This is a genomic window from Streptococcus sp. 2018110 (genome assembly GCF_019754115.1).
GTDB lineage: Bacteria > Bacillota > Bacilli > Lactobacillales > Streptococcaceae > Streptococcus > Streptococcus hashimotonensis.
Window position 1 is genome coordinate 1 of the sequence record NZ_JAIJZO010000001.1, and the last position, 57671, is coordinate 57671.

Genomic DNA, 57671 nt, shown 5'->3' on the forward strand with positions numbered 1-57671 from the left:
CCTATGACGACCAGCTCCAGAAACGGGAGACCTATGTCTATGGCAATGGCAGAGCTACCTATACTAACGAGAGCACTGGCGACAGCTATCACTACCTGACCAGCCAGTCTGGCTCTGTGACAGGTCTAACTCAGAATGGCAATTCTGTTGCATCTAGCTCTTACAATCTCTACGGAGCAACCAAGCAGACTACAGATACCACAGGCAACCCATTTGCCTACAATGGTGAGGCACGGGATGTGACAGGTCTGGACTACCTTCGTGCACGATACTACGATAGTCAAGCAGGCATCTTCCTGACGGCTGACACCTATCCAGGTAGCCAAACAGACCCGCTCAGCCAAAACCTCTATGCCTATGTGCAGAACAACCCAGCCAACTACACCGACCCGAGTGGGCATATCCGCTCACCACATGTCATGTTGGATGACCGATTTGGTGGCAAGGTTTATAAAAATCCAAGACCTCTGATTAACCCAGAGGATGGGACGCTTTACGCACCGAGCACACCTGAGCACAAAGCTCATCAAATCCGCCAGCAACAAACAGGAAACTACTCATACGTCTATACACCGAAGGTGTACAGCAATACCCCAATCATCAAACCAACCAGCTATGCGCAGGCACAGGCACAACGTGACCGAGCAAGAGAGCAGGCACTCGCCGAACAACGTCGCCAGCAAAACATCAGAAATGAGTATAGCAGGGCTACAGGTTCCAAAGGGAAGGCTAAAACAAGAGAAGCTCAAAACCTCTTTAAAAACTGGGGAGCTGCTCTGAGTTCCATGTATACACACGTTTGTAAGACAGCCAAACGATGGGTTGATTCAGGTGTCAAATTCCTTAAAAATGTGGATTGGAAGAAGGTCGGAGTTACCGTTGGTGCTATTGGAGTTGGTATTGCACTTACGGTGGCGACGGGAGGTCTCGGAGCACCAGCCGCTATGGCCCTCGGTGGAGCAGCTACAGGCGCTATCATTTCAGGCTACGATGGCTATACTTCTGGTAAGCGTGGCTGGGAATTAGTAGGCGCTATTGGTCAGGGAGCTGGAGTTGGTGCCCTGACAGGATTTGTCGGTGGTCATTTAATGGGAGCAGGAGCCGGCATCGCAACAAGTGCAACGCAAAATATCCGTAATCAAGCAGTTCGTCATGTTGTGAAAGCTGGCATTGAAGCAGGCGTTGAGACTGCAGTTGATACAGGAATCTCAGTCGCAACAGGTAGCCCAGTTACTCTTAAGAATGTTGTAACAGACTATGGTCTAAACTTAGTTACCAATGGTTCGGGTAGTGTCTCTACTAAGAAAGCTTCTGAGGCGTCCCTACCTAAGATTAAGCCGAAAGCAGGAGATGTAAAGCGGACTCCAGAAATAGAAATTCAATTTAATAGAAATTCAAAGCATGATGCAAATGAGTTTTCTCGCCAATTGAAAAACCAAGAAAATGGTATGAATAAACTGACTGTAGAAGATTATATAAAAAATAGGGGAGATTATTTGGCTAATGGTCGGTCTAGCAACGGAAACGCAGCACAGAAGGCAGCAAGAGAGGCTGCCCAAGCAGATAAATATAATGAACTACGTAATTCAGGGTTATCTCATTCAGAAGCCAAAACACAATCCGAAATATGGATGAAAACTCAACATGCATTACACGATCCCGATCAAATTGCTGGAGGTTTTGCGAACAAGGTTACAGGTATTGGAGATGCAGGGGTGAACTCCTCGATTGGTTCCCAATGGAAATCCAGAATTGGAGCAGTAGATAACATCGTTGATGAATTGGTGCGTACAACCCCTTATGAAGATTTAGATAAAATTTACTTGAATGTTAAGTTAAGAAATTAGGAGGAAAAGATGTTAGATAATTTTGCAAAGTTGGCTAATATGCCAGAAACAGTAATAAAAAAGTATGGGAGCCAAGTTCCAATTGAGCTACGGAGAATTTGGGAAGAAGATGGACTTGGAACATTTGTGGATGGTTATTTGAAAGTGATAAATCCGGATGATTATTCAGCACTTGTAAAGAGTACATATTTTAGAGGTGATATGTCAATTCCTATATTTGTTACAGCATTTGGGGATGTGATTACACTAGAAGAAGGAAAATATTTACGAATTGTAAAGTATAGTGAAGGTGACTTTGTAACTATCTTGGCAAATATCGCGTATTTCATTCAAGATATTTTAGATGAAGACTTTTTAAATGATTACTTTGATATTCCTTTCTATCAAAAAGCTGTACAGAAATATGGCGATTTAACCTATCAGCAGTGTTTTGGTTTTGTCCCCCTACTAGCTTTAGGGGGAACAAAAAGTGTGGATAATTTGGAAAAAGTAAACATATCTGAGCACCTTTCAATTTTAACTCAACTGACAGGTGGAGTTGGTTTCGACTAAACATACGAAATCATCTAGACTTTTCTAGGTGATTTCTTTTTGGTATGGTAGAATAAATGTGTAGACCTTTGAAAACAATATATCATCTGAAACTGTCTAGATAGCTCTGCTATTTTCCAAAAAAAAGAAAAGACCGATACCTACGACCATGCAGGAAACAAGCTAAGCAGCACGGAGACGGTGGACGGTAAGGAAAGCAAGACAGAGTTTAGCTATGACGCCGAGAACCGCCTGCTTGAAATGAAGTCTGGCGACAAGACCATCACCTACACCTATGATAAGAATGGCAACCGCACATCGTCTGGTGCTGGTGATGCCAAGCTGGATTATATCTATGACACGGAAAATCGCTTACTTGCGGTCAAGGATAAGGAAGGTCTGCTTTTCGCGGCTCTCTATGATGGGGATGATAACCGTGTCTTCACTGCCAGCAGGACCCAAGCGACCAACACCTACCAGCTCTTCAAACGCAAGCCAGCGGATAAGAAGCGCAAGTCTCCGTATACCGCGCCAGATGGCGAAACCAACAGTCTCTTCTGGTATGGCTTCACGCAGAATGTCGTCCAGTTCTTCTCGAGCTTCACGACCAGTGAGGGCTATGACTGGATTGAAACCTTCGATACCGTCTCAACTGCCTATCATCAGAAGGTAGCCAAGGACCGAGCGACGGAAGAAGGGCTTGTGGTCAATCCGCCAAGCGAGGACAACCTACCGGGTGAAGACGAGGTGCTCTACAGGAGTCAAGTGCAGGATGTCCTCATCCCTTACACGACCAAGGAAGACACCTACAACTATTACGAGACCCGAAACTACGTCAACGACGTCAATCAGCAGCACACCCAAGTCCTGCAAACCTATGACGACCAGTTCCAGAAACGGGAGACCTATGTCTATGGCAATGGCAGAGCTACCTATACTAACGAGAGCACTGGCGACAGCTATCACTATCTGACCAGCCAGTCTGGCTCTGTGACAGGTCTGACTCAGAATGGACAGGCAGTCGCAAGTTCAAGCTATGCCCTCTACGGAGCAACCAAGCAGACTACAGATACCACAGGCAATCCATTTGCCTATAATGGCGAAGCCCGTGACATCACAGGTCTGGACTACCTCCGTGCACGATACTACGATAGCCAAGCAGGCACCTTCCTGACGGCTGACACCTATCCAGGTAGCCAAACAGACCCGCTCAGCCAAAACCTCTATGCCTATGTGCAGAACAACCCAGCCAACTACACCGACCCGAGTGGGCATATCTGGAAGACTTTGACAAATGCATATAATACTGCTAAGAAAGCAGTGTCCAAGGTCTATAACGCCGCTAAGAAAGTAGTTGTCGATACCTATAATACTGTCAAAAAAGTAGTGGTAAACACCTATAACACCATTAAGAGCGCAGTCGGTCACGCAGTCAACTGGGTCGGACAAAAGGTCAATCAGGCAGTCAACTGGGCTGGCAATGCGGTAAGGCAGACTACTAATTGGATTGGTCAGCAATTCACCTCTCAGCGAGGCTACAATAATAGCACTCGAAACTATGTGACCTACCAGCAATCAGAAGCCCAGCGTCAAGCCATCGCTCAGCAACAGTATCAGCAGCGGGTGAATCAAGAATACATTACAGCGACAGGTATAAAAGGACAGCCCAAAACAAGAGAAGCCCAAAACCTCTTTAAAAACTGGGGAGCTGCTTTGAGAGAAATGTATACACACGTATGTAATCCTCAAACTACGAAAGGTAAGGACTCAGGTTCTCGAAACAAGCCAAATATCAGCATTGCGGATTTCCGCAAGATTGAAGAAGCCAATAAGTATGGATTGACAGTGGCTCAAAAAGAGCGCATTGATAAAATGACACTGGATCAGTATCTTCAATCTCCGCAAATGACAGCGGAAGAAATACTATATGCTCGTCAGGTTAAATTTGCTTCCTATACAGAAGCCAGAAAAGACGTATTCCCAACGTTTGTTGCAGAGCTAAGCGGATGGAATAACATTCAGCGTCTGAAAGATGGGGTTGATCCGACAACAGGTGAACAAGCGAATCGCTGGTTTGCAGCAGGGGAGCTCTCTCTTGATTTAGCAAGTAATCTACTACCATTTTTGAAAGCTGGAAAAATTACCCAATTAGGTAAGATTCTAGATACAACTGATGATGTAGTTGATACGTTTGATTATGTTAGTGATGTTGCAAAAACTACAGATAAGTTGGATGATGTTGAGGATGTTGGTGATGTTGCTAAAACACTCACGGCAGACGATATCATTTTTAGTGATAAATTTTCGAAGAGTAATTATTCTAGTCAAGTTTTAGACAGAGGCTGGAATAATCAAAAAATCGCAGACACTATTAATAATCCCGTTAAAACAACCTCTGGATATAACAAATATACTAATAGTAGTGTAACTAACTATTATATTGATGAAATACATTATGTTGCAGTCGACGATAGCACAAAGAAGGTTATTCAAATTTCGGACTTAAATAATCCTAACTGGAAAGGACCTAGATAATGATTGAAAAACCAAAAGGTAGAATCAATGAGATTGTATATTTCCATACAACTGATAGTGAATCCCAAAATAGAATCTATCCGAATCTTATACAATTATTTATATTGTTAGATGAGATTTTAAAAGCGGATGAGACGACTTCTTCGCTTCATGTTACACCATTTTATGTAAATGACATGTTAAATTTTCAAGAGGAATTTGATATTGCACATCTTTATATAGAGACCAAAGAAAATGTAACATTAATTGAAAAAGAAGAGTTTGCAAAAAAAAACATGTTTTGGCTGACACCCGAATCTGATTATAAAATACTAGATAAATACATTAATTTAGATGATATGAAACAGATGTATTTTTTGGTAGAAAAAGCAGATATTTTGGATTTTAAAAAAAGTATTCATGCTTATATGTCCTTTTTAATGCAAAGAGGTATACCACAAATGATGGCGTGGCTATGCGATATGTACGACTTTGATAAGGAATCAATACCCTATGGCTATTTTTGTTTTGAAGTATTATCACATTAGTAGATGGAGTATTCAGTTATAGGAGAGGACTGTGGCTATACGAAATCATCTAGACTTTTCTAGGTGATTTCTTTTTGGTGTGGTAGAATAAATGTGTAGACCTTTGAGAACGGAATATCAGATGGAAACTGTCTAGATAGCTCTGCTATTTTCTAAAAAAATAAAAGACCTAATCTCTAAGCGAGCTTCCACAGAATGTACAGGATGCCTATAAGGGCTATGATGGGGTTAGCTGGCAAGGGAATTATAAAGGGCAAACCCCAAAAACGGCAGCAGGGAAGAAGTTTGATAATCTTCAGTCATATCTACCTAAAGTTGATTCTTCTGGTAATAAGATATCTTATAAGGAATATGATGTAAATAATTATATCGCAGATGTAGGTAAACGTGACAACCAGAGGTTTGTTAGAGGTAGCGATGGCAGTGTATATTATACGTGGAATCATTATGATAGTTTTGTAAAGGTGGAGTAATATGGATACGTTAAAAATAATTAGTAAAAATGAGCAAGATGAACTCATTTCCACTATTCCAAAAGAGGCAAAAATAGTCTATTTAGATGGAAAAGTATTACAAGAAAAAGAAAATTCAATCAATTGTATTTGTGAAGCTTTCTTAATTGATAGAAATATCAGTAATTGGGACGCTCTTAATGATGTTTTAGGCGATTCTGATTGCATAACTAATGATGTGATTTATGTATTTTTGAACAATTATCAATTGATGTTCTCTGATAGTCCAGAATTTAGAAATATTGTATTGTCTATTCTTTCAAATAACGTCGAATGGTGGTCAGGAGATGTTGAAAAATATGTTGTTGATGGTAAGAAGAAATTATTTAATGTCTATTTAGTTGATTGACTTACTTTCTTTCTTGGAGTTTGTGACTATGATTATATGTCCTTTTTAATGCAAATAGGTATACCACAAATAATGGAGTGGTTATACGAAATCATCTAGAATTTTCTAGGTGATTTCTTTTTAGTGTGGTAGAATAAATGTGTAGATCTTTGAGAACAGAATATCTGATGGAACCTGTCTAGATAGCTCTGCTATTTTTCAAAAAAAGCACAACCTCTACACTTATTTGCAGAACAATCCAGCCAACTACACCGAGTCTGTGCTCTATGCATACACACGTTTGTAAGACAGCCAAACGATGGGTTGATTCAGGTGTAAAATTCCTTAAAAATGTGGATTGGAAGAAGGTCGGAGTTACCGTTGGTGCTATTGGAGTTGGTATTGCACTTACGGTGGCGACGGGAGGTCTCGGAGCACCAGCCGCTATGGCCCTCGGTGGAGCAGCTACAGGCGCTATCATTTCAGGTTACGATGGCTATACTTCTGGTAAGCGTGGCTGGGAATTAGTAGGCGCTATTGGTCAGGGAGCTGGAGTTGGTGCCCTGACAGGATTTGTCGGTGGTCATCTAATGGGGGCAGGAGCTGGCATCGCAACAAGTGCAACGCAAAATATCCGCAATCAAGCAGTTCGCCATGTTGTGAAAGCTGGTATTGAAGCAGGCGTCGAGACTGCGGTTGATACAGGAATCTCAGTCGCAACAGGTAGCCCAGTTACTCTTAAGAATGTTGTAACAGACTATGGTCTAAACTTAGTTACCAATGGTTCGGGTAGTATCAGTAATACTAGTGCAACCAAACCAATCAAGGTTGGCGGTGTGGAAGTTTACGATGCCAACTACAAACACACACGCCCAATCAAGGATGCCACACCAGTAAACAATCAAAAACTACTGACTGGACCTGACCCGAATGCCTTGAGGCTGGAGGCGCCAAAAACAAGTGGAAAACCTGATTTTTATGTTGCATCAAACGGTAATGTGATACCAGCCACAGGTTACAGATATATGAGTTCTGATGCCCCGTACTTATCTACTTTAAAAAATACAATGGAGATCCCAGCAAATCCCTCAGGAACGTATCTATCCTTTAATGATTATGCTGTGCCTAATCCCGAGGCATTGCAGGTTCCGCACGATGCGTCCATAAAAGCAACATTTGATACTAAACAAATTTTAGATGATATCAGAATACCGAACGGAAAATGGGGTAAAGCCGATTATCTAGAACCTTTAACTTCAGATTTTCCTCAGTTTGGTTCAGGAGGAGCAACTCAAGCCATAACGACTGAATCTATAAAAATAGATAAATTAGTAAATTTGAGGAGAATGCCATGAGTAATAAGTTATTAACTACTGAACAAATTTATCAACAGATTGAGTTGTACTGTTTATCTAATAATATTTTATATGAAGAAGAACAAATTGATGAGTGGGCTGATGATTTACTTAATATTATATATTCAATCGGCGGAGCACCTACTAGCTTAATAGTAGAAAAAATGTTACCAGAATATATAACCCAAGTAAATATAAACTGATGAGTAAAGCCGCTTATCAAGGAAAAATAATCGGATTCCCAAATTTCAACTTGAAATTTTGTGGTGAACTTTTATTAAAAAGAGATAATATGGTGAGATAGGGAATAGGAGAAAAGTGGAACATAAACTCCAAATATTTTCGAGATACATTTGTAATCTCTATTGAAACCTATGACTAATGCTCAGAAGGGGAATTATGGAGAGATGAAGATGGATCGCTACATGGAAGAAAGAGGATACACTAGAGTGAGTAATGATAGAGTGACTAGCATTAACGCTAAAGGACATCAAGGAATTGATGGTGTTTATTATCATAAAGGTACAGATACATATATTGTAGCAGAGGCTAAATACAATAAAGCACAGTTAGGGAATCCGAAAGATGGTCCTCAAATGAGTAGCAATTGGATTGATAAGAGGTTACAAAAAGCTGTAGGTTCTGATCTTACAGATGTAATAATTTCTCAAGGATATGATAGTTTATTAGTTCGTATCATGCCTGATGGAAGCGTCAAATCAAAAGTACTGCCATAGGAGAATATAGAATAATGCGTGATAAAATAAAAGACAATGAATATTTTAATTGTTACATAGATAAACAAAAAAATAGGCTTAAATTTTATAAAAATAAATTACCCGAGATAGATACTTCAAAAGAAAAAATCATGAGATCAATGAAAAATGCTATTTTTACAATAAATTTTGAAGTTATAGTAGCAAAATATTCTAAAGGTGATGATTTGAACTTGATAAGGGAGGAATATATTGAAGCTATTCCTACATTTAGAGAAGCTATTTCAGACATCATTGATATGAATACTCTTCAGTTTATAGCTTTGAGTGTACTGTTGAATGTTGATTTATTTGATGATGAGGAATTTTTAGCTTTGCTTGATAAATTTGAGGTTTCACATGGAGTGATTGAAATCTTTAGAAGCAAAGAAGATGTTATTGATATTAATAGCTATAAAGATATAAAGCAATTCAGACCATGGGTTGCGGAACTTTATCAGAAACCCGAAGAGAGGGAGGCTATCATTTCTAAACAGTTATCTAATTGGTATAGAAGTCAAAGAAGCAGCTATTTCTACGGCTATGACAAGGCGAAAGAACCGCTATATTTCGGCTACTGGGCCTTGGAAATTGCTGCCCTGGTAAAGGTATTGAACATACCTGATGATTCTTTTAAAAATCATAAGTACTACCCTTACGATTTAGTGCATTTTGGAGGTTAACATGTTTTCAAAGTTATTCAAGAAAATCGAAGTTGTTCAACCTAATTTCTATGAAAATGGGTCGCATATAATTGGAGTCTTTCCATTATCTGAAAGCGAAGGAAAGCTACTTTTCCCGAAGTATCCAGAAACACAATTTCAAGTAGATAATCGTTCTATTGAAGAATTCAGATTATTAGTTATGTCAGAGGAAGAAGATAAGGTGTTGGTTGATTTACCCTATAAAGAAGGTCTAATGAAACTCTCGCCAATCGTAGTCAATGAAACAGATACAGAAATTACAATTTCTAAGATCGACAAGGAAACGCTATATCAATTATTTTAGAACACAACAAGCGAAATCATCTAGACTTTTCTAGGTGATTTCTTTTTGGTGTGGTAGAATAAATATGTAGATCTTTGAGGACAGAATATCATCTGAAACTGTCTAGATAGCTCTGTTCCAAACTATAGTTATAGTGATGGTGTGACTATTCCACTGGTCGGAAATATCCGTACCGATGTCGGGAGTCCACATTATAATGCCCACGCTACAATGGAAGAATTTTATGACCAGTATAGAAAAGGTGGGGATAAGTTTGGTGATATCCCAACTGTTGGAGACTACAATGTTGCGACGAAAGCTTCATTGAGTAATGCAGGGGTTCCTTCTCAACAAGTAGATAGTATTATGGCTGCTGTTGAGGCCGAGCAACGATATTATGGACTGACTGATAACAGTGAAATTCAGTTACCGGGACGTATAAAATTACCTAGAAAATAGGAGTAAATGAATGGAAGAAATAATAGCAAATATCAAGCATAATATATTCGGACAAAAATCATTAATAGTGCCAAAAATAATTGAGGTTTCTAAAAGCTCAGGAATAGAAAAAGTTAACTCTGTCGAGTGGGAAAATTTTTGTTTAGATATTAGAAATGATATGTTGAAAGATTTTAAGTTTGCGTATTCGTCGGAAAGAGATAAAGGGTGGAATCAATTTGCACGACAATACAGAGAAGATTATTCTGAGAATGTAAAAAAAATAATCAAAGAGCTTGGTTTCAAAGGAACAACGAATACAAGTCTAGCATTTGATTTAGGAAATACTATTATTTATAAATATCTTAACAAGAATTACAATTTTTACTTCCAATTTTATGAAGAAATGTATCGGATATATCTATCTGGTCACCTCCCTGTAGGCTACGAGGGTGACTATCCTAATGGTACATTTTATGTGATGAATCCACAGTCTGAGGAATAGTTTTAACATCTTTTGAAATCATCTAGACTTTTCTAGGTGATTTCTTTTTGGTGTGGTAGAATAAATGTGTAGACCTTTGAGAACGGAATATCAGATGGAAACTGTCTAGATAGCTCTGTGCCAAACTATAGTTATAGTGATGGCGTGACCGTTCCACTTGTCGGAAATATCCGTACCGATGTTGGAAGTCCACACTATAACGCTCATGCTACACTGGAAGAGTTTTATGACCAATATAGAAGAGGTGGGGCACTGGAATTTGAAACTCCTACGATTGCTGATTACAACACCGCGACGAAAGATTCATTGAGTAATGCTGGTGTCTCTTCTCAACAAGTAGATAGTATTATGTCCGCTGTTGAGGCAGAGCAGCGATATTATGGACTAACTGATAAATCAGATATAGTTATTCCTGGTAGAATTTCATTACCTAGGAAGTGAATGAGGGTTAATATAATGGAACAAATAAATATGTATTTTGAAGCTATTTTTAATAATTTCAAGCACCCCCAAAAATTAGAAGGGCAAAATATATTACTTACCACTAAAAATGATGGGCTACAGAGTCTAGAGTCAATAGAATGGGAGGAACTTTGTTGGGAATTACGCAGTGAACTTTTATTAAAAAGAGATAATGTGGTGAGAGAGGGGATAGGAGAAAAGTGGAACAGGAACTCCAAATATTTCCGTGATGCATTTGTAATTCCTATTGAAACCTATTTGAAGAAATGCTCTTTTTCTAAATTGGCTATTGATACAGTCTTATTTGATTTAAGCACAATTTTAAATTTTAAGGTACTTCAAGAAGAATTCGGATTTGATTCATACTTCCACGAAACAATGTATCAGATATATCTATCAGGTCACCTCCCTGTAGGCTACGAAGGGAATTATCCTAACGGTACATTTTATGTAATGAACCCACAATCTGAGTCATCTGAAGGGGTATCTACCGTAAGAATTGGAGGAGGGAAGTAAATGGAGAATAAATTACTTTATGAACTACCTATGTTTTCAACTCTTTTATCCGAAGCACCAAGGATAGAGTTTAAAGGAATGGATGTTTATATAACTTTGAAAGGATACGATTGTGATGACAACTTTTTTGAAGTCTTATTAAAGTTTTGCTCGGTTTTTCAATTTGTGAAAACATACTCTCATTTTGAAGGTCCTCCTTTCTCGTATGATTGTGTAGAAGAGGTTACTGATTCTAAGATTCTAAAAATTTTAGAGGAAAGAAACTCAATACTATTTGAAGAAATAAAAAAAGAAGGGGGATTAAAGCACTTTATATTACTTCTGGATAGCAATGATGGGTATCAGATTATTGGCAAAGATTTCGAGGTTTTGGAGCTATGATTGACAACAATCAATTAAGTAAGGATTGTTCGTATATACTAAGGCATGCTACTGATAAATACCATTTAAAAAGAGACACCTCAGGATGGGTGCCACTGAATGACTTTATCGCTGTATTGAATTTACATTTTGAATGGTGTAATCTTAGTGAGAACGATATAGAATCTATGATCATTCAATCTAATAAAAAAGACATGAAATAGTTAGTGGTAAAATTCGTGCAATCTATGGGCATTCAATTGGTGAAAAGATCGAGTATGAAGAAAGTGAACCACCATTATTTTTATATCACGGGACAGTATCAAAAAATATTGACTCTATTATTGAACGCGGTCTTTTGAAACGAAGTAGACAATATGTTCATTTGTCAAATGACATTGAAAAAGCTTCTCGGGTAGCAGCTCGACATGATTCTGATATTGCTATTTTGAAAATAAATTCTAAAATTGCTTGGAGAGAAGGGATAAAATTTTATCATCCCCAAGATATGATTTGGTTAGCAGATTTTGTTCCCTCTAAATATTTTACAATTGTTTCTAATATAAGAAATAATTAGCCGAGACGGGAGTTTTTGTCGTTTACATTATTAAAAATAATGATAGCAAGAAAGATTACAGATTGTATAGAGTAATACGGAATTCAGACATAATTCATTGAATGAATTTGAAACACATTGTTTGTTTTATCTAATGAAATCATCTAGACTTTTCTAGGTGATTTCTTTTTGGTGTGGTAGAATAAATGTGTAGGTCTTCGAGAACAGACTGTTTCTGCATCAACTAGCTGAGAAGCTCTGCTATTTTCTAAAAAGCTAAAAATTCTTAAACACGTATGTAATCCTCAGACTGCCAAAGGTAAGGAGTCAGGGCAAACAAAAACTAAAATAGATGATAAAAATGGTCAAATTGTTGAATATAGACCTTTTAATTTAGGAGATGGTAGAATCAATATTGGAACATATATTCCTAAAAATAAGTGAGGTTACGGAAATGAGAGAAGCAAACGACTTGGAAAAAGAATGGTTTGCATTGATGGTGAAAGCAGATTTTGAAGGGAAAGAAATTATATCAGAGCAATTATCGACTGTATTTATTAGCTCTGAGGAAATAACCAAAAGTTTTGCTTCTATTAAATTAGGAACTTTGACAAATAAATGTTACCCTTTTCAAGAACGAGTGCCGGTGACAATGCTAGTATATGTTCAGGATAATAGAGGATTGCGACCAATAGAATTTTTACTACATGTGGTTAATGGATTTGTGAATGAACTTGAAATTTTTGATGCTGCTGGCTTTGATATTGAAGATTATTCCAGTATACCACTTGACAATATTAAGTATCTAACCTAGTAAATCTACGAAGTTTACTTAGCTAACGGCAAATGTTTGGATAGCCACGATTTATATGCAGGTGAAATTATCTCTCGGAAGGCAACTGACTTGGATAAGATTCAAGAAAGCACCTTTAGAAGCTATCTTAGAGAGTTTGAACAAAAATACTCAGTGGGGACTGAGATACGCTCTCAAAAGTATAAGAGGGAGCTTTACGGAAAAACATTACAGGGTTCTTATATCTTGGAGGTCCCCGCCTCCAATGCGAAGCTACCTAATATCGATTACTACAAACAAATTGCATCAGAATATGATGTCACGCTTAGATTTATGGAGGAATAAATATGGCTGTTGAGTTTTTACCTGAAGAAAGACAGGCATTTTTGGATATTAATTTTGTGGAAAGATATGAGAAGTTTGCGCTTGCTCGACAATTTCCTGAGGAAATGGAACAGTTCGAAGCTATCTACAAACCGGCCAAGGTCAAAGAGCTAATTGAAAGCATGGGCTACACGGTTACCTACAATGGGAGAGAGAAATTTTTCCGCTTTTCAATTGCCAAGGACGAAGCGACAGGATTAGAAGCATTTTTGACAATTGATGTTCGTACAGGTCGTGTAGAGCTAATATGGTACGTCAACAAAAATGATAAGCCTTATGCAGGGACGGTTCTGCTTTCGGTTGCTAGAAGATTAATCTCGCTAGATTATCGAATCCCTTATCCACATGTTCGTTCTTATGAGGAGTTACGAGAGGTGTTGGAAGAGAATATCAGCCTCTATCTTGAGTTCTTTGAAGCACTGAAGAAATACCAGTAGACTACTTAGAAGTTATAGGGAATCATCTAGATATTTCTAGGTGATTTCTTTTTGGTGTGGTAGAATAAATGTGTAGATTTTTGAAAACTTTATACCATACCAAATAATTATATTCGATAAAGTAGATATAATTGGAGATTGATATGAAATATGAAGATGTAAAACAAAGATTATTTGCTATTATTGATAGTTATATTGATGACACCGAAATTCGAAAAAAGCTTTTGGAACAGGCACAAACAGTGCGATTAGTAAGAGGGGTGTTGTACAGTTTAGACAAATATAAAAATAGAGATTTTACGATATCAGATTCAGAGTTTTGTAAAGATTTATTTTTCCATTTTGGATGACAAATTGTAAATTTGCTACAATATATATAACGTCTGACGAGTATCTCAAGCGATTATCAAGTAGTTCAGTTTGTGGTGATTTAGATTAAAAAGTGTAGTATGTTTACGTTAATCAACCATAATGAGGTCATTATATATGAATAAAAAAATGATTTATGCTCTATCTATAGCAGTATTCGCAATCATACTATTGTCGCTCTTTTTAATGTTTTCAAAGCCTCGATATAGCAATGTTTTTGAAGAAATTTATCAAGACGAGTATCATCATGCTACAAATTCTTTTTTACATACGAATTCTACTTTAAATAAGATTCCAGATATGGAAGAAAATAAATCAAGTGGTTTATTTTACGGTCATATTTCAGAACAGTATCGCTCAGAAGTTTTACCTTTAGGGGTTGAGAATATTTCGTACAGCTTTAACTTCCCGGATGATAAATCAGAGGGGGGCGATATGTCCATAAACTTTCGTTTCATGCATAGCAATGGAGAAATTATAGACATATACTATGTGTATAAATATAATTCTGAAAAATTGGTACAGTCTCTAGGGATTATTAGCGAAAAAAGGTTAACAGAGTACAAGCAGATTATGGAGTATGTGCAAGAGAAAAAAATTAGTCTTTCTCCATACATTAGAAGAAGCGAAGAATTGTTACGGGATAAGATTATTCCTGACTGGCTTCGAGTCTATCCTAGTCGTTTCTCTAAGAATAATTGGGGAAATATAGAGATTATTGCTGAAAATATATCGGATTAGTAGTTTGTTAATATTTCAGCTTCTGGCTAGCAGGAATATACTATATGTTAAATAATTCAGGAATTACTAGAGAGAAAGTATTTGATATATCCGTGGGTATTGATTATGTAAAAAAAGAGATATATAGCGCTGAAAAAGTTACTAATATGAACCAGTTAAAAGCCAAGAATTCTGTAGCTTATGATTTCATATTGAAATTAGAGGAGGGAGCGAAATGATAAAACGTACAATTAAAGCCTTAGTCCTTGTTCTAGGTGTCGTTGTAGTTTATCTAACCTATAGTTACCATCGATTACATAATCCAATAGATGAAATTATCTATTCAGAGATGACAAGTATAAAAGTTATTCCGATAAAATCGTATAGTCAGCTTATAAAAAGTGATACCAGTTATGATTTTTCTGATAATACAGGATTTGTGACTCTACACTATAATTTGCGCGAGTTACTCAAACCAGAAGAAACAGTAACAGTGTATATGGACGATACAAAAGGTTTCATTTTCTCGTACCAGCATGACTTCAAAAATGGTAGGAAATTACAGATAAATTATATATATGATGGCGTTGAGAATGTCACACAGTCTATTGTTGCAATTGAGAATGACGGTAGCGAAAAAAAGACTCGAGAAGAGATATTAGACTTGTTGAGAGATGGTGACCTTGATAGTACATGGCTTAGTAGACAATCAACCTATGTCTGGGAGACATTGTTGCTGTCGGTCTGGTTTGAAAAGGGTAGCCACCAATATTACTTCGATAACATAGGAAATGTTCAGATTGTCAAATCAAATATTCTTGGGTGAGGAAACCCTAGTTTGTCGTTTTAGCTACGATACTATCACTCTGTCAAATATCTCTATACTCATATAACGATTTACCTTGAGTTCTTTGAAGTGTTGAAGAAATATCAGTAAGGCAGATAAAATTTTCCTATTTGTAAAAGGGGAACAATCTCTGAAATCATCTAGACTTTTCTAGGTGATTTCTTTTTTGTATTGTATAATAAATGTGTAGATCTTTGAGAACAGATTATCAGGTGGGAACTGTCTAGATAGCTCTGCTATTTTCACAAAAGCTAAAAACTCTTAAACACGTATCCACACTTATAGCTCAGTTTTAATGGATAAAGGAATACCACGAATGATGGCGTGGTTGTATGATATGTGTGACTTAGACATGGGAACAATAGCGTATGGATAAGTTATGGCAAAATAGTAAGGATGGTTTCTCATTGTTGGAATTTCAGTTTAAAATTCCTTACAGGGGTCGATACTGATATTAGAAGTAGGGGGTAAAATCGTGATTAATGATGTGAAGGAAAAATCTCAGGATATCATTCACAATTCTAAATTGCTAGATGTTAGTGCTGAAAAATCAAGAAACGAGATACGTTTACGTTGGGGTGAATTAGTAGAAGATAGGTATACTGCGGAAGCAAAATTTGGTGAGAGTAGTGATTTTGAAATCGCAATGATTGCATTAAAAGGCAACAAGTCTGAACTTGTCCTTGATTTTCCATTTTGTCATTTTTATAGACTAACAGAACGAGAATTATCTCTGTACCTATATCAAGTTCCAAGCGTATCTGAACTAGGGATAGAGTACCCTTTGTATAAAATAGTTAATAGTTGGCTGGTTGAACAAGTGGTTCAAGTGGCTGGTGGAGTATTGGAAAAAGAAGAATTAGAACATTATCAAATTCTCTCAACAAATATAGTTATTGACGTCATTCTATACAAGGGAGAAGAAATTTTAATTCATGATGAAGGGATAAATGATGGCCAAGTGGGTTGATATAGGAGGCAAAATTGAGAATGATTGGTACCAAGTTCGATGTCAGATAGATCAAGACATGAACCTAAAAATTTATCTTGATGGGTTGAAAAATCAAGAAAATCATTTCTGCATAGATTTTGAGAAAATATTATTTTGTAAAGTTATTGATGAAGGGTGGGATTTGAATCCGTGTGAATATTGGGATGATCCTAAAAATATTCCGATGATACATAAAGCTATTTTGGTAGAACTTTTTGATAGCCATTTAAAAAGAATTATACGAGAAAATCATCAGGCCCCATTCCGTCATTATCAAATTCTTGGTATCAATTTTGGTATCGATGTTATTTCGGATAGTCAGCCAATTATCAACAAGTTAAAGGAGAATTAGAAGGTTTAAGGATGTTAATTGACATTGAGGAGTAGTAACCTGTACTTCTCATTGTGGAGAAAGTTAAAATAGCTAAGCTAACATATCAAAACTCTAGAATAGTTATTGAAATCATCTAGACTTTTCTAGGTGATTTCTTTTTGGTATGGTAGAATAAATTTGTAAATTTTTGATAACAAAATATCGGGTGAAAACTGTAATGAATTTAATAAAAAATAAGAAGAACTACTTTCTATGTGCTCTTGCAATCTTTCTAGTGCTATTTATTACTATTACTTGCTCAAGAGTTTTTTCAAATAATGTGTATTATTTAGATGCTGACGGGAAGATTGAATTAAATATTAAGGGGAACTATGATAATCTTGATGCATATATGACGTTTGAGATTGCTAGTGAGTCGAAAAATGGAAAGATACGACTATCAGGTGGAAATATTTTGGCAGATATAGACTCCAATATTATTTATAATATTGAAAAGCAGCAAATTGAAAAATGGATAGATACAGATAACGACGGGGTATCAGAATTGACTATTTTACCAAATGATACTTCGCAAAGTATATATATAGATTCAAAAGGACTTGTTATAAAGCTACCGAATCAATATCGTTTTTCAATAAATTCTCCTAAAGATTTTTCAATTGTAGTTGAGAATATATCAAATACTTCAGTATCGTTTTCTAAAAATGTAAAATATAACTAGTAGGTCAGGTTGTTGCGGACACCTACGATGCCCTCGTGTTTTACAATATACAATAATTATCTTACAGATTAAGTACTTATTAGCATATGCTAAAGTATTGATGAGGGGCAGTCGGATTAGTTTTAACATTTGAAACGCTATCAATAATTTTATCGACTTGAAATCATCTAGACTTTTCTAGGTGATTTCTTTTTGGTATGGTAGAATAAATTTGTAAATTTTTGATAACAAAATATCAGGTGGAAACTGTTAAGTAGCTCATCAATTTATTCAAGATTTGAGCCAATGATGTGGAGGTATATATGAATCACAAATTTTCAAAATATTTTTTTATAATTGTCATAATTGTCACGAGCTCATTTCTGATTTTTAAAGTTTTTAATTACTATAGTCAAAAGATAAAATACAATTCCTTAGAAAATGTATTCTTAGAGATGAACTATGCCGAGGTATATAGTGGGGCACTGAAAGGCTTACCAGATTTGAGTACTGTTTTAGGAAGTTCGCAATCATTTAGAGAACCGGATCAAATAATTGGACTAGGGATAGACGGGGACTTATTTGATAATGAAAGTTTACAAGTAATTGTTGGTATAAATGAAACATTTATTGTTGAATACCGGCGATTAATATCAGAAAATGTTTACCTATACATTTGTTATAACTATAGAGAACGTAAACTAAAGGAGACTATTGAAATTTCCAATTCAGATGATTCATTGGCGTGGGCAGAATCAGGTTATTGGATAGATAAAAAAAGAGGTGAAGCGGTAAATCTGCAAGAACATCTAGAGAGTTCCTATTGGTTTTCTTCCTCCAAAGGCCTCCCTTCTTTGCAATTAACTGAAAAAGAAGAAGTATTAAATTATTTGAAAACTTATGGTATAGATGCTACTTGGTTAAGGGAAAAATCATCCTATATTTTGAATAATGTCGTTCTCAAGACTTGGTTTGAAAAGGGGAGTCAACGCTATTCGTTTGACAATCTTGGGGATGTTAAAATTATAGAATCAAGTGTATTAAAATAAATTGCAAACTTATCTATTGTAGTACAGATTTCTTCATTTTAGAGTCTAAAATCTGACAGTTTCATTCAAAGTCCATGTTTCTCATTGATAAACCACAAATATAGAAAAAAAACGGATAGCTCCAAGAGAAAATACTACTTGTATTGTTATACTGATAGTAGTTAAAAGTCTTTTATTTGCTAGAGACTCTCATCTTAGTAAGGAAGGGATAGCCTAGAAATGGGACGATTAGCTTGCCAATATTTTTGTAGCTAGCGCAAAAATAGATTAAATAAAAGAAGGAGACTCTTATGAGCAAACGTAAAATTATATCAAGTTTATTTTTAAGTGCTACCGTATTGGGAGGATTGCTGTTTACACAGACACCAACCGTAAAAGCAATTGAGTCAGAGGGAGTACAAATAATAAGTCCGAAAAGCGAGTCAGCACCAATTTTTTCTCTTGGAGAACTTATTCAAGAGACTAACTATAACGACTTGGTCCAAAAGTCAGTATCTATTGAAGATTTTTCGACAAATAGCAATAACGAGTTTACATGGAAAGTAAAGTTCGATCCTACACATTGGAACTTCACCAATGACAAGGGAGGGTACTACTTTATTATTCCTGAGGGCTTAAAGTTGAAAAGTATTACTGACCAAAACGGTGAAAAATTACTTGAACAATTCCCTAAAAATGTCAGCGATAGCAACAATAATTCTGACAGTAAGTACCGTCTCTTTAAAAAAGAAAGCGACGCATCTGGAGATCGTAATTTCGAAAGTCAATGGGGCTGGTCAGCAGGACGTGTAGGCAGTTGGCAAGTAAACCAATGGAAAGATGAAAATGCGTTTTCAGAGATTTATTATATCGATAAGCCTGGTCACAGCGGACCAGTGACCTACCAGTTGTCAGCAGAAGTAACAGATCCAAGTAAAGCTAACCAATCTTTCCCTCTGGTAGCAGTCATGAAGAACTATTACGCTAAAACTTGGTATCTTGGTGAACCAGCTTCGCTTGCAGGACTTGATGTGAAAGTTGAATGGCCGAAATAAGTGACTGACAATTTGCAGAACTAAGCTAACCAGTGGCAATCGTGTGTAGTTAAGGCTACTACGATTGCCTTTTTCTGCGAGTCCTCATCTTTTCGCTTGAATAAACTAGTGCTTATATAATATGATGAGGAAATGGGTGTGCTGATACTCAATAAAAATCAAAAGTAGCCTAGGAAACGAAGCCGATGACAGAACTCTGTTGTTTTCTTATTTCAAGGCAACAGGCTAAAAAGCCCCACAGGAGCTTTTCACTCATCGAGGCAAGTTGACAATGGATAATTTTGATTTGTAAAGAGTATGAAATCTGAAAAACAGTATAATAGAGCCTAGGACACAGAGCTATTTTTTAAAAAACTGTGGTATACTTTAGACATACTGCCTGACATCGCTTTACTAGTTTCTGCTTAGAAAGGATTTATCATCTTGCAATACAAACACTTACTCTTTGATCTTGACCATACTCTTCTTGATTTTAGCCGTGGAGAAGAAGTAGCCTTAACCCAGTTTTTGACAGCTATGGAGGTTGAAGATATTCAAGCTTTTAAAGAAGTCTATCGACCGCTCAACCAGGCCATGTGGAAGGATTTGGAAAAAGGGAATATTACAAAGAAAGAGCTGATCAATACCCGCTTTTCACGGACCTTTGCCCACTTTGGTCGGCAAGTTGATGGAAGGGAGATGGCCTTGCGCTACCAAGAATTTATTGGGCGGCAGGGAAAAATTTTTACAGGTGCAGATAAGCTTTTACAGGAATTGACACACCGAGGCTACCAGATTTATGCGGCGACCAACGGCGTGACCTATATACAGGAAAATCGCTTGCTTCACTCACTGATTCAATCGTATTTCAAAGAAGTATTTATTTCTGAGCAGATGGGGACGCAAAAGCCTGCGGCTGATTTTTATGAAAAAATAGCAGAGCAGATTTCAGGTTTTCAGTTTGATCAAGCCTTAATGATTGGGGACAGTTTGACAGCAGATATTCAAGGCGGCAATAATGCTGGCATGGATACTGTTTGGTACAATCCGACTCATATGATAAACAAGAGTAAGGCAGTTCCAACCTATACAATTAGTAGCTATCAAGAATTATTGGACTTACTATAGAATGTTTTAAAATTCTATAAGATTTTTCGTATATTTGTAATAAAAAACACACTATAAGGAGGAAAAGGTGAAAAGATTACTGAGACACATTCGTCCAACCAAGCCCCTAAAAGAACTCACTTGGATAGATTTGATTATGATCACAACGATTTTATGTGGTAATGCTATTTATACCTCAACCATGCAATGGATAGCATCATTTTCCGCAACAGAAACCGTTGAAACAGGGGTTCTATCGTTTAGTCCAGCCGATAATTGGTGGGCTCTAGCCAATCAAGGAAAGTTATTCCTGTTTGCCCTGGTGTATTTATTGATTCGGAATTATGATTTCAAGCAGCTAAAAGTAAAATTAGAGTGGAGAGTTTTACTCTGGGGACCACTCATTTTCATCGGTGCTGGTCTGATTAGTGATTTGGCATTTACAGCCTTTTCATATATTCCAGGTCTGTCAGGTGGGTATAATTTCCTCGGATACTTGCCTTACTATGACTGGAATATCATGACAGTGCTCAACCGTTTCCTAGCGGTTGACTACAGCACAGTTATCTATTCCTTGTTTAATGGCTTCTATGAAGAGTTCTTTTTCTTAGGCTTATTGTTGAGTACAGATAAGAAAAAGCGTTCGCTGGTCTTACTCTTTTCAACAATTGTCCGTATATCTTTCCATACCTATCAAGGAATGGTATCTGCTCTTGTTATTGGTGTAGCCTTCGGTCTTTTCTATTACTACATGTACACAAGGAAAAATGATAATTTATTGCCCTATTTCTTAGGGCATGCTCTTGCGGATATGGTTGGTACAAGTTTCTTCTCATTGTTTATTGCAGGGTAAATAATGCAGAGAACGGACATCAAGCTAATCGAGAAAAATTTCTTTCTCCCTACAGCTGACAAACGGATGATGATATGTAGTTTCTATCAACTCGGTATCATCACCCGTTTTATTATGCTGATATTTAGTCATTTGAATTAGTTTTGCTACATGGTCTCTTTCGATTACTTTATCATATTTTTTATCCCATATTTTTTTGAATTAACGGTTTATTTATGTTAAAATGTATTTTTATACATCAAAAAGGAGTATAGATATGAAACAAATAAAGAATCGTTTAAAAAAACATATGTTTTGGATTGGACTCATTTCGTTGGTATTGATGCTCGTTGATAATGTCCTATTTTGTTATTTTAATATTGAATGTAGTCGTACCTTAAACCAAATCGAGCAGACGATTTGTATCATCCTTAGTATTCTTGTATTTTTAGGAGTGCTAAATAATAAACCGGATGTGAAGGTAGAAGACATCCTAAAAAATGGTATGTCATCTAAAAATCAACAATAATGTTTGTTTAGAAACTACTGATGAGGTATCTAGTTGTACTTACAGTTCAGTATCTCTAGCTACGACTATTTAACATCATATATGTCCACCAGTCGAAAGGCTGGTGTTTCTGTTTATGACACATATGTTATCATGAATGCCACTATTTGAAGGAAAAGAATCGAGAGAAATTCAATGAACACTAAAAATATCAATAGTAGTTAAAATCATAAGCCGTCATTAGACTGAGTTTTATGATTGTGCTACAATAGACATAATTATAAGAGAACGGGGTGATGATAATGAAACGTACTATTCTATTATGCTTGCCGACAATACTGTTACTAGTAGCATGTCATCAAAAGCCGGATCAGGCCAATACTACAAAAAATTCGTTAACAGTTATTTCGACTACTTCAAGTCAGTATGCTTCAACAGCTTCGGAGCAGTCAACAAGCAGCTCTACATCGGCGGAAACGAATCAAGAAGTAACAAGTACAGAGACTCAGGTAAATTTTAACGGTTCCTATTATAGTGTACAAGGAAAATATGGCGAAGTGATTATCGCCAATAAAAAACATCCGCTTGCAGCTGATTATGCACCGGGCGAAAATCCTGAAGCCTTAGCAGCTTTTCAACGTTTAATAGCAGATATGCAGGCGCTAGGATTTGGTATCTCCAATAACTACAGTGGATTTCGTTCCTATGAAACTCAGGCAAACCTCTACCAGTCTTATGTAAATCAAGAAGGACAAGCAGCGGCAGATAGGTATTCTGCAAGAGCTGGATATAGTGAACATCAGACAGGATTAGCCTTTGATTTATTGGATACAAGTGGTAATTTATTAGAAGAACCCAATGCTTCTCAGTGGTTGGCTACGAATGCGCATCTATATGGCTTTATTGTCCGCTATCTTCCGGGAAAAGAGTCTAGCACAGGCTATATGGCAGAATCCTGGCATGTGCGATATATTGGTCAAGAAGCGACAGATATTTACAATTCAGGCTTGACCTTGGAAGAATATTTTGGTGTACCAGGTGGAGACTACTAATTTTACATTTGGTCAGAAATAAGTCGAAAAATTTGTCCGTATAACTAACTCGTGATATAATAAACCATCATAATTTTGGAGGTCCATCATGCTTAAAGCAATGGAAGTATACTTGGTTACTAACGGTAATGGTTTGGAAGCTATCGAGTTTTATAAAAATGCTCTTGGGGCAACAGTGGAGCAAGTAAATCTATTTAAAGATTTCTTACCAGACTGCCCTGCAGAACTAGAAAATTACGTGATGAATGCACAGTTTCGTTTGAATGGTCAACGGTTTATGTTGTCAGACAACAACCCAGAAATGCCTTATACAGTAGGTGACAATATTACAGTTGCGCTTATCACAGATGATGCTGAGACAGCGCAGGAACTATATAGCAAGTTATCCGTAGATGCAACTGCTATCAATATGGAACTTCAAGCAGTTCCTTGGTCTCCTGCTTATGGCAATGTAACAGACAAGTTTGGTATCTCTTGGCAAATCAATGCTGAAGTAGAAGGCTACGGTCAGGAATATTACGCAGAAAACTAAAATAGATTGGACAATGCCTTGTCCAATCTATTTTAGTTTTTGCCAATAAGCTTTGTAGATATATAGTTGAAGAGCAGCTGATAGGATGAGCAGTAAGGTCATCAAGGCTGAGCTTACATAAGCAGCACCAATAGTGCCAGCTAATATGATGCTGACAACTAGAATGATGGCTCCGAGAAACATTGTTCCTATGATCGATCCAGCAATCAACCATTGACCCGCTCCGCGACCGAATAACTGGTTACTATTTTGCCAGTTGAGCATGAGGAGTCGTTGGTCACGCCAGTAATAAATCTGACCAGTTAGCAGGGCTGAGATAATGATGCCGACTGTAAAGAAGAATGCTAGAATGAATTTGACTTTCATGAAACCTAGAGCCAAAGCAAAGTAAAGTAGAGTCGGTAGTGCAAATTGCACGGCAGCCAATACCCAGAATTTTTGGATGATAAATTTTTTGAAACTTATAGGAAGCGTTCGAATGAAATGATAATTTTCCTTCTCCAATGACATGGCCACTCCGATGAAGGTTGTAGAACCAGCAAATAGACTGCCAAGCAAGAATCCAGCTAATAGAGCAATACCAAAGAAATCCCATTCAACTGAACTCAGACCACCATTCTCTGTGAAACGGCTAAAACTTGGAAAAAGCGCCACTCCCATAATGATTGGTTGTATCATGGTTTGGACCATGAGGTTGCTATCTTTAAGAGTAGATAGGTGGTGTTTCACTAAAGCCTGATTGAGATTGCTAGGAATCTTGGCAGATTTAGCATTATTGGTCCGTTTTGTCGAAGCATTTTCAATCGCCAAAACTTGATTAAAGTAGTTGGGAATGACAGTTTTAAACGCAAACACAATAAGTCCAATCATCAAAATGAGAGGAAGTCCAAAATGAAGGAGTGTTTCTAGTGAGATAGTATGGCTGACCAAGTAATGGAATCCAGCAAATATAGGTATGATTGGAAAATCAACAAAGCCACCAGATTCGAGTGAAACGGTCTGCTGAGATTGCAGGAACATGAGTGCAGCAAAAGCCAGCAAGGAAGAACCTGTCATCAGGATTGTAGAAATCAATGTTTTACGAGGGCTTTTTGTCAGAACTTCCCCGACAAAGTGCATGATAATCAGATTGACTAAATTAACTAAAATCCAGAGAATCAAAAAGGAAGGAATGGAAGCTAAGGCGAGGAGCGGACCGCCAATTTGCCAGTAAGTGATTAGAAGTAAAGACAGACACGGCATGAGGAAGGGTAAGACCATCCCTTGTGCAGAGAGGATTTTAGCAAGGAAGACTTCTTGTGGCTTCAGGGGAAGTGCTAAATACAACTTTGTATCCTTACTATCGTAGAAAACGGAGAAGAAACCTGTAAAACCGTAGACGATAGCAATAATGGTAAAGAGCGCTAGTTGCAGAGAAAAGAAACCGATGGACTGACTATAATCTACTCCCATGAAAAAGACAGAATAGAGAAGTCCGAAACTCAAAACCATAAATACTTGTTGCAAGAGGACACTTTTATAGGCTGAAAAGGAGGCGTCTTTGCGCTTGCTTTGTTTCTTCTTGACGGAAGCTAGAAGTTGAGGATTGGAATAAAGAATATTAATCTTTACTAGTTCCCAAATGATGGATTTACTCATACTTCCTCACCTGCCTTCACTTGTTGGCGTCCAGCTAATTCCAAATAGATGGTCTCCAAATCTTTATCTGGATACTGTGATTTGAGTTCATCTAGACTTCCTACGAAAATGAGTTGCCCTTTTCGAAGAATAGCAATGCGGTCACAGAGTTGTTCAGCTACTGAAAGGACGTGTGTAGAAAATAGAACGGTGTGACCAGACTGAGCATGTTCTTTCATCATTTGTTTTAGGTCGAAAGAGGCCTGAGGATCCAGTCCAGTTAGGGGTTCATCCAAAATCCAAATATCAGGGTTAGGGATCAATGCACCAATAATAATGGTTTTCTGACGCATACCGTGTGAAAAACTATCAATAGGCTCATGCTGGCGCGCGGTCATATCAAATAGACTAGATAGTTTAGCGATACGGTCATCAACTGCATCCTTTTCTACACCATAGACCTTGCCCATAAAGTGCCAGTATTCAAAAGCTGTTAAGTGTAGGAAGATGTCTGGCGAATCTGGAACGTAGGCTATCCGTTTCTTGACTTCATCACGGTTCTCCTCTAGGTTTAAACCATCAACAGAGATAGTTCCATAACTGGCTTCGATTATCGAAGTCAATAGACTGATTGTCGTTGTTTTTCCTGCCCCATTGTGACCGATTAAACCGAAAATCTCGCCGCTTTCAATTGTCAAATTTAGGTCATCAAGTGCGATTGTTTCGCCGTATGTTTTTGTGATATGGTCAAATTGTATCATAGTAACCTCCTTGTTATTCGTGAACTAAAAGTAGGAGCTTGCTAGGTATTCCGAGCCGTATTCCAATGTTCTTCGAATAATATATACAATTAATTACATTTATTATACTGCTGAATTAGTACAAAAGCAATAGTTTCTATCAATATTTTTGTAGTATAGATGCGGATATATTCTAAGAAGTCGAGTATCGTCATTTAGTTTTTCTTTTATTACTTCGACGTAAGAGGAAACTCCGTTTCCTTATTTCCAACTTCCAACACTCCACTGGATTGTTGGAACTCGCCTTGCCTAACTTCAGTTATGCCTGCGGCTTTTGAAGCGAACTTGGTTCGCGCTATTTCCAGCCTTCAAAGGTTCCCCAAACCTTTGAAGCGAGTACTAAAAGTAAACTAAAAGACTATATACAATGGAGTGGAATAAGCTCGATTATCAGAAAATTTGCTATAATAGACCTATGAACGATTTGATCAAGCATAAGTTGGAGTTGCTGCCGGACAGTCCGGGTTGCTACCTCCATAAAAACAAGTACGGAAAGATTATCTATGTGGGCAAGGCCAAAAACCTGCGCAATCGGGTGCGGTCTTATTTTCGTGGTGCCCATGATACCAAGACAGAGGCCTTGGTATCTGAAATTGCCGACTTTGAATTTATCGTGACAGATTCCAATATCGAGGCCCTCTTACTGGAAATCAATCTGATTCAGGAAAACAAGCCTCGCTATAACATCATGCTCAAGGATGACAAGTCCTATCCCTTTATCAAAATTACCAAGGAACGCCATCCACGGTTGATGATTACACGGCAGATAAAAAAAGATGGCGGTCAGTATTTTGGACCCTATCCAGATGTGGGGGCGGCCAACCAGACCCTCAAACTATTGGAACGCCTCTATCCTTTCCGCAAGTGTAAATTGCCTGAGAACAAGTATTGTCTTTATTATCATTTGGGGCAATGTTTGGCCCATGGAGAAAACCTGCCCAGCCTGTCTGACTATGACAAGATGGCTAAGGAAGTGGCCCAGTTCTTGACAGGACATGATGATAAGATTGTCAAGGAAGTGCAGGACAAGATGAAGGTAGCTGCTGGTAATTTGGAATTTGAAAAGGCTGCAGAATACCGAGATGTCCTGCAATCCATTTCCACCCTGCGGACCAAGCAACGTGTGATGGCTCATGACTTGCAAAATCGGGATGTCTTTGGCTACTATGTGGACAAGGGCTGGATGTGTGTGCAGGTTTTCTTTGTTCGGCAGGGGAAACTGATTGAGCGAAATGTCAATCTTTTTCCATACTATAATGATGCGGACGAAGACTTTTTGACCTACATCGGTCAGTTTTACAGGGACCAGCAACATTTGATTCCCTCAGAGGTCTTGATACCGCAGGATATTGACCAAGAAGCTGTAGAGGCTTTGGTGGATACTAAAGTCCTCAAGCCCCAGCGTGGCGAGAAGAAGCAACTCATCAATCTGGCGACCAAGAATGCGCGTGTTAGTCTGGAGCAGAAGTTTAATCTGTTGGAGAAAAATCTGGAGAAGACTTATGGTGCTGTGGAGAATATCGGTCAGCTTTTGGGGATTCCGACGCCTGTGCGGATTGAGGCTTTTGATAACTCCAACATCATGGGGACCAGTCCTGTGTCAGCTATGGTGGTCTTTGAAAATGGGGTGCCTAATAAAAAGGAATACCGCAAGTATAAGATTAAGACGGTGGAGGGGCCAGACGATTATGCTTCCATGCGGGAAGTTTTGCAACGGCGGTACAGTCGGGTGCTGCGTGACGGATTGACACCGCCTGATTTGATTATCATCGATGGTGGTCAGGGCCAGGTCAATGTCGCCAAGCAGGTGATTGAGCAGGAGTTGGGTATGTCCATTCCCATTGCAGGTTTGCAGAAGAATGACAAGCACCAGACCCACGAATTGCTCTTTGGCAATCCGCTGGAAGTAGTTGAGTTGCCTCGTAATTCTCAGGAATTTTTCCTTCTGCATCGGATTCAAGATGAGGTTCACCGCTTTGCTATTGAGTTTCATCGTCAGGTTCGGTCAAAAAATTCCTTCTCATCCAAATTGGACGGCATAGAAGGTCTAGGACCAAAACGCAAACAGGCTCTGATGAAGCATTTCAAGTCTATTGGCAATATCCAGTCAGCAAGCTTGCAGGAAATCGCAGAAGCTGGTGTGCCGTATAAGGTGGCGGAGTTGGTCAAGGAAAAGTTGAAGTAAAATCAAACGGTGTAATAATATCCAAAAATCTAATAAAAATACATCGAAATACTTTACAATCTCGGTATTATATATCATAATATACATATCAAGTGTTTGATAAACTTCAATTTATTGCTAATAAAATAGAGAGTTAGGTAAAGGTTATGCAAAGATATATCAGTCCTGCAGTTGGATTATTGTTCATATTGTGTATGCTATTGCCGTTTGCATATACTACGGACAGTGAAAATTATTCTGTTTTCCTTGTGTCAGGTTGGCGGTATTTCAGCCAAAACTTGTTTTCCTTGTCCTCTATTCTAATCTTTTTAGCATTCTTTTTCATCAATTGTCAAGGTCATAAAAATATCCAACTGATTATTTTTGTCATGGCTTTTATGCTTACATTGTATTTTTATTGCTTACCCATTCTGGCTCTAGGAGAAGAATTCTGGAGTCGTATAATCGAATTGCCTATTGCTTATTACATTTGTGGTTTACTTATGCTTGTTGGAGTTGGATTAAAAGTAAAACGTTTGGTATCTGTTTAATTGCCTAATATTTCTGAAAAGCACGAGGACTGTCTTTCTAGTCAAAAGCTGGAAAGCAGTCCTTTTTAGATAATCTGGTAAATCTTGTCTTCTGGCAGGTAGAGATGAGATTTGAAAGCTCTACTAATTTATGGTAAAATGAATTATCAATGACTGATTAAGGAGAAGGCAATGGCGTTCGGCGAAGAAAAACACAAGAAAACAACATTTGAAAAAGTAACTTTAGTAATTGTTGTCGTGATGGTTGTCGTGACATTAGCTGGCTTGATTTTACCAGCCATTAATGCATTGATGAATTAAGAATCTGTATTCACTGTTCAGCACTTCTATACTAAGGCTAGTTTTTAAGCACTCATCGTTAGTTTTTTTAGAAAATACAGTCAGTATTTTGGAAAAACTACCTTGATTGGCTAAAAACGATTTCTTATATATAAGCACTTCGCTTGTGAATACAGGTCTAAAACGCTTTTAAGCGTTTTTTTCTAGGAAAGAATAGGGTAAATTATGAGTATGTTTTTAGATACTGCCAAGATTAAGGTCAAGGCAGGGAAAGGTGGCGACGGGATGGTCGCCTTCCGCCGTGAAAAGTATGTACCTAATGGCGGTCCTTGGGGCGGTGATGGTGGCCGTGGCGGAGACGTTGTTTTTGTTGTAGATGAAGGCTTGCGTACTCTCATGGACTTCCGTTATAACCGTCGTTTTAAAGCTGACGATGGTGAAAAAGGGATGACCAAGGGCATGCATGGTCGTGGTGCGGAAGACCTGATTGTTCGAGTACCACAGGGGACAACTGTTCGTGATGCGGATACTGGCAAGGTCATCACCGACTTGGTTGAAAATGGTCAAGAGTTTGTCATTGCCCACGGTGGTCGTGGTGGTCGTGGAAATATTCGTTTTGCGACACCTAAGAATCCAGCGCCCGAGATTTCAGAAAATGGAGAACCAGGTGAGGAGCGCAATCTTGAATTAGAATTGAAAGTGTTGGCTGATGTAGGTCTTGTAGGTTTCCCATCAGTTGGTAAGTCAACGCTTCTCAGTGTTATTACAGCAGCTAAGCCTAAAATTGGTGCCTACCATTTTACAACCATTGTGCCAAATTTGGGAATGGTTCGGACCAAATCTGGCGAGTCATTTGCTGTGGCAGACTTACCAGGTTTGATCGAGGGTGCTAGTCAAGGTGTTGGATTGGGAACGCAATTCCTTCGTCACATCGAGCGGACACGTGTTATCTTGCATGTTTTAGACATGTCAGCAAGTGAAGGTCGTGATCCTTATGAAGATTACGTAGCCATCAACAATGAATTGGAAACCTACAATCTTCGCCTCATGGAACGTCCTCAGATTATCGTTGCCAATAAAATGGATATGCCAGAAGCGGCAGAAAATCTGGAAGAGTTCAAGAAGAAATTGGCAGCCAACTACGACGAATTTGATGAACTTCCACAGATTTTCCCAATCTCAGGGATTGCTCACCAAGGTTTGGAAAATCTTTTGGAAGCCACAGCTGAGTTGCTCGAGAAAACGCCTGAATTCTTGCTCTACGACGAATCAGATTTCCAAGAAGAAGAGGCTTACTATGGCTTTAACCCAGATGAGCCAGAATTTGACATCAGTCGTGCAGACGATGCAAGCTGGGTTCTATCTGGTGATAAACTAGAAAAACTCTTCACCATGACTAACTTTGATCGTGACGAATCTGTCATGAAATTTGCTCGCCAGTTGCGCGGCATGGGTGTCGATGAAGCCCTCCGTGCCCGCGGAGCCAAAGACGGCGACACAGTTCGCATCGGCAAGTTCGAATTTGAGTTTGTGGACTGATACAGTCTGGGAATAGACTGTATCAGCCCGAGCCTAAAAATTCAAAAGCGAGGTTTGGAATCACATTTAAGTCCTAAAGGACTTGATGTAGTACGGTAGCCACTATGGTGGACTACCTACCAACCTTACTAATTTCATTCAGTTAATGATCGTTTGTAAACAATCTATAAAATAGTTGGAGGTTTATATGGGTGATAAACCAATATCCTTCAAGGATAAGGATGGAAATTTTGTCTCAGCAGCCGATGTATGGAATGCTGAGAAATTAGAAGAACTTTTTAATACACTTAATCCTAATCGGAAATTTCGTTTAGAAAGAGAACGATTGGCAAAGGAAAAAGAAAAAGAATAAATCCCAAATCTGCTTGTTGGCGTAAAAACAGGCAGATTTTTTATATCTACTTTTAAATGCGATATTTATCAATATTATGCTTAAAAATGCATTTAGATGTATAAATGGCGTATATATTCACTGAAATATTAATAAATATAATTTTTAAGGAAATTGGACAATATGCTTGGCGTGTTCAACTATTTATAGTATAATACAATAGATAGTTACTGAATTTTTAATGATTTTTTGTAAAATCTGTAAAATTTTTGTAATTAATAAATAAAAAATTGGGGGAGGTTTTTTCGATGCGTAAAGCTAAGAAAAAGTCGTTTAATTGGTACGGAATGAAGCAACATTTCTCAATCCGTAAATATCATTTTGGTGCTGCAAGTGTCTTGCTTGGTATGTCATTGGTGATGGGGGCAGGTGCACAAACTGTTAAAGCAGAAGAGACTGCGGCATCCTCAGATGCAACTACTACAAGTAGTACATCGGCTACTTCGACAGAAGCAAGCACAAGTACCGAGGAAGCTGTTGCTTCAACTTCAAGTCTGACTATTGATGCTCAGACTGTCACTGACCAAGAACGTATAGCAACAATTAACTATATCGTTACATATGTATTGGAAGATGGTACAGTTGTGAATGCAAGCATTGAAACTGCAACGATCAATACAACTGAAGAAGTTGCTAAGGCAACTATTCCAGTTTATGTTGAGCTACCAGCAGGTTATGAGTTGGCTACAGGTCAATCCGCAAATGTGTCTCAAGAAGTTGTAGAAAATGGTCAAAATGTTGTAACAGTTAAAGTAGTTAAAAAAGTTGAGACAACTTCATCAACAACTGTAAGTGTAGCTTCTGCAGCCGTAACACCTACATCAACAGCGGACAATATATCTTCTTCAACTCCAACGCCTACAACAGAAGAAGAAGCTAAAACTGTTCTTGAACAAGTATCTTCAGAAGCAGAGCTTTTAGTAAATGAGGCTAATCGTTTGGTTGCTGCAGATAGCACAAATGAAGCGTTGAAAATAGTTGCGGCGGCAACAAAATTGTCAGTATCTGAGGCGACAGCGGTATTAAATGATTCAACTGCAACGCTTGAAGCCGTGAATGCTCAAATTGATGCTGTTCGTTCGAACGTAGAAGCACTTGTTCTTGAGTTGCGTAAGTACTCAGAAAATGGTGATATTGTTGTAATGTTGGCAACAACTTCATCAACAAGCAACCTTACCTATGGTTTGCTTAACCAAGGACCAGGCTCAGACTTCGAAACACTTCAAACATCAGGTCAGGGTGCAATTGCAGATGGATTTACTGTGTCGCCAGACATGGATGATCCTGCAGGTGCTACAATAACTCGTCCAATTTTTACAGAAACTGCAGAATTGAAGAATGATCCGACTGCGGGTCGCTATACTTTCCTTGTTTCTAATCTTGATCCATACGCATTGGTTAATGAAACAGCTAGTCGTCAAAATTTGTATATGACTGTTTCTAGAGATATGACTGACCCAACGAATACAGATGTGTATGTTCGTATCGTCAACAAGGATACACAAATTCTACTTGGCGAAACCGTTGTATCTCTTGGGGATACAACAAAAGTTTTGAACGGTCAAATCGCAAATGTAACAATTACAGTTCCTAATCCAGCAACTAACTCATATGTTCCTCATACCTTGAACTTTACTGTCACTTATGAAAAAATAACACTTGGAGGAAAAGAGACAGATCGGTTAGAGTTTTATTATGGCAGTGCGGAGTCTCCTGATTTACGTACTAGAGCTGTTTGGCAGTCTAATGGTTTAGTGCAAAAAGGAGATCCAGTTCACAAACTTTGGAGTTATGTTCCGAAAATTGCTACTCAAACGACTTATTACCGTGTACAAGGTACTGATGAATTGATTGGAACCTATGTTATTAGTGGTCTTGAAGGTGATAAATTTACTTCTTCAACACAGCGTGATGTGACAAATTATGAATATGTTTCAGGTGCACAAGAATCGGGACAGATTTCAGAAGGATATGCTATTGGTACGACAGCAATCACAGTTGCTCCTTCACGTGCTGGGTTTATTGAGCGCCGTGTGAAAACATTTGTTTCAGAGGATGGAGATATTGTTATTACCATTCAACGTAAAGCCGCTGATGCAGATGATTCTACTTATGAGACTGTTTATACAACAGGTGTTTTGGATAATTTGAAATATTGGACGGCAGAGACCACACTCGAAGGGTACGATGCAACACGTCCATACTCATTCCCAGGTAAAACTGCATTTTGGACACTGTATAATGAGTTTGCAGAAGCTAACGTTGATACAACTTACTATTATGTTCAAAAAGGTTCAGTTGAAGTTTTCTATGTTGATGAAAAAGGAAATATCCTTCAAGATAGTAAGGTAGCTATTGCTCACGGAGATACAGGATCAGGCTACGATACAACTACACTTCGTGATGCTACAATTGTAAAAGATGGCGTTACTTACTACTACAAAAACATTGATGGTGTTGGCAATGCAGGAGTATTTGCCGCTACTACACATGCAGATGATGAGCGTATAGTAGAAGAAATTACTGCTGAAACTGGAACAGTTGCAAGCAATACTATAAAAGAACTGACGTATGTTTATGTTCCTGCTGGCCATGTAAATATCAACTATGTCAACGAAGCTGGCGATGTTATCAAAGCTAAAGTTGTTGATACAGTTGATGGGGAACCAGGGACCACTTATGATGCGACACAAGATGGTGAAAAACCAACAACAATTGTTGCAGAAGATGGCAAGACATATACATTTAAAGAAGTTTCAGCAACTTCAGCGGGAACAACTGGCGAGATCGAGGCAGGTGTTACTAAAGAAGTTATCTACGTTTATGAAGAAGTAAAAGGTAATGTTGTTGTTAATTACGTTACAACAGACGGTACCGTTATTCAGGCACCTGTAAATGATACAACAAATGCTTCAACAGGTACGACTTACGATACTACAGATAACAAACCAACAACAATCACTACAGCAGATGGTAAATCATATCGTCTAGTTCCTGCACTTACCATTGGTAATGAAAAAGGCGAAGTCGTTGTTGGTACAACAGAAGTTACCTATGTGTATGAAGAAATTAAGGGTGATGTTGTAGTTAACTATGTAAATACTGATGGTGAAGTAATTGCCGCACAAGTAGTAGATACCAAGACAACTTCAACTGGCACAGCCTATGATACAACTGATCACAAGCCAAATAAAATCACTACTGAAACTGGCGAAGTTTACTACTATAAAGAAGTTCGAGCTGGTTCAAACGAAACAGGTAAGGTTGTAGAAGGTACAACAGAAGTCACTTACGTATATGAACAAGCTGGTAATGTTGTAGTTAACTACACACTTGCTGACGGTACAGTGATCAAGGCTCCAGTAAACGACGAAACAAACGCGAAACCAGGTAGTCCATACGATACAAAAGATAACAAGCCAGAAACAATTACTACTACAGATGGCAAAGTTTACAAACTTGTTCCAGCTGCGACAATTGGTAATGAAACTGGTGACGTTGAAGCAGGTAAGACAACTGAAGTCACTTACATCTACGAAGAAGTAGTCAGCGATGTTGTTGTTGAATACTACGATACAGAGGGCAATGTCATTGCGAAAACTGTAACAGATACAGATGATGCTTCAGTTGGTACAGTTTACAACACAGATGAAGACAACCGTCCTGCGACTATCACAACTGATGATGGCACCGTTTACTACTACAAAGAAGTGAAGGATACTTCTGCACCAACAACTGGTAAAGTAGCAGAAACAACAACAACTGTTCAATATGTTTATGAAAAAGCTGGTAACGTTGTTGTTAACTACATCACAGAAGATGGTACAGTTATTAAGCAACCTGTAAATGACGAAACAAACGCTCAACCAGGCACTTCATACGACACAACCGACAACAAACCAACGACTATCACTACAGAAGATGGTAAGACTTACGAATTGATCCCAACTGCAACAATCGGTAACGAAACTGGTAACGTTGAAGCAGGTAAGACAACAGAAGTCACTTACGTCTACAAAGAAGTGAAAGGTTCAGTTGTTGTTAACTACGTAACTACTGACGGAACTGTTCTCCAAGCACCTGTTACAGACACACCAGAAACTTCAACAGGTACTCCATATGACACAACAGATGTTAAGCCAGAAACAATCACAACAGCAGACGGCAAGACATACAAACTTGTTCCAGCCCTTACAAAAGGTTCTGAAACAGGCGATGTTATTCCAGGCGTAACTGAAGTAACCTATGTGTATGAAGAAGTGAAAGGTGATGTTGTTGTTAACTATGTCAATACTGACGGAAAAGTTATTGCAACTCCAGTCGTAGATACTAAAGCAACATCAACAGGTACAGCTTACGATACAACCGACAACAAACCAGAGAAAATCATTGAAGATGCGACTGGTGATGTATACTACTACAAAGAGGTTCAGACTGGTTCAAATGAAACAGGCAAGGTTGTAGAAGGCACAACAGAAGTCACTTATGTATACGAAAAAGCTGGTAATGTTGTTGTTAACTACATCACAGAAGATGGTACAGTCATCAAGACACCTGTCAATGACGAAACAAACGCAAAACCAGGTAGTCCGTATGATACGACTGATAACAAGCCGAAGACAATTACTACCGAAGATGGTACAACATACGAACTTGTTCGCACCGATGGAAATGAGAATGGTTCAGTTGAAGGTGGTAAAACTACGGAAGTAACCTATGTTTATCGTAAAGTAGAAGCACCGGTTGCTAAAACAGGTAATGTTGTAGTTGAATATTACAATACTGACGGCGAAAAAATCGCAGCGGATGTTGAAGATACACCTGAAACAGCTGTTGGAACAGTTTATGAGACCCTTGATTACAAACCAACAACCATCACTAAAGATGGCGTGAAATACTACTACAAAGAAGTTAAAGCAACATCTGCTACTGAGAAAGGTACTGTAAGCGAAGGGACAACAACTGTTCAATATGTTTACGAACCAGGTGGTTCAGTCACAGTCAACTATGTAACGACTGACGGTGCAGTCATCAAGTCTCCTGTGAAGGATGAAGAAAACGCTGAGCCAGGTAAGTCTTATACAACAGAAGACAACAAACCAACAACCATCACAACCGAAGATGGTAAGACCTACAAACTTGTTCCAAACGCAACAACGGGTGATGAAAATGGAACAATCACTTCAGGTGAAGATAAGCAAGTAACTTATGTTTACGAAGAAGTGAAAGGAAATGTTGTTGTTAACTATATCGATACAGAAGGTAATGTTATCAAGACACCTGTCGAGGATACTAAGTCTGTATCAACAGGTACGGCATACGACACAACCGACAACAAACCAACGACCATCACGACAGAAGATGGTACAGAGTACAAACTTGTTCCTGTATTAACAAAAGGTGAGGAAACAGGTAAAGTAGTTGAAGGTACAACACAAGTAACGTATGTATACCAAAAAGTAACAACTCCTGCTCCAAAACCAAATGGTAGTGTCGTTGTTAATTATGTCAATACAAATGGTGAAACAATCGCAACTTCAGTAAATGATACAACAGATGCTAAATTGGATACACCATACGATACAACAGATTACAAACCTGCCATTATCAAACACGACGGTGTTACATACTACTACAAGGAAGTGAAATCTGGTGATAGCGAGACAGGTAATGTCGTCGAAGGTACAACAGAAGTCACATACATCTACGAACCAGGTGGTTCAGTCACAGTCAACTATGTAACGACTGACGGTGCAGTCATCAAGTCTCCTGTGAAGGATGAAGAAAACGCTGAGCCAGGCAAGTCTTATACAACAGAAGACAACAAACCAACAACCATCACAACCGAAGACGGTAAGACCTACAAACTTGTTCCAAATGCAACAACGGGTGATGAAAATGGAACAATCACTTCAGGTGAAGATAAGCAAGTAACTTATGTTTACGAAGAAGTGAAAGGAAATGTTGTTGTTAACTATATCGATACAGAAGGTAATGTTATCAAAACCCCTGTCGAAGATACTAAGTCTGCATCAACAGGTGCAGCATACGACACAACCGACAACAAACCAACTACTATCACGACTGAAGATGGTACTGTCTATGAAATCGTGCCAGTATTGACAATCGGTTCTGAATCTGGTTCTGTCGTAGAGGGTACAACACAAGTAACCTATGTTTATCGTAAGGTATCTACACCAACTCCAGCAGTTAAGAATGGTACGGTTGTTGTTAATTACGTAACAGAAGATGGTACAGTCATCAAGTCACCTGTGACAGATACGCCAACCTCTCCAGAAGGTACGTCATATGACACAACCGATAACAAGCCAACTGAAATTACAACTGAAGATGGTTCACGTTATGTATTAATCCCGTCTAAGACAATTGGTTCAGAGAATGGTACAGTTGAAGGTGGTAAGACAACAGAAATCACTTATGTGTATAAGAAGGTTGCGAACTGGATTCCAGAAATTCCAGGTGTTCCAGAAAACGAACGCCCAGTAGTTCCATATCCGTTTGATCCAAACAACCCAGACGTACCAGTAACACCAAATCCAGGTACAGTGATTCCTAACGTTCCAGGCTACACACCAGTAGATCCTAAGGACAATACACCATTGAAACCGGTCGATCCAAATGATCCAGGTAAAGGTTATGTACCACCAACACCAGATGAAACTGGTAAAGATACACCAATTCCTTATGTTCAAAACGGTAATGTTGTTGTTAACTATGTAACAGAAGATGGCACAGTCATCAAGTCACCTGTAAATGATGAAACAGATGCACCAGCCGGTAAATCTTATGATACAACCGACAACAAACCAACTACTATCACTACAGAAGATGGTACAACTTATGAGCTTGTTCGTGTTGATGGTTCAGAAAACGGTACTGTTGTAGGTGGTAAAACAACTGAGGTAACTTATGTTTACCGTAAGGTTGAAACACCTGCTAAGAAGGTTGTAACTAACCACGTTGATGAAGAAGGTAATCCGATTGCACCGCAAGAAGAAGGTACAACACCTGATAAATCAATCCCAGGATATGAGTTCACAGGTAAGACGATTACTGACGAAGATGGCAATACAACCCACATCTACAAGAAAACACCAACTAAGAAAGTTGTAACTAACCACGTTGATGAAGAAGGAAATCCTGTTGCACCACAAGAAGACGGCACAACACCAAATAAATCAATTCCTGGTTATGAATATGTACGTACTGTAGTTGATGTTGAAGGTAACACAACGCATATTTATCGCAAAGTTTCTAATAAGCCGACCCCACCTGCTACAGAAACTCCTGTGAAGCCTCAGCCAGCAACTCCGACTCCAACTGCTGATAAGGCGAAACAATTACCAAATACTGGTGAAGCTTCATCTTCAGCTGGCGTCCTTGGTGCAGCGATGTTGGTTGCAGCAATCGCCCTTGCAGGCAAACGTCGTCGTAACGAAGACTAATTATGTTTCTTTACACGAATTCTTCCCCCGATAGAATAAGTGAAGAAATTTAGATAAATGTAGAAAGAATTACCTTTCTGAAAAAATGGTCCATTGGACCATTTTTTTTGTTTGAATTTTGATATACTAGACATAGTATATTCAATGAAAGCATGAGAATTTGATATGAAATTAGTCTATACAGATATTCGCAATCCTCTGACGCAGTATTTAACGGATACCGCAGCAGAATTTGCTAAGGAAGCTAAGCGAGTTTTTTACATTGCTCCAAACTCTCTATCCTTTGAGATGGAGCGCAAGGTCTTGGAATATTTGCCTGAACAGGCAACTTTTGATATTATCGTGACTCGTTTTGGGCAATTGGCCCGCTATTTGATGATTGATAGGAAAGAAGCAGGTCAACCGCTGGATGATGTTGGTCTGGCTATGATTTTCTTTCGTGTGCTATCGCAATTTGAAGACGGCGACTTGAAAGTCTATGGTCGTTTACAGACAGATTTTGGGTTTATTAACCAGCTAGTTGCTTTATACAAAGAATTGCAACGGGCAAATATGTCTATTTTGGACTTGGAAGCCATGGAGTCGCCAGATAAGCAGGCTGATTTGGTAAAGATTTTTCTGGCTGTAACAGACATTTTGTCCAAAGAAGGCTTTGAGCATCAGTCTAAGTTAGCACAGCTGACTAGCTTGGTGGAAACTGGTCAGTTGGATGAGCAGTTGAAGAACATTGTGCTGGTGGTAGACGGATTTTCTCGTTTTTCGGCAGAAGAAGAAGCTTTAGTAAGTGCTTTAAATGAACGGGTGTCGGAAATCCTGATTGGTGTATATGCCAGCAAGAAAGCTGTGCAAGCCACCTATGCGGAAGGGAATGTTTATCAAGCCAACGTTGACTTTTTACGTCAGTTATCAACGCAGTTCCAGACTAAGGCTACTTATATTGGTCAAGAGCCAGTCTTGGACAGTATTGGTAAATTTTCAAAGAATATGGAAGCCTATTATGACTACAGCGGGACCATGATAGACTTGACTCCAGCAGACCAAGAAAAAATCCAACTATGGGAAGTCGTCAACCAAAAAGAAGAGGTGGAGCAGGTTGCGACTGCGATTCGTCAGCATGTGCATCAAGGGGCTCGCTATAAAGACATTTTGTTGCTCTTGGGTGATGTGGATAGCTACAAGTTGCAGATTGGCAAGATTTTTGACAAGTATGATATTCCTTACTATTTTGGTAAGGCAGAGGAGATGAGTTATCATCCCCTGGTCCATTTTGTGGAGTCCTTGGAACGCTTGCGTCGCTATCGTTTCCGTGCGGAAGACCTGCTCAATCTCCTCAAATCTGGTTTGTACGCCAGCATTTCCCAAAAGGAGCTGGACCTATTTGAGTCTTACATCCTCTTTGCGGATATGAAGGGGCAGGCTGCTTTTTCGAGGGCTTTTTCGGTCAATGGCAGAGCGGACTACGATGTTGAGACTGTCAAGGAGAAGCGACTTGTCTATGATTTGAATGTCTTGGAACCCCTACGTGCTAAGATTATGGAGCCTTTGAACCAGCTGTTTAAGGCTGGACCACAATCTGGAACTGCCTTGCTTGAGAAATTTATGGCTTTTTTGGAGGCAATTGAGCTTCCTAAAAATATGGAAAAAATGTCTCGAAATTTGAGTGAAGTAGAGCAAGAAAAAGAAGAGCAGGTCTGGAAAAGTTTCACCCATATTCTAGAGAATTTTCATCATATTTTCGGAAAAGAAAAATTGAAAATGGATGATTTTCTGGCTATTTTACAGGCTGGCATGCAGGCCAGTCACTATCGTACTGTTCCTGCAACGGTTGATGTGGTCAATGTCAAATCCTATGATTTGATCGAGCCACACACTGCAAAGTATGTTTATGCTATCGGAATGGGCCAGTCCAATTTTCCAAAAGTTGCCAAGAATACCAGTCTATTGACAGAAGAAGAGATGGAGAAAATCAATCTTGTCTCAGCTAGCTCTTCACGTTTTGATTTGGTCAGCCGAGAGAATATCAAGAAGAACCATGCTGCCATGATGTCTCTGCTGAATGCTGCGACGGAACAGTTAGTTATTTCAACTCCTCAGATATATAATGAAGGCGAGGATAGTCTCTCCCCTTATATCAAGATTCTCCAAAAAATGGGGCTGAAAACCGAAGAACGTGGAAGGATGAAAACACTTAGTCCACAAGACATCGGTCACTACAAGAGTCTCTTATCCCGTTTGATTGAGTCGGAAAGACCATCTCTTGATCATGAAGAATGGGAAGGGCAGACGGCCTTCTGGACAGTCTTGGTTCGCCATTTGAAGAAGAAATTGGAGTCGCAAGGCATTGAAATTCCGACCATTACTGGCGAAATTACTTCTAAACAGCTTGCAGCTGATACCTTGGCTGCTTTATATCCAGAGGATAAGCCGCTCAATCTTTCTGCATCCAGCTTGACCAATTTCTACAACAACCAATATCTTTACTTTGTCCGTAATGTTCTCCGCTTGCGGGAACAGGAATACATCCATCCGACTGCCTTTCAGCATGGTTTGTTCTTGCATCGGATTTTTGAACGAGTGGTCATGGACCAATCTGATCTAGATTTTGATCAAAAAGTGGACAAGGCCATCCTGCATACGCGTGACGAGGCAGAATTTGCTATGTTTTATAACCAGGATGCGGATGCTCGTTATACGGAGGAGGTGCTGGATAAGATTGCTCGCTCCAGTGCAACCATTTTGCGGGATAATGATTTGGTTGAAATTGATGGTCAGGAAAAGAGTTTCCGTCAGGATAAGGCGCTGGTTTTTGACCTTCAAAATGGCAAGAGTGTACATGTAAATGGTACAATTGACCGCTTGGATACCTTACAAATCAATCAGGCTGTCGGTGTTGTAGATTACAAGTCCAGCGACCAATCTTTTTCAGTTGGAGAATTTTACAATGGTCTAAAACCTCAGTTGGTGACCTACCTGGCAGCCTTACAAGAGCTGGATGAAACCAAGGATAAACCTGTTTTTGGGGCTATGTATTTGCATTTGCAGGATCCGATTATCAAGTTAAAAGACACAAAGAATTTAGAACAGCTAGAAGGAGCTGCTAATACGAGCTTGGTTTACAAGGGACTTTTCTTGAAGGAGGGAAGTCTGGGGCTCAATCATTTTTATCAGACTCGTAACCAACTCTACACGGAAGATGAGTTTGCAGTCTTATTGAACCACAACCAAGAACTCTACAAACAAGCTGCCAAGGACATTCTGGATGGTCGCTTTGCCATTAATCCTTATACCAAAGATGGGCGTTCGGTGGCAGGTGAGCAGTTGAAGGCAATCACTGGTTTTGAGGCGGATCGGCACATGGGCATGGCGCGGCGGTTGGTCAAAGAGGCCAAGCGTCAAGATTGGATGGAACGAATGAAAGGAGGTCAGGACTAATGGCTTTTGAACAATTTTTAAGCGCGGAAGAAATCAAGGCTGTGCAGCTGGCGGAAGCTAATTCTGATAAGCAACAAAAACGCACACCTGAGCAGATTGAAGCCATCTACACGCACGGTCAGAATGTTCTGGTCTCTGCATCGGCAGGGTCAGGAAAGACCTTTGTTATGGTTCAACGGATTTTGGATAAGTTGAAGCGTGGTGTGGGAATCGACCAGCTCTTTATCTCGACCTTTACAGTCAAAGCGGCTGGTGAGTTGAAGGAGCGAATCGAGAAAAATCTCAACGAAACCATTGCTGAGACGACCGATATGGAATTGCGTCGGCATTTGTCGGCCCAGTTGGCAGATTTGACTAAGGCGGATATTGGGACCATGGACTCCTTTACGCAGAAATTGGTCACAACCTACGGTTATAGCCTTGGTATTTCTCCGCAGTTTCGGATTTTACAGGATGAGACAGAAAAAGCGAGCCTGAAAAAAGAGGTTTTTGACCAGCTCTTTGCAGATTATCTTGAACAGGATGAAAATGGTGCATTCCGCAAACTAGTTCGCAATTTTTCAGGCAACCGTAAGGATAATAGTGGTTTTCGTCAGGTTGTTTATCAGGTGCATGATTTTAGTCAATCGACGAGCAGTCCAACTAAATGGCTGAAAGAGCAGGCTGTTCAAGCTGATTTGTACAGTCAGGAGCGTATAGAGCAGATCTTAGAGCAAGGCTTTAAGGAAAAAGTGTTAGACAAGCTCTATCAAGTTGCAGATTTCTTCCGCTACCATGTGGAATGGGGCAGAAATGACTTTGGTTCCGCCAAGTATTTTGCCAATGTGGAAGAAGTTTTGGATTTGTTGACAGGTTTAGATAGTCTGAACCAGAAGGACTTGATGGAGCGGGTTGAAAAAGTCCTTCTCATCAATGACCAGTCCAGAGGCAAGGGCCTGACCAATGCCAATCGACCAAAAGATGAACATTTGATAGCCTTTAAAGAAGAATACAATGCTGGCAAGAGCCAGATTATCTCAGGACTACGAGATTTGGGTCAGGAAGTTTATGAATTGACCCTGCTGAAAGATTATCAGGCTCAAGCTTTGCCACTGCTTGTATTATTACGTGACTTTGTCTTGGATTTTTCGCAGGCTTATCTGGATGTCAAAATCAAGGAAGCGGCTTTTGAATTTGGTGATATTGGGCATTTCGCTATTCGTATTTTAGAAGAAAATGCAGACAGCCGCCAGTTTTTCCAAGAAAAATACCACGAAGTCATGGTGGACGAGTACCAGGATAACAACCATAGCCAAGAGCGGATGTTGGACTTGCTGTCAAATGGTCATAATCGCTTTATGGTGGGCGACATTAAGCAGTCCATCTATCGATTCCGTCAGGCAGACCCAATGATTTTCCAAGAGAAATTTGAACTGTATCAGGCAAATCAAGAAGCCGGAAAATTGATTTTGCTCAAGGAAAACTTCCGTAGTCAGATTGAGGTCTTGGAGGCAACAAATGCTATTTTCACGCGCCTGATGGACCGCCAAGTAGGGGAAATCAAGTATGACGACACCCACAGTCTGGTGGCTGGTAGTCCTGGTCAAAAAATTGCCCAGCCCAAGCATGAGATGGAATACTTGATTTACGACCAGCAGGAGAGCGTACAATCTTCAACGGATTCTGAGGAGGAAACACCTCTGACTGCTGGTGAAATTGAAGTCGTTGCAAAAGAGATTATTCGTCTCCATAATGAAGAAGGCGCAGACTTCAAAGACATCACTCTCTTGGTGCAAAAACGAACGCACAACGACCTCATTATGTCCATTTTTGAAAAACATGGGATTCCTATTGTGGCAGATGGCGGAGCAGCCTCCTATCTGCAATCTTTAGAAGTCATGATCATGCTGGATACTTTGCGGGTTATCAATAATCCACTCAATGACTATGCCTTGGTTGCACTGCTTAAATCGCCTATGTTCCGATTCGATGAGGATGAGCTGACACGGATTTCCTTGCAGGCTGGGACAGGTTTCTTTTACCAGAAAATGGAATTAGCCCAGCAAGCAAGTGGGCAACATCCTGAACTGATGTCAGGAGAGTTGAAGAAGAAAATCAAGGATTTCTTGTCTATTTTGGAAAATTGGCGTGCCTTTGCCAAGCTGCATTCTATTTATGACTTGATCTGGAAGATTTTCAATGAAAAATTCTACTATGACTATGTCGGTGCTCTTCCAAATGGCAGCAAGCGTCAGGCCAATCTATATGCACTAGGTCTGCGTGCCAACCAGTTTGAAAAAACAGGCTACAAGGGCTTGTCCCGCTTCATCGCCATGATTGACCGTGCCTTAGCAAATGATAAGGATTTGGCAGATGTACAAGAGTTTCTACCGCAAAATGCTGTACAGCTTATGACGATTCACAAGTCAAAAGGTTTGGAGTTCAAGTATGTCTTCCTCATGAACATCGATAAGCGATTCAACTTGGAAGACCATTACCAATCAGTCATCATCAGCCGGAAAAATGGTCTGGGTATCCAATATTTAGCGGATATGAAAGATAAGGTAAATAGCCCATTACCTCAGGTGCGAGTCTTAATGAACACCCTCCCTTATCAAAATAATCTTCAAGAGTTAAAAATTGCCAATCTTTCAGAACAAATGCGGTTGCTTTATGTTGCACTAACGCGTGCAGAGAAGAAGCTGTATCTGGTTGGAAAGGGCAATGCTGACAAGTTAGCTGAAAAATACGATGGCAAGAAGGAAGATGGCGTACTTGCCCAATCAACTCGTGAAAGTATGGCGACTTTCCAAGACTGGATTTTAGCTATTGATGAGGCTTTTTCAGGAGAAGACTTGCACTTCAAGAAAGTCTTTGTAACGGATGAGGATTTGACAGATGAGAAGATTGGTAAACTGACATTGAAGAATAAGCTTGAAGACGCCAGCCTTAAAGATATTCGTCAATCAGAAGATATTGCCCAGGCCTTGGACCAATTATCTTCTGTCCAAGAGTTGAATGCCCGCTATAAGGCTGCCATCGAATTACCAAGTTTACGTACTCCAAGTCAAATCAAGAAACGCTATGAGCCTGTCTTGGAACAAGAAGGCATGGAAGTTATGGAAAAATACCTGCCAAAACGGACCTTTAACTTGCCAGATTTCTCCAAGAAACCAAAAATCACTGGAGCCCAAGTCGGTTCAGCAGTTCATGAACTCATGCAACGTTTGGATCTGTCTTGGTTGGTGACAGAAGATACGGTAAGAGCAGCCCTAGAAGCTGTTCATGCTGAGCAAGCGATTAAAGATAAAATCAATATTCAGATGATTTTGGATTTCTTTGATACAGATTTAGGAAGAGAAATTCTAGCCAATACGGACAAACTCCACCGAGAAGCTCCATTTGCAAGTTTACAGACAGATTCTTTTTCACAGGAACAATTTGTCCTTCGTGGGATTATCGATGGCTACCTGCTATATGATGATCATATTGTCCTCTTTGATTATAAGACAGACAAATATGACCAACCAAGCCGACTCAGCCAACGTTACCAAGCTCAAATGCAACTCTATGCCGAGGCATTGAAAAAAGCCTACAAGATAGATCGTGTAGACTGTCATTTGATTTTGCTTGGTGGGGAGAAGATTGAAGTGGTTGAAGTCAATATATAGTCATTTAGTTTTTCTTTTATTACTTCGACGCAAGAGGAAACTCCGTTTCCTTATTTCCAACTTCAAACATTCCACTGGATTGTTTGAACCCGCTTTGCCGTACTCTGCAGGGGGTGACTTGCTCCGCAAGTGCTATCTCCAACCTTGCACAGTCACTCGACTGTACAAGCTGTCTGCAGCTGTTGATGCGACCTTTGTTCGCTATATCTCCAACCTCCAAAGGTTCCCGAACCTTTGGAGCGAGTACTAAAAGTAAACTAAAAGACTATAAATGAAAAGCGAGTGGTTAAACTCGCTTTTTCTGTTTGGTTAGATTGAGTCCGAATGGGACAAGATTTTCTTCTTTTTTCAAAATCCGCTGGATATTTTCCTTGTGGCGGATAATGACAAATAGGCCCAAAAAGACGATAATCACTGTAAAGAGCCAGTCGTAGCTTGGCAGGATGATTCCTATTGCTGGAAATAGCAGAGCTCCTAAGATTGCTAAAGCAGCAGCCAATACGCTGGAGAAGGAAACCATCGAAGTGAGGTAAAGAGAAGTCACAAAGATGATAACCAGATAGAGGCAGAAAGCAGGTGCGACACCCAGAAGCATACCAGCAGATGTTGCAACCGCCTTTCCACCTTTGAATTGGGCAAAGATAGGGAAAGTGTGTCCCAGTACAGCCATTAACCCAAATACAATCGGAGAAATTCCTTGGGCATGAAAGATCAGCGGAAGCAAGGCTGCCAACGTTCCCTTGAGAAAATCAATTACAAATACAATCGTTCCAGCCTTTGGACCTAAAATACGGAATGTGTTGGTTGTTCCAGTATTTCCCGAACCATGTTCACGAATGTTGATATTGAAAAAAGTTTGACCTATCCAAAGTCCTGACGGGATAGATCCCAATAAATATGCAATAAATAGTAAAATAAGATTGACTAACATGTTTTCATTATAGCATATTTTCATCTAATTTAGTCCAAAATCTTATTTTGTGAGCTGTCTCAGCCGATAGGTAGCAGAAATATTTTGCAAAAATGCTAAAAAACTTGTAATATAGAAAGGATGATAAGTATGGAGGTCAATTTTGGCTAAGAAAGAGATTGATATAAATAATTACAATGATGATGCCATTCAGGTATTGGAAGGGCTAGATGCCGTTCGCAAACGCCCTGGTATGTACATCGGATCCACAGATGGAAATGGCTTGCACCATATGGTCTGGGAGATTGTTGATAACGCTGTCGATGAAGCCTTGTCTGGTTTCGGTGATCGGATCGATGTGACTATTAACAAGGACGGCAGCCTGTCTGTGTCTGACCGTGGACGCGGAATGCCTGTCGGTATGCATGCAACAGGCAAGCCAACAGTCGAAGTCATCTTCACCGTTCTCCACGCAGGTGGTAAGTTCGGTCAGGGTGGCTACAAGACCTCAGGTGGTCTGCACGGGGTTGGTTCTTCGGTGGTCAATGCCCTGTCCAGCTGGTTGGAAGTTGAGATTACCCGTGATGGTGCTGTTTACAAGCAACGGTTTGAGCAGGGCGGAAAGCCAGTCACGACTTTAGAGAAGATTGGTACCGCTCCAAAATCAAAAACAGGTACAAAAGTTACCTTTATGCCTGATGATACCATCTTCTCAACGACTGATTTCAAGTTCAACACCATTGCCGAACGCCTGAAAGAATCAGCCTTCTTGCTCAAACAAGTCACCATGACCTTGACAGATGAGCGGACGGGTGAGCAGGAGGAGTATCATTATGAAAATGGCGTCCAGGACTTTGTATCCTACCTCAACGAAGACAAGGAAACTCTGACACCTGTCCTCTATTTTGAAGGAGAAGATGCAGGATTCCAGGTCCAAGTGGCCATGCAGTACAACGACGGCTATTCAGACAACATCCTGTCCTTCGTTAACAACGTTCGGACTAAGGATGGCGGTACCCATGAAACAGGTCTCAAACTAGCCATTACCAAGGCCATGAACGACTATGCTCGTAAGACCAACTTGCTCAAGGAAAAGGACAAGAACTTGGAAGGCTCTGACTACCGTGAAGGTTTGTCTGCGGTCCTTTCTATCCTTGTACCAGAAGAGCATTTGCAGTTCGAAGGGCAGACCAAGGACAAGTTGGGAAGCCCACTTGCTCGTCCTGTGGTGGACGGCATTGTATCGGACAAATTAACCTTCTTCCTTTTGGAAAATGGCGAGCTAGCATCTAATCTAGTCCGCAAGGCCATTAAGGCGCGTGACGCCCGCGAGGCTGCGCGTAAGGCACGTGACGAATCCCGAAATGGTAAGAAAAACAAGAAGGACAAGGGACTTCTGTCAGGTAAGCTAACCCCAGCCCAGTCTAAAAATCCAGCTAAAAATGAACTCTATCTGGTCGAGGGAGATTCAGCCGGAGGCTCTGCCAAACAGGGCCGTGACCGCAAGTTCCAAGCCATTCTACCTTTGCGTGGTAAGGTTATCAATACCGCCAAGGCAAAAATGGCGGACATCCTCAAAAACGAAGAAATCAACACCATGATTTACACCATCGGTGCAGGTGTTGGATCAGACTTTACGCTGGAAGATGTCAACTATGACAAGATTATTATCATGACCGATGCGGATACGGATGGTGCCCACATTCAGACCCTCTTGCTGACCTTCTTCTATCGCTATATGCGACCGTTAGTAGAAGCAGGTCGGGTTTACATCGCCCTTCCGCCACTTTATAAGATGTCTAAAGGCAAGGGCAAGACAGAAAAGATTGCTTATGCTTGGTCTGACGGAGAATTAGAAGATCTCCGCAAGGATTTTGGCAAGGGCTTCATCCTCCAACGCTACAAGGGTCTTGGTGAGATGAATGCCGATCAGCTCTGGGAAACAACCATGAACCCTGAAACCCGTACTCTTATCCGCGTCACCATTGAAGACCTAGCCCGTGCTGAACGCCGAGTATCTGTCCTCATGGGCGACAAGGTCGAGCCACGCCGCAAGTGGATTGAGGACAATGTTAAGTTTACTTTGGAGGAAGCGACAGCTTTTACTAAATAATCTCAGGGAAGTTGAGGTGCCATATGGTTTTAGAAAATAAATTTGGGATTGAAAATTCGGCTGAATTAGCCCGTCTTGAAGAACAAATCAGCAAGAAAAAAGCAGCTCAACTGTTCGAAACTGGCCAGTTATTCCAGATAGAATTTGGGACTTTTGCAGGTTTGGCACACATTCATCAGGCTTTATTTGAGGATATTTACGACTTTGCAGGGAAAATTCGTGATGTCAACATTGCCAAAGATAATTTTCAATTCGCTCCACGAATCTTTCTTGAGCAGTCTTTGGCCTATATTGACAAGCTACCTCATGAAACCTTTGACGAAATCGTTGAAAAATATGCGGATATGAACATTGCACATCCATTCCGAGAAGGAAATGGACGCAGTATGCGTATCTGGTTGGATTGTATGCTACGGGATAGTTTGGGCAAGGTGGTTGATTGGAATAGCATTGATAAAGATGAGTATTTCAATGCCATGGTTAGAAGCCATGTGTCAACAGGAGAGCTTAAATATCTGTTATTGCAAGCCTTAACGGAAGATCTTGGTCAGGCTACTTATTTCAAGGGCATCGACCATTCTTATTTCTATGAGGGTTACAACCTATATCGTACTGAGGATTTGTAAATCTAGCAAAGACAAACTATGTGAGGTGTTTTATGCCATTAAGAGGAAAATTAACTGACCGTTTTCAAAAACGGTTGTCTGAATGGGCTCGAAAGCGCAAGCCATTTAAAAATAAACAGGAGTTGGAAGAGAAATTTGACCAAGCATTGAAGATTTGGCAATCTTCCAAAACTCGGCAACATGCAGAAAGCTTGCTATCTGAGCAAGGAAAATTAGAACATTTTTTACATAGCACGGAACGGAAACTGTCTCGTATGCCTTTTGGTGGAGATAAGTTTGCGGCTATTCCAGGCTTGATTTCCATGGTGCGAAGCTATATCCGTAGAGATTACAGCAAGTTACCCAAAGGGACAATCCTTGCAATTATAGGTGCTTTGATTTATTTTTTCAGTCCTATTGATGCCTTACCAGATTTCATCCTTGGAGCAGGTCTACTTGATGATGCCTTTGTCCTTAATGCCTGTTTGAAATTAATCAAAACAGATGTCGATGACTTTAGAAGCTGGCAAGCAAGTCAGTGGGAAGTGGAAGAGTAGCTATGATAAAGTTTTTAAGAAAAAAGCCAACTATCGAGCAACTTAAGAAAGTTCCGTATGCTTCTCAGCATACAGAGGTTCTACGTTCAATTTGGCGAGCAGATGTGCCTAAATACGGGATTTCTTCTACTTTACAAGGTGAATTACTTCGACAATTAGAAAAACTTCGCTGGGAAGCTCAAGCAAATGGCAATGTCAATTGGTGTGAAGAGCACTCAGACTACTGTCGATTCATAAAGGAGACTCTCTATAAAGGAAAAGTCCTTTCTTCTCAACAGAAGCAAGAGTTAGTTTTAATAATGGATTATCTAAAATCGTGTGGTGAGTATGCTCAAGCTTATCAAGAAAATTTGATTGATGATGAGGAACTAGAAATTGAGAAATTAGCATATGTTGATGATAATCTTTATGATAGAGTAGGGGATATGATTGCTTTCTTTTATCAGAGAACTTAGGTAAAGAACTAATGTTTAGCTAAGGATATAGCAATAGAAATTGTAAGGTCTCTTCCGTTCTCACTACTTAAGGCGATTATCAAAAAAAGTAAAAAAGAAAATTTTTCGACAAGAAACAAAGAAAGGAATGTTCAGCTAGTCTGTCTAACTGAACACGGGACTGAATCGTCCCTTTGTATCTTAATTTATGTCTAACATTCAAAACATGTCCCTTGAGGACATCATGGGAGAGCGCTTTGGTCGCTACTCCAAATACATTATTCAGGAGCGGGCCTTGCCGGACATTCGTGACGGTCTAAAGCCCGTGCAACGTCGGATTCTTTATTCCATGAATAAGGACGGCAACACTTTTGACAAGGGTTACCGCAAGTCCGCCAAGTCAGTCGGGAATATCATGGGGAATTTCCACCCACACGGTGATTCCTCTATTTATGATGCCATGGTCCGCATGAGTCAGGACTGGAAAAACCGCGAGATTTTGGTGGAGATGCACGGAAACAACGGTTCCATGGACGGTGACCCACCTGCGGCCATGCGTTACACCGAGGCTCGCCTGTCGGAAATGGCAGGTTATTTGCTGGCCGACATCGAGAAAAAGACAGTACCATTTGCCTGGAACTTTGACGATACGGAAAAAGAACCCACTGTGCTACCAGCTGCCTTCCCTAATCTCTTGGTCAATGGAGCGACAGGAATTTCAGCAGGGTACGCGACTGACATCCCGCCGCATAATCTGGCGGAGGTCATCGATGCCGTTGTTTACATGATTGATCATCCGACTGCTAGCTTGGACAAGCTAATGGAGTTCCTGCCTGGGCCAGACTTCCCAACAGGTGCCATTATCCAAGGGGCTGACGAAATCAAGAAGGCCTATGAAACTGGTAAGGGTCGTGTCGTTGTCCGTAGCCGTTGTGACATTGAGCAACTCAAGGCAGGTAAGAAACAGATTGTCATAACCGAGATTCCGTACGAGGTCAATAAGGCTGTTCTGGTCAAGAAGATTGATGATGTCCGTGTCAACAACAAGGTGCCTGGTATTGCTGAGGTGCGTGATGAGTCAGACCGTACAGGTCTGCGGATTGCCATTGAGTTGAAAAAAGACAGCGATGAGCAAACCATTCTCAACTACCTTTACAAATATACCGACTTACAAATCAATTACAACTTCAACATGGTGGCGATTGACAATTTCACACCGCGTCAGGTTGGCTTGCAGAAAATTCTGTCTAGCTACATCGCCCACCGCCGTGAGATTATCATTGCTCGTTCTAAGTTTGACAAGGAAAAGGCAGAGAAACGTCTCCATATCGTAGAAGGCTTGATCCGTGTTATTTCTATTTTGGACGAGGTCATTGCCCTTATCCGTGCCTCTGAAAACAAGGCGGATGCTAAGGAAAACTTGAAAGTCAGCTATGAGTTTAGCGAGGAACAGGCAGAAGCAATCGTGACCTTGCAACTCTACCGCTTGACCAATACCGACATTGTGACCTTGGAAAATGAAGAAGCAGCCCTACGCGAGCAGATTCAGACCTTGGCAGCCATTATCGGCGATGAGCGCACCATGTTCAATCTTATGAAGAAGGAACTGCGTGAGGTCAAGAAGCAGTTTGGCAACCCTCGTTTGAGTGAATTGCAGGATCAGGCAGAAGCGATTGAGATTGACACCGCCAGCTTGATTGTCGAAGAAGAAACTTTTGTCAGCGTGACCAAGGCGGGTTACATCAAACGGACCAGTCCACGTTCTTTCAATGCCTCAACCCTTGAAGAAATGGGCAAACGAGAGGATGACCAGCTGATTTTCTTGCAGAATGCCAAGACAACCCAGCATCTCCTGCTCTTTACCAATCTTGGAAATGTTATCTACCGACCTGTCCATGAACTGACAGATATTCGTTGGAAAGACATCGGTGAACACCTGAGTCAGACCTTGATGAACTTTGATACCAATGAAGAGGTTATCTTCGCTGAACTGGTTGAGAATTTTGAAGAGGGAACTTATTTCGCGGTAACTAAATACGGTCAAATCAAGCGTGTGGAGCGGAAGGAGTTCACGCCATGGCGGACTTATAAGTCCAAGTCAACCAAGTATGCCAAACTCAAAGATGCGGATGATGTGGTCATTACCGTATCGCCTGTGGTCTTAGACGACATCATGCTCATGACAGAAAAGGGCTACGCTCTGCGATTTAACATCGAAGAAGTGCCAATCATCGGTGCCAAGGCGGCCGGTGTCAAGGCGGTCAACCTCAAGGATGGGGATGTGGTGGCTGCGGCCTTTATCAGCAATACCAGCTCCGTCTATCTCCTGACCCAGCGTGGTAGTTTGAAGCGGATGGCGGCGGAGGAAATCCCTGTGACCAGCCGTGCCAAGCGTGGTTTGCAGGTGCTTCGCGAACTCAAGGCTAAGCCTCACCGTGTCTTTGCGGCTGGTCCAGTCTTGACGGACCAGGGGGATTTTGACCTCTTTAGCACAGCAAATGAAGATGAAACGACTAGTCAAATCCTTCACGTGCAGTCCAAAACAGGTAAACTCTATGAGGTTGATGTGACCCAGCTTAGCCTGTCTGAACGCACCAGCAACGGCAGCTTCATTTCGGATACCATTTCCGATGAAGAAGTCTTCAGAACCTGGATAGACTAAAAAGATGAAAAGATTGCTCGCAAAGCAGTCTTTTTGCTATACTGTAGGGGAGGTAAATCTTATGAAAATTATCAAATTATTTTTCACTATAAAAGTCTATCTATGGCTTGTTCTGTCCTTCCTTCTGTTATTGTGTGGTGTATGGGGGTACGGCTACATCTCTGGTGAAAAGAGTAATCAGCAGGAAGTAAGTGTCCAAACGGCTATTGAGTCTGTCGAGCAAGTCAATGAATTGGTATTTCTAAATACAGCTGTCCAGAAAATTGTGACCGCTAAAAACTACACGGTCTTATTTGGTCAAGAAATGCCTTTCTCAGAAAAATCAGCCCTCTTAATCATCAAGTACAAGGCAAAATTTGGTATCAAAAGTCCTGTATCTATTGAACATCTTTCTGAAAATCGGTACAAAATTAACCTTCCAGCCTTTGAAGTCATTGGATTGGAATTAGATGCAGAAGAACCTTATACCTTATATGATAAGAGTGGAGAGATACTGAGTTTTGCGACGGAAGAAATCGATACTGCCCAACTCATCACAGATGAATTTCAGTCAGCAGAACAAGAAACGTTTCTAGCAGATTATCAGGAAGACATAAAAGAGTCAGCCAAAACTTACTATCAAAATTTGTTTAAGGCAATTTCTCCTGAAATTGAACTAGAGTTTGTTTTTAAAGAGTAAGAGTCTGGTTTACCAGGCTTTTTCTCATATTCACAAAATTTTCTGAATTTTTAATTGAAAATCACTTTCAAAAGTAGTAAAATAATAAAAAATAAATTTGGAGAATACCTATGACAGTAACAATCGACTGGGAAAACCTTGGTTTTTCCTACATGAAATTACCTTACCGCTTCATCGCTCATTTCAAAAACGGCCAGTGGTCTGAGGGACAGCTGACAGAAGATGCGGAACTGCACATTTCAGAAAGCTCACCAGCCCTTCACTACGGCCAGCAAGCTTTTGAAGGCCTCAAGGCCTATCGCGCTAAGGACGGAAAACTCCAGCTCTTTCGTCCAGACCAAAACGCTGAGCGCCTGCAACGAACAGCTGACCGCTTGCTCATGGAGCCTGTACCGACTGGCCTTTTCATCAAGGCTTGTAAAGAGGTGGTCAAAGCCAACTCGGACTACGTTCCTCCCTATGGAACTGGTGGTACCCTTTATCTCCGCCCGCTCCTGATTGGTGTCGGCGACATCATCGGCGTAAAACCAGCAGAAGAGTACATTTTCACCGTTTTTGCCATGCCGGTCGGAAACTACTTCAAGGGTGGTTTGGCTCCGACCAACTTCCTCATTCAGGACAAGTACGACCGTGCGGCACCAAATGGAACAGGGGCGGCTAAGGTTGGTGGTAACTATGCAGCATCGCTCTTGCCGGGCCAATATGCTAAAAAGCAGGGCTTCTCAGATGTCATCTATCTGGACCCAGCTACCCACACCAAGATTGAAGAAGTAGGGTCTGCTAATTTCTTTGGTATTACAGCCAATAACGAGTTTGTCACACCGATTTCGCCATCAATCTTGCCGTCCATTACCAAGTATTCTCTCTTGTATTTGGCAGAGCATCGTCTGGGAATGAAGGCAGTGGAACGAGAAGTTCTTGTCGAAGAATTAGACCAGTTTGTCGAAGCAGGAGCTTGCGGAACAGCTGCAGTCATCTCACCAATTGGTGGTATTCAGATTGCAGACAAACTCCATGTTTTCCATAGTGAAACAGAAGTAGGACCTGTCACTCGTAAATTATATGACGAATTAACAGGTATCCAGTTTGGTGATATTGAAGCGCCAGAAGGCTGGATTGTCGAAGTAGATTAATTTCAGAAGGCTTGCACTTGCAAGCTCTTCTCTTTTTTTGTAGAATAGTAAAAGTGAGGTTTGAAAATGAGTAAAAAAGATAAAAAAATTGAAATTCAGATTGAAGATAGCAAAGTTCTTGTCAATAGAGAAGAGTTCCCTGGCTACCGCCTTGTTATAGGTAAAAAAGTAATTGGAGAAATTGCAGAATTGGCTGAAAATAACTTTGCAGTTATTAAAAATGGAAATACCGAAAGCTTTTACAAAAAATTAGAAAAAGCAGTCGGAAATATTATTGAAAATTATAATTTAAGTCACTAAAAGGCTTGTAATAGTCGCTATTTTATGTTAGAATAGTGACTGTTAGTGCACGGAGAGATAGCGAAGAGGCTAAACGCGGCGGACTGTAAATCCGCTCCTTCGGGTTCGGGGGTTCGAATCCCTCTCTCTCCATGTCTAAGATACTAAGGGCGTCAAACGCATAGTAAAAATAGGAAGTTGACTGCAAATCCTGATTTGCTAGGCGACTTATCTTTTTTACACAGCGTTTAGCCCGAGTTCATTTCAGAATACTATCTTAGAAAATGTTTTGGGGTATCGCCAAGCGGTAAGGCAAGGGACTTTGACTCCCTCATGCGTTGGTTCGAATCCAGCTACCCCAGTAAAGGTACTAGATATAGTCTAGTTCGTCAAAGATGTCTAATTGTTGTTGTCCTTGCGTGTGCCTTAAATAAAATATATTTTATGTTGGGTCGAAAGACCTGATTGTCGGAGGTTTTTTTATAATGAACGAATTTGAAGATTTGTTGAACAGTGTAAGCGAAGTTACACCTGGTGATGTGGTAACTGCAGAAGTATTGACAGTTGATGCTGGTCAAGCAAACGTAGCTATCTCAGGTACTGGTGTTGAAGGCGTATTGACTCTTCGTGAGTTGACTAACGACCGTGATGCTGATATCAATGACCTTGTAAAAGTTGGTGAAACACTTGAATTGTTAGTACTTCGCCAAGTTGTTGGTAAAGATACAGACACTGTTACTTATCTTGTATCTAAAAAACGTTTGGAAGCACGTAAAGCATGGGACAAGCTTGTTGGTCGTGAAGAAGAAGTTGTTACAGTTAAAGTAACTCGTGCCGTTAAAGGTGGTCTTGCAGTTGAATTTGAAGGTCTTCGTGGTTTCATCCCAGCTTCAATGATCGACAGCCGTTTCACTCGTAACACTGAGCGTTTTGTAGGTCAAGAATTTGATGCTAAAATCAAAGAAGTTGATCCTGCTGAGAACCGTTTCATCTTGTCACGTCGTGACGTTGTTGAAGCAGAAGCTGCAGCTGCACGTGCTGAAGTATTCGGTAAATTGGCAGTTGGTGAAGTTGTGACTGGTAAAGTTGCACGTATCACAAGCTTTGGTGCCTTCATCGACCTTGGTGGTGTAGATGGTTTGGTGCACTTGACTGAATTGTCACACGAGCGTAACGTATCTCCTAAATCAGCTGTAACAGTTGGTGAAGAAGTTGAAGTTAAAGTTCTTGCAATCGACGAAGTTGAAGGTCGCGTATCATTGTCATTGAAAGCTACACAGCCTGGTCCATGGGATGGCGTTGAGCAAAAATTGGCAGCTGGCGATGTAATCGAAGGTAAAGTAAAACGCTTGACTGACTTCGGTGCTTTCGTTGAAGTATTGCCAGGTATCGATGGTTTGGTACATATCTCACAAATTTCACACAAACGTGTTGAAAATCCGAAAGACGCTTTGTCAGTAGGTCAAGAAGTAACTGTTAAAGTTCTTGAAGTGAACGCAGCTGATGAGCGTGTATCACTTTCTATCAAAGCTTTGGAAGAGCGTCCAGCAGCAGTTGAAGGTGAAGAAAAAGCTGAAAAACGTGCTCCACGTCCACGTCGTCAAAAACGTGAAGAAAAACGTGATTACGAATTGCCAGAAACTCAATCTGGATTCTCAATGGCTGACCTTTTCGGTGACATTGAATTGTAATTCATATAAAAACTTGCCTTGTGCAAGTTTTTCCTTTCCACCCTTAGTGTAATGGATATCACGTAAGATTCCGGTTCTTGAGATGGGGGTTCGATTCCCTCAGGGTGGACTAAATTGAAAAGCCTGGATTAACAGGCTTTTTTGTTATATTATATCAAGGAGGCTGTGATATGTTACATTTTGAAAATGACTATAACAAAGGTGCTCATCCTGCCTTGCTAGAAGCCTTAGTTGCAAGCAACCAAGAAGGTTTATCTGGATATGGCACTGATAAATATACTGAATCTGCTATCGAAAAAATCAGACTTGCTACGGACTGTCCTCATGCACAAGTTACGTTTTTAGCAGGTGGCACTCAGACCAATCAAATTGTCATTTCGTCTATGTTAGCTTCCTATGAAGGAGTCATTGCGGCGGATACTGGTCATATTGCAGTTCATGAAGCGGGAGCAATTGAATTCACAGGCCATAAAGTGTTGGCTTTACCGCATACGGATGGTAAACTTGTCGCAAGTGAAGTTGAGAACTATATTTCCGATTTCTACGCAGATGCTAATCATGCCCATATGGTTCATCCTGGTATGGTCTATATTTCCCATCCAACAGAGTATGGCACACTTTATAGCAAGTCAGAGTTGGAAGAATTATCCCAAGTTTGCCGCACCCATAATATTCCGATTTTTTTAGATGGAGCTCGTTTGGGTTACGGTCTTGCAGCTCGCGATACGGATCTTGATTTGCCAACAATTGCAGAGCTGACCGATGTTTTTTATATCGGAGGGACAAAACTTGGTGCTTTGTTGGGAGAAGCTCTGGTCTTCACCAAGAACAACCAGC

General features: G+C 40.0%; 54 protein-coding genes, 3 tRNA genes and 1 pseudogene (1 of these 58 running past the window's edge). 55 read left to right on the top strand and 3 right to left on the bottom strand.

Annotated features, from left to right (window positions below; translation table 11 throughout):
* The 35 genes and pseudogenes from K5Q34_RS00005 to K5Q34_RS00175 form a co-directional block, all read left to right on the top strand.
* The coding region (locus K5Q34_RS00005) for a polymorphic toxin type 15 domain-containing protein (RefSeq protein ID WP_253214075.1) at positions 1-1847 on the top strand (1847 nt) is incomplete at its 5' end.
* 9 nt (positions 1848-1856) lie between these two features.
* Positions 1857-2399: a T6SS immunity protein Tdi1 domain-containing protein gene (locus K5Q34_RS00010; RefSeq protein WP_105116553.1), complete on the top strand. Its 543-nt coding sequence runs from the start codon at positions 1857-1859 to the stop codon at positions 2397-2399.
* Positions 2400-2579: 180 nt separating this feature from the next.
* Positions 2580-4913, top strand: coding sequence for an RHS repeat-associated core domain-containing protein (locus K5Q34_RS00015; protein ID WP_221864319.1), 2334 nt, complete (start codon positions 2580-2582; stop codon positions 4911-4913).
* On the top strand, positions 4913-5440 hold the full coding sequence (locus tag K5Q34_RS00020; protein ID WP_172084213.1) for a hypothetical protein: 528 nt from the start codon (positions 4913-4915) through the stop codon (positions 5438-5440). The genes K5Q34_RS00015 and K5Q34_RS00020 overlap by 1 nt, the downstream gene beginning before the upstream one ends.
* Positions 5441-5631: 191 nt before the next feature.
* A pseudogene (locus tag K5Q34_RS11965) lies at positions 5632-5913 on the top strand (ribonuclease domain-containing protein); the annotation flags it as partial.
* 1 nt (position 5914) lies between these two features.
* Entirely contained in the window at positions 5915-6301 is a 387-nt protein-coding gene (locus tag K5Q34_RS00030; RefSeq protein WP_044763556.1) for a barstar family protein, read from the top strand.
* Between the two features lie 266 nt (positions 6302-6567).
* Positions 6568-7635 (top strand): hypothetical protein, encoded by a 1068-nt coding sequence (locus K5Q34_RS00035; protein ID WP_205028102.1) that lies wholly within the window; start codon positions 6568-6570, stop codon positions 7633-7635.
* Positions 7632-7838 carry a hypothetical protein gene (locus K5Q34_RS00040; protein WP_172115746.1) on the top strand — a complete coding sequence of 69 codons (207 nt, stop codon included), beginning with the start codon at positions 7632-7634 and terminating at the stop codon, positions 7836-7838. The genes K5Q34_RS00035 and K5Q34_RS00040 overlap by 4 nt, the downstream gene beginning before the upstream one ends.
* A 210-nt stretch (positions 7839-8048) precedes the next feature.
* Positions 8049-8372: a hypothetical protein gene (locus K5Q34_RS00045; RefSeq protein WP_203178326.1), complete on the top strand. Its 324-nt coding sequence runs from the start codon at positions 8049-8051 to the stop codon at positions 8370-8372.
* A 14-nt stretch (positions 8373-8386) separates the two neighbouring features.
* Positions 8387-9073: a PoNe immunity protein domain-containing protein gene (locus K5Q34_RS00050; protein ID WP_172115745.1), complete on the top strand. Its 687-nt coding sequence runs from the start codon at positions 8387-8389 to the stop codon at positions 9071-9073.
* Position 9074: 1 nt separating this feature from the next.
* Positions 9075-9398, top strand: coding sequence for a hypothetical protein (locus K5Q34_RS00055; protein WP_172115744.1), 324 nt, complete (start codon positions 9075-9077; stop codon positions 9396-9398).
* Positions 9399-9539: 141 nt separating this feature from the next.
* Complete coding sequence (locus K5Q34_RS00060; RefSeq protein WP_172115743.1) at positions 9540-9836, top strand: hypothetical protein; 297 nt, start codon at positions 9540-9542, stop codon at positions 9834-9836.
* A 10-nt stretch (positions 9837-9846) separates the two neighbouring features.
* Positions 9847-10320 carry a hypothetical protein gene (locus tag K5Q34_RS00065; protein ID WP_172115742.1) on the top strand — a complete coding sequence of 158 codons (474 nt, stop codon included), beginning with the start codon at positions 9847-9849 and terminating at the stop codon, positions 10318-10320.
* A 117-nt stretch (positions 10321-10437) separates the two neighbouring features.
* Positions 10438-10761 (top strand): hypothetical protein, encoded by a 324-nt coding sequence (locus K5Q34_RS00070; protein WP_172115741.1) that lies wholly within the window; start codon positions 10438-10440, stop codon positions 10759-10761.
* Positions 10762-10776: 15 nt separating this feature from the next.
* Positions 10777-11298 carry a hypothetical protein gene (locus K5Q34_RS00075; RefSeq protein ID WP_172115740.1) on the top strand — a complete coding sequence of 174 codons (522 nt, stop codon included), beginning with the start codon at positions 10777-10779 and terminating at the stop codon, positions 11296-11298.
* On the top strand, positions 11299-11679 hold the full coding sequence (locus K5Q34_RS00080) for a hypothetical protein (protein ID WP_105142023.1): 381 nt from the start codon (positions 11299-11301) through the stop codon (positions 11677-11679).
* Positions 11676-11882, top strand: coding sequence for an RNA 2'-phosphotransferase (locus K5Q34_RS11970; protein WP_105142024.1), 207 nt, complete (start codon positions 11676-11678; stop codon positions 11880-11882). Before K5Q34_RS00080 ends, K5Q34_RS11970 begins: the two co-directional genes overlap by 4 nt.
* Positions 11883-11893: 11 nt before the next feature.
* Positions 11894-12235, top strand: coding sequence for an RNA 2'-phosphotransferase (locus tag K5Q34_RS00090; RefSeq protein WP_345770281.1), 342 nt, complete (start codon positions 11894-11896; stop codon positions 12233-12235).
* Positions 12236-12668: 433 nt separating this feature from the next.
* Positions 12669-13028, top strand: a complete 360-nt coding sequence (locus tag K5Q34_RS00095) for a hypothetical protein (RefSeq protein ID WP_153051251.1) — start codon at positions 12669-12671, stop codon at positions 13026-13028.
* A gap of 36 nt (positions 13029-13064) precedes the next feature.
* Positions 13065-13352: a hypothetical protein gene (locus tag K5Q34_RS00100; RefSeq protein ID WP_205028099.1), complete on the top strand. Its 288-nt coding sequence runs from the start codon at positions 13065-13067 to the stop codon at positions 13350-13352.
* Positions 13353-13354: 2 nt separating this feature from the next.
* Entirely contained in the window at positions 13355-13828 is a 474-nt protein-coding gene (locus tag K5Q34_RS00105; protein WP_172115739.1) for a hypothetical protein, read from the top strand.
* A gap of 143 nt (positions 13829-13971) precedes the next feature.
* Positions 13972-14178: a hypothetical protein gene (locus K5Q34_RS00110; protein WP_172115738.1), complete on the top strand. Its 207-nt coding sequence runs from the start codon at positions 13972-13974 to the stop codon at positions 14176-14178.
* Between the two features lie 136 nt (positions 14179-14314).
* The gene (locus tag K5Q34_RS00115; protein WP_205028097.1) at positions 14315-14938 is read left to right on the top strand and encodes a TipC family immunity protein; all 624 of its coding nucleotides are present in this window, start codon (positions 14315-14317) and stop codon (positions 14936-14938) included.
* Positions 14939-14982: 44 nt separating this feature from the next.
* The gene (locus tag K5Q34_RS00120; protein WP_153309421.1) at positions 14983-15156 is read left to right on the top strand and encodes a hypothetical protein; all 174 of its coding nucleotides are present in this window, start codon (positions 14983-14985) and stop codon (positions 15154-15156) included.
* Positions 15153-15743, top strand: coding sequence for a TipC family immunity protein (locus tag K5Q34_RS00125; protein WP_221864320.1), 591 nt, complete (start codon positions 15153-15155; stop codon positions 15741-15743). Before K5Q34_RS00120 ends, K5Q34_RS00125 begins: the two co-directional genes overlap by 4 nt.
* A 496-nt stretch (positions 15744-16239) precedes the next feature.
* Positions 16240-16734 carry a hypothetical protein gene (locus tag K5Q34_RS00130; protein ID WP_202846295.1) on the top strand — a complete coding sequence of 165 codons (495 nt, stop codon included), beginning with the start codon at positions 16240-16242 and terminating at the stop codon, positions 16732-16734.
* Positions 16718-17107, top strand: coding sequence for a hypothetical protein (locus K5Q34_RS00135; RefSeq protein WP_205028233.1), 390 nt, complete (start codon positions 16718-16720; stop codon positions 17105-17107). Before K5Q34_RS00130 ends, K5Q34_RS00135 begins: the two co-directional genes overlap by 17 nt.
* 199 nt (positions 17108-17306) lie before the next feature.
* Complete coding sequence (locus tag K5Q34_RS00140) at positions 17307-17810, top strand: hypothetical protein (RefSeq protein WP_202846296.1); 504 nt, start codon at positions 17307-17309, stop codon at positions 17808-17810.
* 302 nt (positions 17811-18112) lie between these two features.
* Positions 18113-18838: a TipC family immunity protein gene (locus tag K5Q34_RS00145; RefSeq protein ID WP_208546466.1), complete on the top strand. Its 726-nt coding sequence runs from the start codon at positions 18113-18115 to the stop codon at positions 18836-18838.
* A 290-nt stretch (positions 18839-19128) separates the two neighbouring features.
* Entirely contained in the window at positions 19129-19872 is a 744-nt protein-coding gene (locus K5Q34_RS00150) for a translation initiation factor 2 (protein ID WP_221864321.1), read from the top strand.
* A gap of 423 nt (positions 19873-20295) precedes the next feature.
* Entirely contained in the window at positions 20296-20979 is a 684-nt protein-coding gene (locus tag K5Q34_RS00155) for a YjjG family noncanonical pyrimidine nucleotidase (RefSeq protein ID WP_221864322.1), read from the top strand.
* Positions 20980-21046: 67 nt separating this feature from the next.
* The gene (locus K5Q34_RS00160) at positions 21047-21811 is read left to right on the top strand and encodes a CPBP family intramembrane glutamic endopeptidase (RefSeq protein ID WP_221864323.1); all 765 of its coding nucleotides are present in this window, start codon (positions 21047-21049) and stop codon (positions 21809-21811) included.
* 256 nt (positions 21812-22067) lie between these two features.
* Positions 22068-22319 carry a phage holin gene (locus tag K5Q34_RS00165; RefSeq protein WP_024384420.1) on the top strand — a complete coding sequence of 84 codons (252 nt, stop codon included), beginning with the start codon at positions 22068-22070 and terminating at the stop codon, positions 22317-22319.
* Positions 22320-22594: 275 nt separating this feature from the next.
* Positions 22595-23350: an LD-carboxypeptidase LdcB/DacB gene (ldcB, locus tag K5Q34_RS00170; protein WP_221864324.1), complete on the top strand. Its 756-nt coding sequence runs from the start codon at positions 22595-22597 to the stop codon at positions 23348-23350.
* An 88-nt stretch (positions 23351-23438) separates the two neighbouring features.
* Positions 23439-23882 carry a VOC family protein gene (locus K5Q34_RS00175; RefSeq protein ID WP_002935466.1) on the top strand — a complete coding sequence of 148 codons (444 nt, stop codon included), beginning with the start codon at positions 23439-23441 and terminating at the stop codon, positions 23880-23882.
* A 27-nt stretch (positions 23883-23909) separates the two neighbouring features.
* Here the strand turns inward: K5Q34_RS00175 and K5Q34_RS00180 are convergent, their stop codons facing one another.
* Both K5Q34_RS00180 and K5Q34_RS00185 read right to left on the bottom strand, forming a co-directional pair.
* On the bottom strand, positions 23910-25520 hold the full coding sequence (locus K5Q34_RS00180) for a hypothetical protein (RefSeq protein WP_024407051.1): 1611 nt from the start codon (positions 25518-25520) through the stop codon (positions 23910-23912).
* Positions 25517-26260 carry an ABC transporter ATP-binding protein gene (locus K5Q34_RS00185; protein WP_024407052.1) on the bottom strand — a complete coding sequence of 248 codons (744 nt, stop codon included), beginning with the start codon at positions 26258-26260 and terminating at the stop codon, positions 25517-25519. The genes K5Q34_RS00180 and K5Q34_RS00185 overlap by 4 nt, the downstream gene beginning before the upstream one ends.
* 454 nt (positions 26261-26714) lie before the next feature.
* On the opposite strand from K5Q34_RS00185, the gene uvrC reads away from it, so the two are divergent.
* From uvrC to addA, 7 genes are all read left to right on the top strand, one after another.
* Positions 26715-28484: an excinuclease ABC subunit UvrC gene (gene uvrC, locus K5Q34_RS00190; protein ID WP_024376506.1), complete on the top strand. Its 1770-nt coding sequence runs from the start codon at positions 26715-26717 to the stop codon at positions 28482-28484.
* A gap of 701 nt (positions 28485-29185) precedes the next feature.
* On the top strand, positions 29186-29314 hold the full coding sequence (locus K5Q34_RS00195) for a DUF4044 domain-containing protein (protein ID WP_002943675.1): 129 nt from the start codon (positions 29186-29188) through the stop codon (positions 29312-29314).
* A 204-nt stretch (positions 29315-29518) separates the two neighbouring features.
* Positions 29519-30832 (top strand): GTPase ObgE, encoded by a 1314-nt coding sequence (gene obgE / locus K5Q34_RS00200; protein ID WP_032501615.1) that lies wholly within the window; start codon positions 29519-29521, stop codon positions 30830-30832.
* A gap of 187 nt (positions 30833-31019) precedes the next feature.
* A complete protein-coding gene (locus K5Q34_RS00205; protein ID WP_024384426.1) occupies positions 31020-31184 on the top strand; it encodes a hypothetical protein in 165 nt (54 codons plus the stop codon).
* A 287-nt stretch (positions 31185-31471) separates the two neighbouring features.
* Positions 31472-38689: a MucBP domain-containing protein gene (locus K5Q34_RS00210; RefSeq protein WP_221864325.1), complete on the top strand. Its 7218-nt coding sequence runs from the start codon at positions 31472-31474 to the stop codon at positions 38687-38689.
* A 165-nt stretch (positions 38690-38854) separates the two neighbouring features.
* On the top strand, positions 38855-42121 hold the full coding sequence (gene rexB, locus K5Q34_RS00215) for an ATP-dependent nuclease subunit B (RefSeq protein WP_205028071.1): 3267 nt from the start codon (positions 38855-38857) through the stop codon (positions 42119-42121).
* Positions 42121-45771 (top strand): helicase-exonuclease AddAB subunit AddA, encoded by a 3651-nt coding sequence (addA, locus tag K5Q34_RS00220; RefSeq protein ID WP_221864326.1) that lies wholly within the window; start codon positions 42121-42123, stop codon positions 45769-45771. The genes rexB and addA overlap by 1 nt, the downstream gene beginning before the upstream one ends.
* Before the next feature lie 286 nt (positions 45772-46057).
* Here the strand turns inward: addA and plsY are convergent, their stop codons facing one another.
* A complete protein-coding gene (plsY, locus tag K5Q34_RS00225; RefSeq protein ID WP_024406229.1) occupies positions 46058-46702 on the bottom strand; it encodes a glycerol-3-phosphate 1-O-acyltransferase PlsY in 645 nt (214 codons plus the stop codon).
* A gap of 142 nt (positions 46703-46844) precedes the next feature.
* Here plsY and parE point away from each other — a divergent pair, with 142 nt between their 5' ends.
* The 13 genes from parE to K5Q34_RS00290 form a co-directional block, all read left to right on the top strand.
* Positions 46845-48794 (top strand): DNA topoisomerase IV subunit B, encoded by a 1950-nt coding sequence (gene parE, locus K5Q34_RS00230; protein WP_002935482.1) that lies wholly within the window; start codon positions 46845-46847, stop codon positions 48792-48794.
* Positions 48795-48817: 23 nt separating this feature from the next.
* On the top strand, positions 48818-49420 hold the full coding sequence (fic, locus tag K5Q34_RS00235) for a protein adenylyltransferase Fic (protein ID WP_172115729.1): 603 nt from the start codon (positions 48818-48820) through the stop codon (positions 49418-49420).
* Positions 49421-49452: 32 nt separating this feature from the next.
* Positions 49453-49956: a YkvA family protein gene (locus tag K5Q34_RS00240; RefSeq protein WP_172115728.1), complete on the top strand. Its 504-nt coding sequence runs from the start codon at positions 49453-49455 to the stop codon at positions 49954-49956.
* A 2-nt stretch (positions 49957-49958) separates the two neighbouring features.
* A complete protein-coding gene (locus K5Q34_RS00245; RefSeq protein WP_105179465.1) occupies positions 49959-50411 on the top strand; it encodes a hypothetical protein in 453 nt (150 codons plus the stop codon).
* A 187-nt stretch (positions 50412-50598) separates the two neighbouring features.
* Positions 50599-53052: a DNA topoisomerase IV subunit A gene (parC, locus tag K5Q34_RS00250; protein WP_221864327.1), complete on the top strand. Its 2454-nt coding sequence runs from the start codon at positions 50599-50601 to the stop codon at positions 53050-53052.
* Positions 53053-53113: 61 nt separating this feature from the next.
* Positions 53114-53731, top strand: coding sequence for a DUF4230 domain-containing protein (locus tag K5Q34_RS00255; protein WP_202845839.1), 618 nt, complete (start codon positions 53114-53116; stop codon positions 53729-53731).
* A gap of 110 nt (positions 53732-53841) precedes the next feature.
* Positions 53842-54864 (top strand): branched-chain amino acid aminotransferase, encoded by a 1023-nt coding sequence (locus K5Q34_RS00260; RefSeq protein ID WP_202845840.1) that lies wholly within the window; start codon positions 53842-53844, stop codon positions 54862-54864.
* A 66-nt stretch (positions 54865-54930) separates the two neighbouring features.
* Positions 54931-55164, top strand: coding sequence for a DUF2969 domain-containing protein (locus K5Q34_RS00265; protein ID WP_012775068.1), 234 nt, complete (start codon positions 54931-54933; stop codon positions 55162-55164).
* Between the two features lie 51 nt (positions 55165-55215).
* Positions 55216-55296, top strand: a tRNA-Tyr gene (locus K5Q34_RS00270).
* Positions 55297-55433: 137 nt separating this feature from the next.
* Positions 55434-55505, top strand: a tRNA-Gln gene (locus K5Q34_RS00275).
* Positions 55506-55628: 123 nt separating this feature from the next.
* Positions 55629-56834 carry a 30S ribosomal protein S1 gene (gene rpsA / locus K5Q34_RS00280; protein ID WP_013730343.1) on the top strand — a complete coding sequence of 402 codons (1206 nt, stop codon included), beginning with the start codon at positions 55629-55631 and terminating at the stop codon, positions 56832-56834.
* Between the two features lie 37 nt (positions 56835-56871).
* A tRNA-Arg gene (locus tag K5Q34_RS00285) sits at positions 56872-56943 on the top strand.
* A gap of 61 nt (positions 56944-57004) precedes the next feature.
* Positions 57005-57671 carry the 5' portion of a low specificity L-threonine aldolase gene (locus K5Q34_RS00290; protein ID WP_221864328.1) on the top strand. Its footprint extends 362 nt past the window's final position, so only the first 667 of its 1029 coding nucleotides appear in the window; it begins with the start codon at positions 57005-57007; the stop codon falls past the right edge of the window.

What these genes read in the sequence shown, in the direction of transcription:
- K5Q34_RS00010 (WP_105116553.1), top strand. Translation starts at nt 1,857, where the DNA reads ATGTTAGATAATTTTGCAAAGTTGGCTAATATGCCAGAAACAGTAATA.
- K5Q34_RS00020 (WP_172084213.1), top strand. Translation starts at nt 4,913, where the DNA reads ATGATTGAAAAACCAAAAGGTAGAATCAATGAGATTGTATATTTCCAT.
- K5Q34_RS00030 (WP_044763556.1), top strand. Translation starts at nt 5,915, where the DNA reads ATGGATACGTTAAAAATAATTAGTAAAAATGAGCAAGATGAACTCATT.
- K5Q34_RS00035 (WP_205028102.1), top strand. Translation starts at nt 6,568, where the DNA reads ATGCATACACACGTTTGTAAGACAGCCAAACGATGGGTTGATTCAGGT.
- K5Q34_RS00040 (WP_172115746.1), top strand. Translation starts at nt 7,632, where the DNA reads ATGAGTAATAAGTTATTAACTACTGAACAAATTTATCAACAGATTGAG.
- K5Q34_RS00045 (WP_203178326.1), top strand. Translation starts at nt 8,049, where the DNA reads ATGGATCGCTACATGGAAGAAAGAGGATACACTAGAGTGAGTAATGAT.
- K5Q34_RS00050 (WP_172115745.1), top strand. Translation starts at nt 8,387, where the DNA reads ATGCGTGATAAAATAAAAGACAATGAATATTTTAATTGTTACATAGAT.
- K5Q34_RS00055 (WP_172115744.1), top strand. Translation starts at nt 9,075, where the DNA reads ATGTTTTCAAAGTTATTCAAGAAAATCGAAGTTGTTCAACCTAATTTC.
- K5Q34_RS00065 (WP_172115742.1), top strand. Translation starts at nt 9,847, where the DNA reads ATGGAAGAAATAATAGCAAATATCAAGCATAATATATTCGGACAAAAA.
- K5Q34_RS00075 (WP_172115740.1), top strand. Translation starts at nt 10,777, where the DNA reads ATGGAACAAATAAATATGTATTTTGAAGCTATTTTTAATAATTTCAAG.
- K5Q34_RS00080 (WP_105142023.1), top strand. Translation starts at nt 11,299, where the DNA reads ATGGAGAATAAATTACTTTATGAACTACCTATGTTTTCAACTCTTTTA.
- K5Q34_RS11970 (WP_105142024.1), top strand. Translation starts at nt 11,676, where the DNA reads ATGATTGACAACAATCAATTAAGTAAGGATTGTTCGTATATACTAAGG.
- K5Q34_RS00095 (WP_153051251.1), top strand. Translation starts at nt 12,669, where the DNA reads ATGAGAGAAGCAAACGACTTGGAAAAAGAATGGTTTGCATTGATGGTG.
- K5Q34_RS00105 (WP_172115739.1), top strand. Translation starts at nt 13,355, where the DNA reads ATGGCTGTTGAGTTTTTACCTGAAGAAAGACAGGCATTTTTGGATATT.
- K5Q34_RS00110 (WP_172115738.1), top strand. Translation starts at nt 13,972, where the DNA reads ATGAAATATGAAGATGTAAAACAAAGATTATTTGCTATTATTGATAGT.
- K5Q34_RS00115 (WP_205028097.1), top strand. Translation starts at nt 14,315, where the DNA reads ATGAATAAAAAAATGATTTATGCTCTATCTATAGCAGTATTCGCAATC.
- K5Q34_RS00120 (WP_153309421.1), top strand. Translation starts at nt 14,983, where the DNA reads ATGTTAAATAATTCAGGAATTACTAGAGAGAAAGTATTTGATATATCC.
- K5Q34_RS00125 (WP_221864320.1), top strand. Translation starts at nt 15,153, where the DNA reads ATGATAAAACGTACAATTAAAGCCTTAGTCCTTGTTCTAGGTGTCGTT.
- K5Q34_RS00135 (WP_205028233.1), top strand. Translation starts at nt 16,718, where the DNA reads ATGGCCAAGTGGGTTGATATAGGAGGCAAAATTGAGAATGATTGGTAC.
- K5Q34_RS00140 (WP_202846296.1), top strand. Translation starts at nt 17,307, where the DNA reads ATGAATTTAATAAAAAATAAGAAGAACTACTTTCTATGTGCTCTTGCA.
- K5Q34_RS00145 (WP_208546466.1), top strand. Translation starts at nt 18,113, where the DNA reads ATGAATCACAAATTTTCAAAATATTTTTTTATAATTGTCATAATTGTC.
- K5Q34_RS00150 (WP_221864321.1), top strand. Translation starts at nt 19,129, where the DNA reads ATGAGCAAACGTAAAATTATATCAAGTTTATTTTTAAGTGCTACCGTA.
- K5Q34_RS00165 (WP_024384420.1), top strand. Translation starts at nt 22,068, where the DNA reads ATGAAACAAATAAAGAATCGTTTAAAAAAACATATGTTTTGGATTGGA.
- ldcB (WP_221864324.1), top strand. Translation starts at nt 22,595, where the DNA reads ATGATAATGAAACGTACTATTCTATTATGCTTGCCGACAATACTGTTA.
- K5Q34_RS00175 (WP_002935466.1), top strand. Translation starts at nt 23,439, where the DNA reads ATGCTTAAAGCAATGGAAGTATACTTGGTTACTAACGGTAATGGTTTG.
- K5Q34_RS00180 (WP_024407051.1), bottom strand. Translation starts at nt 25,520, where the DNA reads ATGAGTAAATCCATCATTTGGGAACTAGTAAAGATTAATATTCTTTAT.
- K5Q34_RS00185 (WP_024407052.1), bottom strand. Translation starts at nt 26,260, where the DNA reads ATGATACAATTTGACCATATCACAAAAACATACGGCGAAACAATCGCA.
- uvrC (WP_024376506.1), top strand. Translation starts at nt 26,715, where the DNA reads ATGAACGATTTGATCAAGCATAAGTTGGAGTTGCTGCCGGACAGTCCG.
- K5Q34_RS00195 (WP_002943675.1), top strand. Translation starts at nt 29,186, where the DNA reads ATGGCGTTCGGCGAAGAAAAACACAAGAAAACAACATTTGAAAAAGTA.
- obgE (WP_032501615.1), top strand. Translation starts at nt 29,519, where the DNA reads ATGAGTATGTTTTTAGATACTGCCAAGATTAAGGTCAAGGCAGGGAAA.
- K5Q34_RS00205 (WP_024384426.1), top strand. Translation starts at nt 31,020, where the DNA reads ATGGGTGATAAACCAATATCCTTCAAGGATAAGGATGGAAATTTTGTC.
- K5Q34_RS00210 (WP_221864325.1), top strand. Translation starts at nt 31,472, where the DNA reads ATGCGTAAAGCTAAGAAAAAGTCGTTTAATTGGTACGGAATGAAGCAA.
- rexB (WP_205028071.1), top strand. Translation starts at nt 38,855, where the DNA reads ATGAAATTAGTCTATACAGATATTCGCAATCCTCTGACGCAGTATTTA.
- addA (WP_221864326.1), top strand. Translation starts at nt 42,121, where the DNA reads ATGGCTTTTGAACAATTTTTAAGCGCGGAAGAAATCAAGGCTGTGCAG.
- plsY (WP_024406229.1), bottom strand. Translation starts at nt 46,702, where the DNA reads ATGTTAGTCAATCTTATTTTACTATTTATTGCATATTTATTGGGATCT.
- fic (WP_172115729.1), top strand. Translation starts at nt 48,818, where the DNA reads ATGGTTTTAGAAAATAAATTTGGGATTGAAAATTCGGCTGAATTAGCC.
- K5Q34_RS00240 (WP_172115728.1), top strand. Translation starts at nt 49,453, where the DNA reads ATGCCATTAAGAGGAAAATTAACTGACCGTTTTCAAAAACGGTTGTCT.
- K5Q34_RS00245 (WP_105179465.1), top strand. Translation starts at nt 49,959, where the DNA reads ATGATAAAGTTTTTAAGAAAAAAGCCAACTATCGAGCAACTTAAGAAA.
- parC (WP_221864327.1), top strand. Translation starts at nt 50,599, where the DNA reads ATGTCTAACATTCAAAACATGTCCCTTGAGGACATCATGGGAGAGCGC.
- K5Q34_RS00255 (WP_202845839.1), top strand. Translation starts at nt 53,114, where the DNA reads ATGAAAATTATCAAATTATTTTTCACTATAAAAGTCTATCTATGGCTT.
- K5Q34_RS00260 (WP_202845840.1), top strand. Translation starts at nt 53,842, where the DNA reads ATGACAGTAACAATCGACTGGGAAAACCTTGGTTTTTCCTACATGAAA.
- K5Q34_RS00265 (WP_012775068.1), top strand. Translation starts at nt 54,931, where the DNA reads ATGAGTAAAAAAGATAAAAAAATTGAAATTCAGATTGAAGATAGCAAA.
- rpsA (WP_013730343.1), top strand. Translation starts at nt 55,629, where the DNA reads ATGAACGAATTTGAAGATTTGTTGAACAGTGTAAGCGAAGTTACACCT.